Below are 57,671 nucleotides of genomic sequence, written 5' to 3'. Positions count from 1 at the left end.
AATAGCATCGTATGTATTAAAATTAGTTTTTTGATTGAATTCGGCTACTTCATCACTGTGAGAAAAGTCCACTTGAAAAAGTCGACATTTTGATTTTTTTAATAGCTCTACGTTCACAGAATCTTTTCGAAAAGTACCATCTACCAGTACAGTTCGACTATCTAGAATACGCTTAGTCAAAGCACGTCCAATATCGCTATTAATACCCGTAATCAGAACTCGCTTCATACTTAAAAAGGTCCTTTAAACCAATGGCCAGGCACATCATGAAGTTTGATTTTAGAACTAACATCATTTAACTGCCGATTTAATATACGACTTACCTTGGTTCCTATATTATCTGCATCATTGTAAAAATCTTTAGTCATACCAAAACTAGTTGGTTCAGGATAATCCGGCAATCCAAGTCTTTGAGGAGAGGCTTTTAGCTTATCAAAGCACTTTTCGGTAACGCTAGCCACCAGCTCAGCAGCAACAGAAAAACTCTTATGCGCGCTATCACAAACGAGTAAATGTCCTGTCTTGGCAACAGAATCATAAATAGGTTGCCAACCTGTTTTATCCATCTGAACCGTTTCGAGTACGTCACATTGAATACCTTGTTGAGCTAACTTTTCAGCGGCTAACAATGCCTCCAAAAGCATATAGCTATTTGCTACTAAGGTAATATCATTTCCTTGTTTATGCTGCCTAATATTATCTAAAGGAAGGCATAGTGGGACTAATTCAGATTCATCGCACTGCTGCTGATGCAACCATCGATGCTCGATAAAAAGCACAGGGTTATCATCCATTATAGCTTGATATAATTGTTGTGATACGGAATCAGTTTTGCTTGGAATAACAACTTTAAGACCAGGTACATGGGCAAACCAAGCTTGTAAATTTTGTGCGTGAGTAGGTCCTTGTCCCCAACCTCGTCCGATAATTAAACGAATGGTTATTGGTACTTTCATTTGGCCATTAAACATATAATGCCATTTAGCAGCGTTATTAACTAATTGATCCATAGCCAGCAGAAAAAAATCTAACCGCTGATGTGTCATTAGTACTCTGCTGCCCGACAATGCTGCGCCAATTCCAATCCCCGTCATTGCATTTTCAGCCGTCGGCATATCAAATACCCTTTGCTGACCAAATGATTCAGATAACCCTGTTGTTGTGTTGAAGATTGCCTTGGGATCATCTATTCCTAAGCCAAAACTTAACATTGTTGGATCGTCAGCCATTGCCTGATGTTGCGCAATATTAATCTGCTCAGCAAAAGTAGTTTCTTTGTTAATTTTTTCAGGCATAAAGAAACCTATTATTATGTTCCAAGGACGGAAATGTAGAGTGTTCAGCGAACGCAAATGCTTCAATGATTTCTTGTTGAATTTCTAAATTTGCGTCATCAATGTGGCCTTGATTATCAGGAGATTCAAGCAACAGTTGTTTTTCAATCATCGCGATTGGATCACGATCAAGCCATTGTGCAACTTCTTGTTGCGGCCTATATGCCAAATCATCATCCCAATTAGGCCCACAATGTTCTCGATGGCGATAAGTATGGCATTCAAGCAATATAGGCCCATGCCCCTCGCGGATACTCTGAATGCTTTTAGCGGCCATGTTGGCAACCTGAATCACATCATTACCATCAACTTCTTTTGAATCCACCCCAATCGCCCTCGCTAATTCAACGATAGAACGACCTTTAGGCTGTCTAACATGCAAAGGACTATAAACAGAGTAACCGTTATTTTCACAGATAAATAAAACAGGTAACTTTTTCACGGCTGCAAAGTTTGCTGACTCGTAAAACACACCTTCCTCTGTAGCTCCTTCACCAAAATAGGTAACAGAAATCTCTTGTAGCTTTTGTGTCTGTTGATGCAAAGCATTGCCGACAGCAAGTGGGATACTATTGCCTACGATAGCGGTACTGGCCACAAATCCAGCGTCTAGATCGGATAGATGCATTGAGCCACCACGCCCCCCAGTACAGCCAGTTTCTTTACCATACAATTCGGCGATCAGTTTTTGTAAACTTCCCCCCTTCGCCAAATAATGCGCGTGAGCTCGGTGCGAACTATATACTTTGTCTTTATTATGCAAAAAAGCTGAGACGCCAACCGCTACCGCCTCTTGTCCAATAGATAAATGTGTAGGGCAACGCATTTTTTGCTCTGAATAGCGACCAGCTATAGCTTCTTCTACTCGTCGTATCCGCAATAATTTTTGATAGTATGAAAACAAATCACTCATGGAATAAACCAAAAATAGTCACCGGTATAACCCACTTCGTCAAAAAATGCTTTCCACTGATCAACATGCATAATGGTTTTAGCAGTTAAGTTCCATTCAAACATACGTTCCTCTTCCTCTGCATTCCGAAAGGCATCAACGGTAATAAAGGCATTGCCTTTACTAACTCGCATAATCTCAGCTAAGGCTCGACCACATTGATCTCGTTCAAGATTGTGTACAGTGTTGACACTCATAACAAAATCAAACGTATTGTCAGCGTAAGGTAATTCGGTTGCACAACCACAAGCCACATCATCTTTGATTTCTTCTTTCGCATGGGCTATTGCGTATTCAGATATATCTATACCTTTTGCATTAATGCCAGGGATAAGTTGTTTCAGATCGTAAAGAAAAAATCCCTTGGCACAACCTACATCGAGAACCGAGCTAGTATTGTTTAATCCATATTGTTGTTGGATATCAGGTACCACAGGTTGCCAAAATCGCGAGAAATATTTGAATCCACCGTAACCATACTGACGGTCACCATCAAAAAATTGTTGACCAAACTGACGAGCGATTGCTCGCACGGCATCGGTTTTCTCTTCGCTACGAGCTTGTGTGTTTCGTTTGGTTTTAGGATAATTTCTGAGTAAATCTATTTCCATTGATTATAAATCCTCATTTACTGCTTGTGCTCATAATCTAATGACATCGACCTAAGTTGCTCAAAGTTTAATTTCGCCCAATCTATAGTTTGCCCTATTCCCTGTTCTAACGTAATTTTATCCTTCCAAGCAAATTCGTCTCTGACTTTATTAGAATCCAACAAATAGGCCGCATCTTTTCCTGGCCTATCAGCAGAAATTTCACATACTTGATGGATATCACGTCCCATCTTTTGACAAATCAACTCGACTAAATGTCTAATTGATACCGTATCTAACGTTGAAATGTGATAGGTTTCGCCATCTTTCCCTTGCTCACCAATAGCTTGGGTAGCCGCGGAAACATCATCAATATGAATAAAAGAACGCTCTGATAGACCACCTCCATGCAGGGGTAGTTTGCGCCCCATCATAATACTCAGGATGGTTTTAGGAATGATGCGGTATAGTTGCTGCCCTGGGCCGTACACATTTGCCGCTCGAGTACTTACTACTGGAAAAGCATGAACATCAAAAAAAGTCTTTAAGCTCATATCTGCAGCCGCTCTAGAAACAGCATAAGGCGTACTGGGATTGAAAACTTGGCTCTCATTTACAAAACCAAAACAGGAACCATAAACTTCAGGAGTCGAAATGTGAATATACTTGTCTAAGTAGTCTTTGTGACGAAGCATGTTATGAAATTTAATCGTCGATACCGCATTCGTCATAAACCAATGTTCAGGAAACTCCCAACTTTGTCCAACCATACTTTGCGCAGCAAAATTGTATACAGTTGAAATTTTGTGTTGGTCCAACACTCGCTCAATATCAACCAGATCTTGATTTAAATCCAATTGATGAAAGTTAAGTTTACTGTGATCGCCCCATTTATAAGGAAGCAATGGGTTAACCGGCTCTTCAGAACGACTGATGCCGATAACTTCCATACCCTGATCTAAAAGGTGCTTACAAAAACTAGCCCCTGAAAAGGAATTACTGCCAATGACGGCTATGCTGCCTTTCATACGAAAATCTTTTTATTTATGTTTAACACTTCAAATTCCTAACATTCAAATAGAAAATAATTACTTAAGTTGTCTATTTTAGATATCTGCGGTATCCAATGATATTTTTCGATAATTATATTTTTATTATCATTTAGAAGTTTAAAACCAAATGATTCTGCATATTCTATGAATTCTTCTTTGGTCCAAGCATTTTGATGGATCAGCCTAGCTGCAGGAAACTTCTCTTTTGCTATATCGACTAATAGTCTTGCTGTATTTCCGGGGCCAGAGCAATTTCTCACTTGCTGCAGTTCTGCTTGATCTAAAATAACAGGACCTACATAATCAGCTGTTTCGAAGCTGACATTTTTTTCGAATAAATCGGGAGAGGCATTCAGATCAATACCCGTTAATATAAATAATGCCCTTGATTCAATTGAGCTTTCAACGCCATATTTTTTCCAAATATCGATTAAACTCTCAAAGCTCCAACCGATTCCCAACACTGAAGGCCCGACTAAGGTTCCCTTCCATTCCTGATACACACTGTCAAAGTCAGGCAACTTCAACAATAGCTTTCCATTAGTTTTCAAACAACGATTTGTTTCTCGCATTATTTGCGCAAGTGTAAAAACATCAAGATGTTCCAGGCAGTGAGAAGAATAAACTAGCTCTATCGATTCATCAGTAACTGGAAAAGTGCATTTCGCTGACAATTGAAAAGGATGGAGGTAACTATCCGCACCTTCTAAATTTAACCACTTATCGTAATAAAAATAATGCCCGCCACCTACGTTCAAGTATTTTGGTTTTGTAGGGTAAGCTAAGTTCGAAATGACAGGATTAGTTTGAGCATTTTGAATGAGTGCAAATAATTTTTCAGGTTTAAAGTTGAGCAGCACCAAATTATTAAATATCTGCTCAAAACTTTCGGAAATAATAACAACATTTTCATCATCATATATTTCGACAACCTCAATCAAAAAATATAAAGGACGGTCAAAAAACTCAGATTGACCAATAGCATTACTAGTTACAAAGAAATACTTAACTTCTGATAATGCAATTAATTTTTGCTCTAATACTTTCTCAGTATTTTTACCGATACCAAAGACGATGACATTTTTCACATAGCCATCCTTAAACCGATTAACGCAGGGCTAGGATGAAACACTGGATACATGGCATTAGTGCCAGCAAATGGTTTAATTTGATTAAGATTATTCGGAAACGTAGGACAAATAGTCATCTCAATTGTTCTCCTAACTTGCCCAGCGACCAATTTGGCCCGATGGCAGACCAGTCTTGGATTAAACAATAAATATCCCCCAGGAGGTACATTGACTTGAACAATTCCCTCTGCGGATTTCAATTCAGTTGTTCCAGTTTCAACACTTGCCCCGTCTAAGTATATGATAAGTTTAAATATAAAAGGTGGCATTCCGTATTGGTGCCATATAGACGGCCCTACTTCTGAAGTTTCATGTTCAATTCTATTACACACCACACGCACGTTACATAATGACCAAGATCCTTCATATATTGCAGTCAACGGTTCAATTATTTTGTCGCACGACTCAATTATTTTGTTGCACAAATTAATTGTCTCAGTATTGGGTTGCAAGTATCTATATTGTTCATTCAACGACGCAGTTGTTTTTGACGTGATGTTACGATTAAATTCATATCCGGAAGCGACATCTTTCTTACTGAAATCCACACTTTCAAGTATTTTAATATGACTACAAATACTTTGGGTAAATGAATCATCAATACTACCTGTTTGAAAGTGAGTGAATTTGGTCAGATATCGTTCACGGGTAAAGACTTTAAAATATAAAGAATAAAGGTATGTTTGAGACATCAAGGCTAAATGTGCTTTCGCACTATTGGGAATGTTGTAGGAGCAGAATCCGCCCAGTTCCTCTCCCAGTGGGACAATTCCACTATTATCTAAATAAATATAGATGCAGTCTATCGGTATCTTTTTCTCTGCAAAATCTAACAAAATGTCAAAATGCGAAGCTGGCGCAGTAAAAATAATATAAGATCTATCCACAACATAGTAAGTGTGCATTTTTTCTAATTTAAAGCCGTGACTCGAAGTCCCAAATTTAAAGTTGTCAATCACCCCTCGGGTAAAAGTTGGGTAATCCTCTAAAAATGAGAATGCTTTTTCTACTGCCCCAACCACATAAATTTCATTAAACCTATGCACGTCTTCGGCGAACTTATCAATATAAGTTGTCATAAAGAAACCTCATTAACATATGCCCCACAATAAGTTGTAAGTCTTCCGATATTTGCATGTCATTAATTTGATTATGAATGATATAATCGCTCAATAGTTTTGCCTTGCCACCGGAGTACCCCAGAATAGCAAAACTAACCATGCCTATTGTTTTGGCCTGCTCTAGCGCTTGGACAATATTTTCGGAATTACCGCTGCCAGAAAGTACAATTAATACGTCCTTTGAGTTTGCTTTAACCTTTAATTGATGAGAAAAAATCTTATCATAACCTATATCATTGCCAAGACAGGTTAATATACTGCTATTAGCAGGTAAAGCTTCAACATTAAGACTGCTAAGGCCTGAAGGGTCAGTACCATACAAAAAGTCGTTGGCTAAATGAATAGCATTGCCTGCACTGCCACCATTACCACAAATAAATACTTGCTTCTTCTGCTTACAACAATCAAGTAAGTGATCAGCTAAAATTTGAATATTTTCAACATCAAGCAGTTGAATTTGTGCGATTAGTGAACCTTGGTAATTAGCGATTAGTTTTTTCATCAGAGTACTTCCTGTTGCATCCATTTCAAGTTGCACCATCTATCTTGATCGACCAAATTACCCGATTGATACGCTTCAATAATTTCTTCAATAGCCGTTTCCACTGATTTTTTAGGGCGGAATCCGGTAGCCAGTAACTTATCTGAATTAACACGATATGAACGAGGATCATTTGATGGTGTTGTTACCACTTCGGCTCCAGTTCGTTTTGCTAAAATACTAGCAATTTCTGCTATTGTGATATTTTCAAAACCGGCGTTAAACACACCTTGATGTTGAGGGTTTTCAAGTAAAAACAAATATAAATCAGTAATATCATCGATATGAATGTTGGGTCTTGCTTGATCTCCACCAAACACGGTGATCTTCCCATTCTTAATTGCCTGAACGGTTAACATGTTCACCGCCACATCAAGTCGCATACGCGGTGATAGGCCACAAACAGTAGCAGGTCTAACGATTTGAACAGCCATTTTATCTGAATAACTAAGCATAACTCGCTCTGAAACCATCTTAGTTTTATTGTATTCAGAAATAGGTTCAAGAACTAAATCCTCTGTAACTTGGTCTTCATCTTTTACACCATAAACACTGCCAGATGAGGCATAAATAAAATGCTTTATACCATGACGATATGCTTTATCAGCTAGTTGCATCGTTGCCAACGCACTGATTTCCCAAGTTAATTTAGGGTCAAGATCACCGCAGGGATCATTAGCTACAGAAGCAAGATGAATGATCACATCAATTCCATCTAATTCAATGTCTGCTACTTGTCTAACATCTTGTTTTAAAACAGTTAGTCGCTTATGCTCAGGTAAGAAGTTTCCAAACCATTGAATATCTAGAGCCACTACGCTGTGACCTTTACTTAACAATTTAGGAACAAGCACTGACCCTTTATAGCCGCATGCACCAGTCACTAATACCTTCATTTAAAATTCACTCCAAAATATTTATGCACTTCACTAAGTACATTTTCACTTGTAACATCGAGCCAAGATAAATATTGATCACCTTGTGCTCCTTTTATTTGGTTTTTATCTTTGACAATGCCTATTTTTTCTAAATGCTCATATGTTGTTGCAGTACATGCTTCTTGGTACATTCCAAAATAAATGTAATTACAACCTTTAGATAAAAAACAGAGCACACCAGCACCATTACTAACGGCAAGATTCAACCAACTAGTCTGATACAGTGCCGTGCGTAAAAATACGTTTAGCGAAGCCTCTGGAAATTCTGTCACATTACCCCAACCTAATGGCTCTAACGCAGTTTCAGTATCCCTAACTATAACAACTGAATAACCCAACACATTTAATTTTTCAGATACATCTCGCCAAACAGCTAAGTTACTATTCCTTTCAATATGTGCTGTTGATTCTCTCAACGTGATAGTTATGGACTTTTGATGATTTATATTATTGTCGTCAAACCACTTAAAAACTTTACTTTTATAAAATTCGCTTGAGCAAACTAGTTGATGATCGGTTTTTGAATCTATATAGGGAAACAACTCATAAAAATGGTGACGACCAATTGGCTGAGAGAAATTATGATCAGTTGGAAACCTGTGTTGTGATGCCTGAAAAATGTTTCTTGCTTGTCGCCTATCGGAACATAAGTGCAGGCTGGCAGCAGGATCAATTAACTTTATCAGTGGTATCAATAAATTAGTTAATCGATGATTCATCTCATCTAAACTGAAAAAGTCGATGTTGTCTCTAAATCCCCCTTTATCACCTGGGCAAACAATAACATTAAGCGCACTTAAGTTTTTTTCATTAGCTACTAATTTGCATTTCACTAAAAAAGTGAGAATATCGTATGTTGGAGGAGATATACGCAGATCATACACTACAGTCAGTCGTTGTTTGTTCGTAATAAAAAAACTCTCTTTGTCGTTATATATATCTTTCAAAAGTGTGATGCTTCCATCCACGCCATTAAACCAATACAGCGGAACTTGCTCAATTCGATCAAGCAAATGTATTACTTCTTCATAACGATATATTGCTAACACTACGGTGTCGTAATCATCGATATTTAAACTCGTTAAATTATGTATGGGTTGATTATTGAAACGCCCTTCACCACTTGAATTAAAGAAATCTATTTGTCCTTCAAATTCTGTCGAATCTAAAAATTTTTGCGCACTGCCTCCTGTTCCAACAACCGCTATTTTTTTCATTGTAGACAAACTCATACTGCTTTCCGCTTGATATTACTCATGCTACATATACACACTGGATCGATGCTGGAATTGACTCTGCGATTTTATCTGATGAACCGACAGACGTTAAAACAAGTAAATCAATTTTCATAACGTCAATCTGATCAGGTTTAATGACGGGCTTTTCTAGATAAAACTGACCAAAACTAGTGTTAGTATCAACAAAACCTGCAACTTCAATTTGCTTACTTGTGAGCTGTTTAAACACCTCTTTTGCTACTATACCTGTACCCCAGATATACAATGTCGAGAATTCATTACAGTCTATTACCTTTATTACTAATTTATTAACTAACGATTTAGCCACTAAAAGCATTTCGTTTTGTTCTGTCAATTCATCAGATGAACGGTATTTTTGAAGTAAATTAAACAGTCCAAATCGTTTATTATTTTCTAACTTCTCAGCTTGCCTCAAAATACTCGGTATTCTTGCTCCACTATCAATTGAAATTAGAACTTGATTAAGTAATGCCCCAGCATCATGTAAGTCAGCCATTTCGGGCCACAAAAAAGCAGCGACTAGGTCTTCACCTGAAGCGGTCACTTGCTGGAATTTGGAATTCGCTTCAAAAATTAGCTTTTTGCCCGAGACTAAATGTTGTCGCGCTATCTCTTTATCATGTTGATACAGCGCGATTTTAGCCAGATAATATTCACTTTCAATGGATTTTATACACAATATCGGGCAAAAAGAGTTGCAATCTTCGGCCAACAATTTCACAAAGAATTGTTTAGCTTCTTTGAACGATCCTACCTCATATAATTGTTTTGCCAATAAAAAAGACAACGAGATAAACCAACGTAGTGTGAAGGGATTTTGTCTTATCTGATTGCTATTTTTTGACATTAGTATCGTTTTAACCTCAGAAATCCACTGACTAGTAGTATCAATGTCCTTCGAATCTAATGCATAACCTTGTACCGTTCTGAGCATCAAAGTGTCACAATCGGTGACGCTCAGCAGCTTGCTAACATATTGATTTCGTATCTTTTGATCTTCTATGCGTTGACCTACTTGTACGATTTGACGATGAAGCCAAGGATTATCATATCCATTTTCAAAGTCCAAATACTTAGGCAAGTTTTCCATACTGTATTCGGGATTTTCGTAACTTACACGTTGTTGATCCTGCCAAAGTGGATGAGTTAAATCTGGTGTGGCGACAATGATTAACCATTCAGTGTCATTTTCGTTTTTATCGACGTCTATTTTCTCAAATTTCCGGGGCGCCTTGGGTAATTTAAATCCACCCGGCGCAGATTGATGGTAACGGGCTTCAATGACAAAACCATAATCTAAAAATAATGCTTTAAACTTCTGCCAATCAAACTCATGGAAATGGTATGGATTGGGATCTTTACCTGTTTCATCAACCCATAAATACGGCACGCTAGCAATGACGCGACCGTCGGGTTTTAAACTTTTCAAGCACAATTTAAAAAATGAATGGTAATCTTTGACATGCTCAATGGTTTCAAAAGAGGTAATTAAATCAAATTCACATATATCTGTATTTGCATACTCATCAATATCGAGTACTGCATAATTGAGGTGTTCATTACCGTAAATTTGATTTGCATAAGATATACTATCCTCACAAATATCCACAGCTTGAACGAAGCGTGCAGATTCATTTGAGGCTAACAAATAACTTCCATATCCTAGTCCGCAGGCGCAATCCAGTACTTTATCTCCCGGCCGAATATAAGTTTGTGCAAATACATAGCGATATACGTGGGCGTCAGAGCGACAACTAAATTCCCTTAACATATCCATATGCAAATCTCGCTCTTTTAGCAGATTCGACATCTGAACTAGATTGTGTCCTGTGTGCTTTATTTTTCTAAAAGTAGTTGTAGCAAAAGGTCTAGAATCAGTCAGTAAATGGTATTTTCTAGTAAACCATTCACTAGCTTCCAAATGAAACCCAGCTGTGTACAACAAATTTTCAATATTTTTCTGGCGATATTTGGTATCTTTGTCAGCTACGACTGTAATAAACAGTTCGTGGTTATTTTCAAATCGATAAAGTGTATTAATTAAATCAATAATCATAGTTGTATCTTGGACTGGAGATAAAATGTGACCGCATGAAATTGATTTATGTTCCAAACGAATAAGGACATCATCTGAATAATTTTCACTTAGTGCATTGGCATTAGCACTATCAAAAACACCAAAACTCAATGCTCCGTTCAATGGGGTGAGTGGCAGGTGAAGATCATTAGATAATTTCATTTTATAATTCCCACATAGTCTCAAATTTGTTGTCACAATAGACCTACAGACTAATTAGTTCTATCGACTCACAACCATAATCAGAAGATTGTTGATAAATATTTTTCGCAATCTCTTCTTTGAACCTCATAGAACAAATTACGATTTTTTTGCATTCTGATTTGATCGCCTGCTCAAGTGAAATAACTGAATAACCTAGAAACTCATAAGTACCGACTAATTCCGCTTTTCGGTCAATTACTTTTTCAATCTCAATGACACTTTTATCAAGATAAGGATATAATTTTTCAAAAAACTCACCAGCACCATAAACGCTAAAACGAGTCCATCCACTAGTCTTAATTCGATCTGCTAATTCGATTACATCATTATCAGTATCCATAGACACTAATCCATGCTGTTTTTGCATAAATTTAGGGGAAATAAAATTAAGAATTGCCTGTGGCCAATGAATATATGTGGCTTTCCATTTGGTATAGCGACTAAACTCCAAAAACGTATTTTCAACTCCAATCTGTTTCACTTCATCAATTTGATCCTCGGATATCACAGGGTATTTGTCATTAGAACCAAAATTATCTTGATGATAAACTTTTGTATAAAGCAAGGATTCATCAAGGGTTGGAAACTGAATGAAGCGTAACAATAAAGCAATGCTGTCTGAAGAATCGATGAAGCCAAATCCTAATTCATAGTGATGCTGAAAGTATTGTTTGCACCCTGACAAAAAGGCTTTGGCAAAGCCAGAGTTTAAAGCTAGTTTTTCTTCTAAAATAGGGGTGCCAGCATTGTCATCAGAGTAGCCTAAAGTGGTGCCACAATCACCGACCAAAAATGCTTCAATACACTCCGGAGATCTCGCGAGCAGCTTCCTAAAATTGTCCATATCATTGTCGGCATTGATAAAACTTTGATATAGGGTGTCTTTTGTATACCGATAAATTCTCTCAGAGGAATAAAAAAGTAAGTTAGCCGAGCAATGTTGCCCTAGTATGTTTTGAATTTGATTTTGTATCGTGCCGCCATTGCCAAAATCAACTACGACACATTCTTTATAAGGTGTAGAAATATGTGAATCGTAGTATCTAACAAACCTAGCTTTTTGTTCACTAATGTAGTTTTTAACATGGTCAGCGTTTTCATAAGCTAACGTCCTAAGGACCTTTAATAAATTTTCACCTTTATAAAAGAGGCTATCTGCATGTTTAACGTAGCTAGTTTGAAATGTAGCGTGTAACTCGTCTACAGGAATAAAAAAATCTCTATAAAAATCGTCTACTGAATAACCTCGTCTAGCAACTAGCAATTCCAGTACATCATCAATCCAATGTTCTGCATCACAATCAATAGAAGGCCAAAATGTGGATTTACGGGAAGCATAAAGTCGCTGAACTGAAACCCCCAAGATACCTCTTTGTTCTAACCTTTTTAAAATAAGAGGCACATACACTTCTGCTTCTCTCATTAAACATAAAATGGTTGTGCTTTCTACTTCTAGTGTTTTATCTATCACCCAGTCAGCAAATGAAAATAAGCTTGGTGCCCACACAAGTGCACCAACCTCAAAAGCACTGCGCTCTTCGCTAGATTCAAATGGGTCGAGTAGGTGCGTAGAAGCTAACCTTCTAACGGCGTTAAATTTAGGTTTTTTTAAAAAAAGCGATTGCTCGGTTTTTAAAATATCTGCGATATTTAGCTGTGGGGATGCATGTATCGCATGCAGCCCAATACTCTTTGGAGAACTAACATCAGATATAGCATGATCGCCGATATGCAACCATGAATCATATTCAGCAGTTAAATTCTCTTTTACGAATTTGAACAATTGCCCTGTCGCTTTATTTGCCCGATATTCTGAGGAAACGTATAATGGCACGGCCTTAGAAAATTTAGAACGTTTAAAAAATACCTCATGAATTTGCGTTTTACTCAAGTACATATCAGACAAAAATAAAACCTGAATTCCTCGATCGCTCAAAGACTCAGCAAGAGTTAACATTGGTTGATATAAAAATGAAAAATCAGATTCTGTGGTTAGCTCACTTTCCAGCAAAGTGCTTTTTATTGATTGAGAAAAAGGTAAAAAATCATAAATTTCTTCTAAAGTCACCTCCCTGCTAACCGACTCGCTTTTTGCTTTTTTCTCGGCCAAAACCCGCAATTCTTGAAATTCTTTATCTTGCAATGGTAACCCAAGTTTATCTTTTACTCTTGCATATGAAAGTGAAAAGACATCTGCAGGTTTAGATAGTTTTCTAAAAATCAAAGTGTCGAACAAATCAAAAGAGACGATTTTTATATCGTGATTTTCGATATACGAATCAATATCTGAAATTAGTCTAGACATTAAGCACTACCTATCAATGTTGTTGTATTCATTTAATATTGAATACACTTTTATATTTAAATAAGAATCTATATGCATACTTGTTAGAGTCGATACGTTTTATTCGTTTACTCTTTAGAAATAGTCTGCAGGGTTCTTTTCTCTGCCTTGATATCAGCAAAACTAACCTCTTGTAGGTGAGCATAATCTGTCAACTTGATATCTTTTTTCGGGGTTTCCCAATCACCATACTGAAATGTTAGATAAGCTTGATAATCAGCAGGCACTTGAACTTTTTCTCCCAACCATTGGATAACAGAAAAGTCATTAAAATGATGTTCAGGGGCATACCACATACCCATACTAGGCAAATGGATTGATTTACCATCTTGTTCTTTCCTGAAGGAAATGGACGTGGTAAAAACTAAGAGATCTTCTGAATCAGACGTGAATTTTAATAAAACAGAGGTGGCTAAATCATTACTATCTGTGACTTTTTCAATACGCCAATCTATTTCAGGATTATTCTCAACGAAATTAATCACTAAAAATTCAATTTCTTCAGCGCTATTCTGCGGGGCAGCAAAATCGATATCATCATCCCACGGAATAATATCTTGATCACGAACTAAACCTAATAAAGTACCAAAATCAATGACTAAAGGAATTTTGTTGGCAACAGCTAAGCGACTTAGGCCTTTAATAATTTTTCGACCTAGTAATAAACTATCTTCACAATTAAAGGGTAACTCACTCTTTAATTGATTTTTTACGGGCAAAACAACTTTTTCTTCTGGCACATTAAACTCTTCTATTAATTGCGCCTTAACTGCCATTGCCCATTGGGTGGTAATTACAATTTCGTCGTAGTCTATATCACGCAAAGCTTGTGGTGCATAAACATTTAAATCAAAAATTACACGACCAACTTTGTGAGTATCGTTGTCTAAAATCCCAACAAAATTTCGTTCTTTTCGTGTATTATCGATAAAGTACCCTGCGCCTGGTCCTGCGCCAAATAAAAGAGTTTTGACTTTCATTATGACTTCTCTTCCTCTGCTATTTTTTGGCTACACATTAGTATTTTTGAAATGAGAGCACTATCAACTGGAATAATAAAATTGGCTGTTCGGCTTTGATTAAACTCGAGTTTCGCTAAGTCTTGAACTTCGGTCCAATTAACCATAGGGGCTAACTCTTGATTAAAATCTATGGTTGTTAACAGTCTTGTTATTTTAGGCTTTAAGCTCATCGGTAAATTTAATTCGTGTTCACCAACTACTTCTAATATCGCTAACAAACTAAAACTGCATGCTAAACCGTGGGGCACATCATACTGTATAGTAAGTGGATACGAAATAGCGTGGGCAAGGGCCGTTTTAGTCGTGGATATTGCTAATCCAGCAAGCGTAGCCGCCCGTTGTAATTTTTTTCTCCCATCAATATCAGTTGAATTATTCAACACCCTAGGTAGTGCATCACATATCAACTCAATTGCACAAATGGCAGTCTCTTGGCTTAATTGAGTCTTATTTTTATTCCATAAAGATTCTAAGGAGTGAGACAATGCATCTAACGCAGGATAAAGCGTCTCGGAATAAGGTAAAGTCAGCGTTAAGTTAGGATCTAAAATTGCTGTTGTGGGTGTTATCCCATAGAGGGAATGTTTAGCGTTAACTTCTCCTTCCCAAACCGTTGCAAATGGCGTTACTTCCGCCCCCGTTCCTGACGTTGTAGGAATAGCAATAAGATTAATTTGGCATACTAAATCATTTCGAGTTAATAATTGCCCTAGTGATTGCTTTTTATAACTAACTAGCGCAGCAAACACCTTGGCTGTATCAATCGCACTGCCGCCCCCCAAAGCTACTATGGTAGAAATATCTTCATGGGCGAATGCAGAATAACTGTTTTCCAAAAAGGTTTTTTCAGGATTGGGCGTTACGTCATCAAATACACGCACTCTATTGGCACTAACGGTATCAATAAATTGTGATACTAAGCCTCTTTTAGTAAACCCTCTACTGGTAACCAACAGAATATTCCCAGTAGAAATAAGTTCAGGTAATTGCGCCAAGAAGTCGTTAGTTTCGATGATATTCACATCTGAATATTGTGCGAAAAAAGCTGTCATTTTTCACTGCCAACGTGTTGCATAAAAGCTTCTTTGTTTTCAATGGGGCTGCTGGTTGGCCGACCTAAATCATCTCTTGAACCCTGAGCTATTTTAATCTCAAATAAAACCGGACCAGAATTTGGCGTTAAGCTTGACCAATTAGAAGCAATAGATTCCTCATCTGATGCACAGTAATAAGCCTTATATCCACTGGCTTTAACCAACATTTCCATATCAATCTCACCTGCTACTGTGGGTTGCCCTCCCACTGACTCATGACTCTGATTGTTCAGTACAATGTGCACCAAGTTGCTACTGCAATGTTGCCCTATAATCGGCAAAGCGCCCATATGCATCAACATTGAACCATCACCATCAATTGCAATCACTCTTTTTTCTGGCGCGCCAAGTGCGACGCCCATAGCAATAGAAGAGGTGTGGCCCATGCCACCTACGGTTAGAAAATCAGAGGCCGCTTCATTGCGTTTTTTTCTTAATTCAAATACTTCTCGGGACGTTTTACCTGTAGTCGAAATAACAACATCGTTTGAATCAAATACCTGTAATAACTTAGTCAGCGCATCTTCGCGCTTTAACTGATATAAACTTGGTTTGATTTCAGCAGTGATAGGTTTCCTGAAAGTGTTTTTTCTAACCAGAATAGCAACTGCTCTGTTTTCGTCAGTCATTTGCTTTAATAAGCCGGCTAAAACCAAGTCTATATCCGATTGACTGTCAATAATCACATAGGGAATACCTAAGATTGCTAATTGTTGTTCAGTTACCCTTCCCTGCTTAACATGTTGCGGCTCATCACTGACTCCCGGCTCGCCTCGCCAACCTATGATCAACAACATCGGAATACTATAAACTTCAGGATCGACTAACGAAGCAAGTGGATTTACTGCATTGCCAATGCCTGAGTTTTGCATATAGACTGCTGCAGGAGTGCCGCTGCCTAAATATCGCCCCATAGCAAGTCCAACAGCATTACCTTCATTGGCCGTGATAATATGCTGTTCCTTCGACAAATTTTCGTCGATATAGGCACACAGATTTTTTAAAAGTGAATCAGGGACACCACAATAAAACTCGATACCGAATTTAGTTAGTTGGTCACAAAAACCTTTCGGGTTAATCATTACTTACCACCGGGAATTAACTCTAATATGGTCTTTATTGGCATCATTTTGTCATCAACTTCTGCAGAACGACCATTGGTTAAAATTGACGTAGCGGTATCAACCATCGCCGGATAAGCACTTCGTAACAGCTGATTAGCATAAATAACGATGTTTGCACCTTTGGCTGCTAACTCAGACTCATAAACACTGTTATAGCTAGATGGCACTACAACCAAGGTCTTTTTATTTTTCAGCTGGGCATAACGATCACAAAACGCGAAGATTTCATCCGGCGATTTATTGCGACTATGGATCATGATGCCATCAGCTCCAGCATCTAGGAATGCCTCTGCTCTTTGTATTGCATCATCAATGCCTTTTTCTAATATCAAGCTTTCAATTCTCGCAATGATCATAAAATCATTAGTGGCTTGGGCTTGCTTACCCGCCTGAATTTTCATACTAAAGTTTTCAATGCTGTCTTGGGTTTGAGCTACTTCGGTACCAAATAACGAATTTTTCTTTAAACCCGTTTTGTCCTCAATGATAACCGCCGAAACTCCTAGGCGCTCTAAGGTTTTTACTGTGAAAACGAAATGCTCTGTTTTTCCGCCAGTATCACCATCGTAAATGATAGGCTTAGTTGTAACTTCTAACACTTCATTCAAGGTATTCATCCGCGACGAAACATCAACGGCTTCAATGTCAGGCTTTCCCTTGGCTGTGGAGTCAGTCAAGCTGCTTCCCCACATACCATCAAATTCTTGCGGACCTTTATCTGTGGTGACCTTCACATTTTCAATAATTAATCCCGATAAGGCATTATGAATATCCAAAAAACGTAATAAAGGTTTGGCTGAGAGCAAACGTTTTAGTGATTTCAAACGAATTTGTGGGGTCGTTCCAATTTCTTTCATAGCTTTGTGTAGCGCTGTGGAAGAAATGCCTTGGGCATAAGGAACTTCAACCAACTCACCTTGCCATTGTGCTAAACAATCAATCACACTTTGACGAACTTTTTTCTGAACGCCTTGCTGCCAATCATCACCGTGCACGACATAATTAGGTTTGTACTTTTCTAGGTTAGGAACGTAATCTAGTGTAGTTTGCGGTACAACTCGTGCCACACCTTTGATGTTTTGTATAACTTGCTCTCGTTGCTCAAACGTCATGAAAGGAACACGTTTGTAACTAGCAATCGCTTTATCTGTTAACAGACCAACAGTCACCTCGCCTAATTCAGAGGCCTTTTTAATAATATTCAAATGGCCTGGATGAACTAAATCGGCACTCATTCCCACATAAACTGTTTTAGTCATATCTTTTTACATCTCATTTATTTATATAAAAGGCGATTATTTTCATAGTAGAAAATAAGCTAAATTATTAATACTTTATTGGTTTATTTATTCTATTTCTAACCGTTTTGTGAGGGAAACTTCATTTAACCTCTACTCCCCGTGACAGCATGGTTAACAATTGATAACCATCCCAAGCCGGAGAAAAATCTAATGCTCTGCCTATAGGCACAATTCTATCTATTCCCTGTATCGACGGTTGCTGAGCAAACTTTATCAAGGTCTCTCGCTCAATACCCCAGTAGGTTAATGTTTGCAGCTTAGCACTGCTTGCTGAAGCAAGATCATCCAAGCTGTTGATTGGTAAAAGCAAAAAATAACCACCACCAAGGTGCCAATCTAGCCAATTTTCATCAAACTCGGTGACTGGAATAACACCGATGGCGCTTTGGATGATTGGAGCATCAGCTTTTGCAGTGCTTTTTAATAACTGACTGGTGACTAAGTGATCATTCAAACTATTAATTTTATGTCCACTTTGTTTTGCAACTTGATTTAACTGGCGGAATAATTCGAGCTGCAAAATAGAATCACCTAACCAATAAACCAACCTCGGTGAAGAACAAGCCAATTGGCCATGGGGCTGGGTATCTTGCCAAAGTGACTCGGCCAATTGAGGAATATTTTCAGTGGTTAATTGCTGCCCATTGATCACACAGGCTGAATACCTGTCAGCAAAACTAATATCTCGGCAACGGGGTTTGCATGGCAAGTTACGAATAGCATTCACACTGTCATCGCCACCCCAAATCACTCGAACGTCGCAGATAAGACTTAATTCAGCAGAGTACGCTGAGTGTTTATCATAATGCACAAAAAGATTGTGCTGGCCAATTTGCACAAACTCTGGTTTAGCAAAAAGAAGGTTGAGAATATTCAGCAAGCAATCTTTTATATCACTGCTTTTTGTTGCGACTCGGATAACGTTGTGATTGCCCATCAACAAAGAACAAATCCAGCTGTAAATGAACATGGTATCAACGTTTGAAGGGGTAAAATGCACTACCCAACCAAGAGGTTTTATCACCCCAGTAGGCGAAAGGCTTTGCATCTTTTTCAGGTTGGATTTTCGCAACCAAAACCCTAACGCCACCAGCTCAGGGTAGGTTTTCGCTTCGCTATTTTTTAATAACTCATTAGACAAAGATTCGATAAACGCTAAAACGTTTTCATCAAAACATCGAAAATAGGGAGTATTGTCGTTTATCACATCTAAACTGCCATTCACTGGAGCCAACATATTTAATGGCGACATCATAACTGCGCTCCATGTGTATCGCTGCACCCGCGCACTTCGGTTTTAGGCAAGCGGCCATTAATTGCAAAGTATTTCCCTTTAGCGCCGCAAGAACAGTTATCGACGCCCTTCAAAACACCGAGATCTTCGGTCAATAAACTGTGTCCTGGATAGCTACTTGGCAGTGCAGATAAGACTTGCACTAAACCTTGTTCGCCAATATTGCATTGTTTTAATGTAAAGGGATTGCGGATCAGCACATCGGCAAAGACAGGGGCATGTAAATGCCCTTTTTCACATTCCACAAAGATTGATCCGACCTGCTCCGCCATGCCGTAGAAATTGAAACAGCGTGAAATACCTGTAGTAGCGAATAAGCTTTGTTTAAAAGTGTCATTATCAACTTGCTGATCAATCAGTTTTTTCCATCCACCGCTATGAATTAACACACCTTTGGGCAGAGAAACCCGTTTATCACTTTGTTGTAACGTTTTTAAAAAATAGCGCCACACCATAAAGGTAAAACCAAAAATCAATATCGGTTGCTGAGCGTATTTTTCACAAAATGCCTCAATCACTGGCCAGTTAGGCTGCATGTTTTCGTCTAACGCATAGGTATGATCACGGCCAAAAAATGCCAAACCTTGAATGCCCGCAGCTCGAGCGCTAAATTCCGGTTTTTTTAAAATATCGGGGGAATCAATTATCAGCATGGGCAAACGCTGTTTACCTATAGTCTGCTGGAGAATTTTCACTAGCACCTTACTTTGTCGAGCACTGGTTTGTTTATCTAAATAAATAGTCGCTGGGGTTTGACTCGTTGTGCCAGAGGATTGTAGGGTTTTAAAGACTTCTTTTTCGTTAATACTTTTTAAGTTCAAGTGTTTAAACAAACGCACCGCTAAATAAGGAAGTTCTTCAATACGTTTAGCATCAGCACTGTGCTGTTTAACAATGTTCCTGTATTCGTCGTTTTGTAATTGGTGAAGCTGATGCAATTGATTTAAAACCGGTAACAAAAGCGCTTGTTTTTTATCTTGTTCAAGGGAATATACATCGGCGCTTAGCAGGTCTTCGAACAACCTTAGGTACTCTACAAGGATTGGATTATCAGTATTTTTCATGAGGATTTTTGCAACCCCAATTTAAGCACCGCTTGATAATCTTTTTTACCATTTTCAGTCAGCGGCAAAACATCAAGGTGAATCACTTTTATAACACTCGGGTGTAGATCCAATAGTTGGCTTATCCGCCCTTTTACATCATTTGCAGATTGTTCAATACTCAAAGCGGTTGTGCCAATCACCAGATAATTATCGTTACCTGTAGTTAACCCTGTAATACCCAGTTCTAATAACTTTCTTTCAACTTCATCGAGATCAATTCGTAATCCAAATAATTTTAGAAAGCGGGATTTTCTGCCTGCAATAAAATAATCACCATCTTCATCAAAATACGCTAAATCGCCGGTGGCTAGCCATGCATTTTTAGATTGGTTTAAATCAGCGGATAATGCATTCAATTCGGTAATATTAAGCACATAACCGAGCATTACATTCGGTCCTGTGTAAAACAGTTCACCAACGCTATTGTCCTGCTCGATTATTTGATTTTGCTCATCGACTAATTTAAATCGTCCACCTGGAATAGCACAACCGATTGATTCAGGTTTTTGTAGGACCAGATCTGGATGTAAAAAAGCCATTCGAGGGCTTGCTTCTGTCTGACCATACATCACGAAAAACTGACTTTGATTGTTTTCAGCAAACTCGCCTAAGGTTTTGACTGCATCAACATTAAGCTTGCCACCTGCTTGGGTAAAATAACGTAAATGAGGCAACTTTTTCTGATGGAAGCGCAATCTGAGAAGCATCTCATAAGTAAAAGGAACGCCTGCAAAACTGCTGATTTGATGCTCTTCAAATAACTGCCAATAATCACGACTAACAGGGCTTGCATCCGTAAAAACACAGCAAGCGCCCTTGTTTAAATGGGAATTGATGATAGACAAACCATAAGAATAGAAAAATGGCAGCGAACATAAGGTTTTATCAGATGATTCTATCGGTAAATAGTCACAAATAGCATCAGCGTTAGATTGTAAATTATCCGCACTCAGTGCAACTTGTTTAGCCGTGCCGGTTGAACCAGATGTGGACAATAGTAAGTTCGCCATACAATGGGTCAGCGAGGTTCTATATTGATGATATTGAATAGTAGTTTGTTGCTTGGCTTCACAGCTTATGGTCACCGTTGGAGCAAACTGCTCATACAAATTCTGCAAATCTGAGGCTGCTGTATCTGGACTTAATAACATTGCACAATGGCCCTGTCTAAGCGCGCTTAAATAAGCCACTAAGGTAGACAAACCATTAAAGGCCATAATAAAAATCACACCTTTACGGCGTCCTAAATGATGACTTAAGTCCAACTCTAAACGTAAACAAGCTTGTTCTAGTTCAGCATAGCTAAGTCGCTGTTGTCCTTCGATAGCAGCTGTCTTTGCAGAATATTGGGAAAGCGCATCAAAAAACATGGTTTATAAGCTCAAGCCGCCATCAATACCGATAATTTGACCGGTAATAAATGAGGCATCATCTGACAATAAAAATCTAATTAATTTGGCCACATCTTCAGCTGTACCGGCTCGTTGCAATGAACTAGCGGCAATTAACTCTTGGCGTTTTTGCCCCCCATAAGAAGCAGTCATGGCCGTATCAATAAACCCTGGAGCAACACCGTTCACACGAATACCTAAAGCCCCCAACTCTTTTGATAATGATTTGGTTAAACCTGATAATGCTGCTTTACTCATCGCGTAGGCTGCCTGCCCCGCGCTGCCGTTTTCACCGACGATTGAACAAAGGTTAACAATGCTTCCACTGCGATTCTTTGTCATCAGTCGCATCGCCAACTGGCTGTGGGTAAACGCTGAAACACTATTGACGGCAAATTGCGTTTGCAGCTCAGCTGACCGAGTTAGCATAAACCCACTATCCAACATACTTCCAGCGCAGTTCACTAAGCCGTGTAATTGCCCCGACTCTTTCATGATGCTTGAAAACCCTTGTTTAACGGCACTTTCATCGGTGACATCATAGGCGAGCACTTTGCTGTTAACTAACTGACTCGACAAGGCTTGCAGTTGTTCTTTATCACGCCCAGCCAGATACACAAATGCGCCTTGATTGGCGCATTCAATTGCAGTTGCCCGACCAATACCGCCGCTAGCCCCCGTAATCAATAGTGTTTTTTGATTAAGCATCAAACTCGATTTCATATTTAGCGAGAATTTCTTTTGCCTTAGCCACTGAACTCATATCTATTATATCGTCGGTATCCAACATTACGTTAAATTGGTTTTCCAATTCAGCAATTAAAATCATGTGGGCGGTGGAATCCCACTCTGGAATACTGTTATAGGCTAAGTCGTCACTCACCTTTTCCAAGGATATGGCTAAACTGTCAGCAAATGCTTGTTTTACGAGTTGTTGGTTATTCATGTAAATTTCCTTTATGACTCCCTGTTCTTCCTAGGAGTACGAGAAAGTAAGGCTTTTAGTGTTTTGCTATCCCGTTGATAATCCTCGAAATTCAAACTAATTTCAATTAAATCACCTTGATTGACTATTTGATAACCTAATTTTAGATTGTAATTAAGCGCTGCCTGATTATCTGACTTTACTCTTGCTACTAGCTTTTTACACTTTAAGGATTCAAAACAATAATCATTAATCAATAACGTGGGAGAAAACGCGATTATGTTATTGCGATATTTTGCTGCGCCAATATACAATCCTGGCTCAATAGTGTGTGCCTGAGTAAGCGGTTTACCCAATACTCTCGATTTAATATTTAAACTACCTATGTCCTGATCTTTGTAGACAATCATAAAATGCTGCTGGCTAGGGTCACGGCTCACTTTGCGGAACCAAGCAGATTGCTGTTCTTCGCTGATTTCTGCTTGGGAAATCATAAACTGACTAACCTCTGGGTCATTTCGCCAAGCTCGCAGTAGTGGCAGATCACTTTCCTGCACTTCACGTAAACTGACCTGATAACCTCTAAGCACCTGATTTTCGTCCATAATGATACTATTCTCCATCAAAACATAACTGCTTAACTTTTTCGATGATCCGTTGAGAACCGTTGGTGTCACTGCTTCCTAACGCCCTATTATGCATTTGAAGCAACCTATTATCATCAGACCATAAGACCAATAAACGCGCCGTAACGTCTTCAATAAGACCCAGCTTTTCGTTGTCACTTTGCATTTTGCTGAAATCCTCAGCAATACACCAACCTTGTTTTACAGCTGCTTGAGTAGCATTAAGCTGATTGTCAGCCACAGTGACTAAACAACTGGGTGTCGCAGTAGCATGTAATTCGAATTGACTGCCTCCGGCAGCGGAAATGGCCAAGCGTGTTTGCAAAAATGATTTAGCTATTTGCTGACAATCGTGTAAATGTTGAATGTCCAGCTCACTGACCTGAATACATTTATTGAGTTCTTGTAAATAAGGGTAAGCTGCGCCAGTAATCACTTTGAGCTTCCCATCAAAGCCTTTTTGTTCAATGCATTGCAACAAAGGCAGAGTCAAATTATTTGGGTCACTTCCGCCCATAATAATAGTGAAATATTCTCGCTGCTCAAATGTTTGTTGTTTGAACTGGCAAAATTCTTGGCGTAAAACCCGATAAGACTCACCTATGCACAAATGCGTGTTTGGCTGGTTGACGTCATATTTCAACTGATGTGCACTACCAGAACCATTGATGATGAGATTGGCATACAGATTTCCTGAATTATTCATATCATCAAAGCATATTATTGGGTAATCTAATTGCGCTAACCGCTGGCGATACTGAGACGTAAAATGATAGCCATCAATCACGATTGCCACAACCGAATTGAGTCGGCAAAACTGAGCAATAAGGTCTATCTCTTGAGCATCCTCTGTGGTTTCGGGTATCACAATGGTTTGCCCAACCCAATCCTGACGAGCATTGCTAATTTTTGACGCTTCAGCGTTAAGCATAAATACAGGAGTGAGTTGATTTTTTGCTGCAGCTTGAGCCAACGCCAAACAACGCATCAAATGTCCTAAACCAGAGGACACCCCGGCATTCACTCTGAATAAAATATGCTTCATAAAGTAATTAGAAGGTTATGATGACGGTGTTCATTCAAATAAGTCCCAATCAAGGGCTGTGCCAGCAGGCAAGTTAGTTTTCGCCTTTTTACCCAACACACTATCCCAATGTTTTGGCGCAAGACCACTTGCAGGACGTACAATTCTTAGATTTTCACGGCTTAAAGTTTGGCCTTTTTTCACATCAACACTGACAAAAATAGAACGTCGATAATGCTTTGACTTTTCTTCTGCCGCACTTCCCCCATAGGTCACTTTACCCATAGCATCGAAGGCTCGCGCACTCTCCTCTACCAGCGATTTCAATTCCGCAGGCTCTAATGAAAATGCGGCATCTACCCCCCCAGCATTTCGATCGAGAACAAAATGTTTTTCAATCACAGTTGCACCTAGTGCGACTGCTGCCACCGAGACTCCGATACCAGCAGTGTGATCAGATAGGCCTACTTGTTGATTAAATGAACCTCGTAAGTGAGGAATAGTCACTAAGTTGGTATTGCTCGGTTGTGCTGGATAAGTGCTAGTGCATTTGAGCAGTATAATATCTTCGCATCCTGCTTTTTTAGCACAATCTACCGCTTGTTCTATTTCAGCTAAAGTTGCCATGCCCGTTGACATAATTAACGGTTTTCCAGTTGCCGCAGCTTTGCGTATCAACGGAATATCAGTTAATTCAAAAGAGGCAATTTTATAACAAGGGACGTCTAAGGTTTCCAAAAAATCCACCGCAGCCTCATCAAATGGCGAGCTAAAAGCTTCCATTCCAAGGGCTTTTGCACGCGCAAATAACCGACTATGCCACTCATAAGGTGTAGATGCTTTTGCATATAAACTATGTAGCGCTTCACCGTGCCATAAACTGTCTTTTTCTTGAATCACAAAATCAACTGAATCGACGTTTAATGTCATGCTATCGGCAGTGTAAGTTTGTAATTTTATTGCGTGAGCACCGGCCTTTGCGGCAGCTTCAACCATAGCAACGGCAAGTTCAAAATCTTGACTATGGTTACCGCTTAGTTCTGCAATAATGAAAGGCGGATGTGAAGGACCAATTAATCGCTCTCCAATGGCGATATCATGCATTTTCTTGGGCCTCAAATATTGACGTAATACTCTGCGCAAGTTCATTAGCCTGAGGAAACTCACTGTTTTGATCTGTTGCATAATCAGGCATCAAAATGCGAGGATCAAGTTGCCCTGGTATTAATAAAGTAGGTGTCTCAACACAACTGGCTAAAGAGAACATTGCATTAGGTAAGCAAACTAAAAGATCACTCGCTTTCAAGCCTTGTAGACGCAGCCCCAAAGTCTCTTGTTCGTCGTCTAGTATGACTAGGTATCCGTTATTTTTTAGTATCGTTTCCAGTTCATGTAACTGTGGGTAAGGATGCTGTATATCATTCAGTGCCAAATAAATAATGCGCTGACTAACATCTTGATATTTTTGAGCTGGTTTAACCTCAATATGCCAATCCATAGACATATTTTTAAAACCACAACAACGAGTCAGATAAAATTCAGGGTAGCCCCCATCAGGCAGATTATCACTTGTCCACCATTGACTATGCCAGCGGCTCATCCCCATAAACGTACTCTGCATGTACTCACCCGCGTTATTCACGTATTCAGGTTTCAAACTTTGATTTTGAATCTGTTCGAGAAGGCTTTGCAGAGGTATACTCAAATAATTACCCTGCACAGGTTCACCGGCATCTTTAAGAAATCGAGCCAAAATACAAGGCATGAATGCAGTATCTAAGTTTAGAATTTGTTCAAAGCCAAGCTCAATAATTTGCTCGGCTAAACCAATAAAAGCTTCTAAAGCATGCAGAATATTATCTGGCCAATGCTGGTCAGGTAAACTCAATATTTTCGCATTAGGGACAGCAAGTCGCAGTACATCTACACCACCGCCATGGGTCAAACAGTAGACTTCAGTATCTGGATTTTGCTGCTGAAGCTGACGAATAGTGGGTACAGCAATGCTAGCGACATCGCCCATTTCTAGCATACGGATTACTAAAACTTTACTCATGTTAAATTCCTTTGACGTAGGCTTGATACATCAATTCTGCACGTTGCCAATCTTCGGGGGTGTCAATGTCTTGAACCAAATGACGAGGAAGAACAATGGGCACACTGTGTTGCGAAAATATGCCTTTTTTAGACAAATAGTCATCGGTTCGGCCCCAATAAAATTGTCCAGCATCGTGATAAGCTTCTTCTAAATCTTGTGAACGCTTAAATATATCTTGCTTGAACATTGGTTCAACAATACCTTGTTGAACACTGATAGCTCTTTGAATAGGAAATGCAAAACTGGTGACTGCAAAAGAAAAAGATTTATCTTTATCTTGCTGCAAAGACACTAAACCTTTTTGCAAATACTCAGCTTGCAAAAAAGGCGCTGTAGCATAGATACAGCAACAAAATTCTGGTTTTTCAAAATTATCGATACAATATTGTATCCCATGATTAGTCACTGGACGCGTTCCAATGACATCATTGGATAAATTTTCTGGTCGCAGAAAAGGTACCTCTGCACCGTATTTTATCGCAATATCAGCCACTTCTTGAGAATCTGTAGATACCCAAATTTTATCAAACAAGTTTGCTTCCTGAGCGGCTTGAATAGAATAGGCAATAAGCGGCTTGCCCGCAAAATCACGAATATTTTTTGCCGGTATACGTTTACTTCCGCCTCGTGCGGGAATGATAGCTAGATTCAAGCTAATACCTCATTTAATGCTTGCACAACTCTGTCTTGATCATCGGCTGTCATGCTAGGAAATAAAGGTAAAGTTAACGCATTTTGATAATAAACTTCTGCATTAGGGAAATCCCCCTCAGAAAAACCAAGCTTTTGATAATAAGGCTGCAGATGTATTGGGATATAATGCACATTAACGCCAATTCCCCGTGCAATTAACCCATTATAAACTGCACTTCGGTCGTGCTGTTTAACTTCAATCATATAAACATGCCAGGCACCATTATCGGCATTATCCATGTCTGGTAATTTTAGTGGTAAATGTTTCAACAAGTCTTGATAACGATGGGCTAGATTCTGACGTTTTGTAATAAAACCGTCTAATTTTTTGAGTTGCGATAAGCCTAAAGCTGCGTGTAGATCACTCAAGCGGTAGTTATACCCGAGTTCTACTTGTTGATAATACCAAGGTCCATCAGATGGCCCTTGCATTTGTTTCGGATCCCGAGTTACCCCATGCTTAGCGAACAGTTTAGCGCGCTCATGCAATTCTTCATTATTTGTCAGCACAGCACCGCCTTCAGCGGTGGTAATAGATTTAACCGGATGGAAGCTCAAAACCGCCAAATCAGAGTATTGGCAACTACCGATTTTGTAATTCTGATAATTTCCCCCCAAACCATGCGCCGCATCTTCAATAATCTGCACTTTGTATTGCCTACAAAGTTTTGCAATTTCTTGCATCGGGCAACTCGCGCCAGAAAAGTGTACGACGACAATAGCTTTGGGTAATCGATTAACGTTTGCAGCTTCTGCTAATTTGTTTTCAAGGGCTTCAACGCTGATGTTTCGCGTCGCACTATCAATGTCCACAAAATCAATTGATGCACCACAGTACAAAGCACAATTTGCACTGGCAACAAAGGAAATGGGAGAAGTCCAAACAACATCTCCTTTTCCAACGCCAAGCGCTAAACACGCCACATGCAGTCCAGATGTACCACTATTCACTGCAGTGGCATATTTGGCATTAGTATAATCGGTTAATGCTCGCTCGAATTTAGGAACAACACAGCCTTGGGTTAGGAATTGGTTTTGCAGGACATCAATTACAGCAGCAACATCGTCGTCATCAACAAAGTGCTTACCGTAAGGAATCAAATCATTTGGATTATTCAATATTGGGCCTTAATCTAAAGTTAACTTATCTAAGGCTTCAAGTTCTTTAACGGTTAAAAAGTGTGGATTGGTACCAGAGTGATATTCAAATTTATCTTGTACTGGCTGCCCTTTTTCCCCCAATTTGTTTAACCGATAATCGACGGTTTTATCAAAAAACTTAATTGCAGGTGTAATCACATAATGATCGTCAAATTCAAGGGAATGATGGGCCATTTCTTCAGGCACCATAACTTCATGCAGCTTTTCTCCAGGCCGAATACCGATGGTTTCGTAATCACGACCTCCACTCATGGCTTCGACAAGATCCAAAATGCGAATCGAAGGGATCTTAGGCACAAAAATTTCGCCACCCTGCATACGCTGGAAGTTGGTAATAACAAATTGAACGCCTTCATCTAGGGTTATCCAAAATCGCGTCATTTCATCATGGGTTACTGGTAGCTTGGTTTTACCTTCGCCAAGCAACTTGCGATAAAATGGAACGACCGAACCTCGGGAGCCTACAACATTACCGTAACGTACTACAGCAAATCGCGGCCCAGTTGCACCGGAGATATTATTTGCGGCAACAAATAATTTATCAGACGCTAACTTGGTGGCGCCATATAAGTTAACTGGATTGGCGGCTTTATCTGTAGACAAGGCAATAACTCGGCGAACATCAGTCTCAATGGCGGCATCGATTACATTTTGCGCACCATAAATATTGGTTTTGATACATTCATTGGGGTTATATTCTGCCGCAGGAACTTGTTTTAAAGCAGCAGCATGAATAACGTAATCCACATCTTTCATCGCTGATTTTAAGCGGTGCTTATCTCTTACGTCACCAATAAAATAGCGCATACAAGGAGCATCAAATTGCTGCTGCATTTCAAATTGCTTTAGTTCATCGCGGGAATAAATTATGATTTTTTTAGGCTTTTCGTTTTTCAATAGATGTGAAACAAAACGCTTTCCAAACGAACCTGTTCCACCGGTTATCAATATAATTTTATTTTCAAACATTTATCTTGTCTACCTAACACTGTTGAAACGCGAAAAGATGTAACTGCGTTTTTGCTTGTAATTTTATGTTGGTTTATATGTGTTTCTAGCTATATGTCTATTTAGTTTTTCAACCGCTAATAAACGCAGCAACGACTTAATTGATTTAAATGTAATCACTATTTGGTAGTTTGCAATTCAAATCCAATAAGTAACGTCAAACTTTTGAAACTATACCTCTATATAGTCATAACAAGCAATTTCCATTCCTATTGGTTTAAGTGACACAACCTAAACTCAGAGCTATCAATTATGAAAAATGATTATCTAATACTGCGTTCAAAAATCCAGTATAAGTAATATATTAGCTTATGAGAATTGCGGCATAACTAAAATGTTTCGGAGATTATTAATAACGAAAGGTTTTATAATTGACTAACTTTGCAGGCTGAATTTTTAACGCTATTTGGACAGTAAAGAACATTGATATTAGTGAATTATTTGTATTTGTTGACTATTTTCTTGCCTCTAATTAATCCACTTAATTGTGTTAAAGATTCTTTAAGTTGGCTTTCTACTATCGTTGAAAGCGTATTGTTAACTATTATTTCATGCTCAGCAAAAACTTTTTCATTGTCTCGCTCTAGGGATTTAAGGTGATTTGTGACCACATCATCGCGTTTTATAATTAGTTGCTTGAGCAACTCATTATCAAGTTCTCTAGCGTCTAAAACAGCTTCAATTTGGCCATTGATATCTTTAAGGTTATCTGGTGTAAATCGATGATTTAAGGTTAGTTTACTCACACGACTGCAGTACGTTTTTGCCTTTGCGCTTCATAAGCTTCTTGTTTCGCATCTTCGGGGATACTCGCCCAGGCATTCTTAATAGGTAACAACAGATTAATCACTTCATCCATGATCTTCAAGTCATTCTGAATATTAGCGTCAGTTACGCGCTGGATCATGTAGTCATACAAATTAAATAAATTCTGACTCACTTCACTGCCGATTTCTAAATCTAAGGTATCCCGAAGATTCATTAAAATAGCGGAGACTCGAGATAAGTGCTCTGACTTACCTTCAAAATCTCTGCGCTCAATGCAGCCCTTACCATAGGCCATGCGGTCTAAAGCGCCCTGCATCAACATCAGGGTAATTTTGTGAGGATCCGCAGATGCCACATCTTGTTTTAAATTGCCTTTTTTATAAGCATTGATGCCTTTAAGCGCCATAAATTACAACTCCTTATGCTTGACCTAGCGATGCCAATAGCGCACTACCGGTTTGGTTCAGTTTAGTTACCGTTTGGTCAAGATTTAAATATTTATCACGTAAAATTTCTTCAAAGCCGAGCATGCGAAGCTCGAATTGTTCTCGCTCATCAGACAACAGATCTTTTTCATCTTTTGCTGAGCGCTCTCGAGTAGCTAACAGCCCACTAAAAGTAGTGTATTCTTTAGTATAATCGTACAATCTAGCGGCTATACCATCCTCATCATCTGTAAATAGTGCTGCGATATCATCAAAATTATCTTCCAATGCTTCAGCCAGACGATCTTCACCGCTACCTAGTCCAAACTCATCATATGAACTAATTTCCAATTTACCTTCAGAATTAAGCTCTACTCCGATTGCGAATAAACCACCCAAAGCAGATGATTCCACACTAGAGCCGATAATACTCGTTAAGCCAGAAGTAATGCTTCGCGCCATAAAATCACCGGCCAACACGCCGTCGTCTTCTAGTTCAGAGGTACCATATTTGGTGAGCGTATCGATCTCTTTGGCAAGTGCATTAAAGTTATCGACAAAATCTCGAATTTTTTTATCTAAACCTTCAGTGTCGTAACCTATTTTTAGAGTGGAAGTCTGAAATGCCCCTAAAGAATCTTTAGTGGAGAGCGTTGATGCTTCAAACGAAACACTTGAAATAGTATTTTCAAACTCGTTAGTACTGGATTCCACCGCAATGCCGTCGATCGTCGCTTTCGCATTTTGTGCACTTACCACGGGCTCTAGATAGGTTGCAACTTCAGTAGAATCTGTGGTGGAAACTCTATCCAAATCGGCCAAATTATCATTATTGACAATGACTAAATCATTTCCTTCACCTGTAGTTGATGAAGTTAAAACCAGCTTAGCGCCACCAGATGCAGTACCAGTATCAATAATACTGGCGTTAATACCGAAATTATCATCTGAGCTATTGATTGCATTGGCAAGTTGTTGGAGGGTTTGACCCGCAGTAACATTAATATCGAAACTATCGCCGCTGCTATCAACTTTAAATGTAAGACTACCGCTACCTGAGGATAAAACAGAGTCGCTTTTGCTTGCAAAGCCGCCATCACTTGCATCCGCAGTTTCTAATCGACTACCACTAGCTAATTGAGTAATAGCTACTTGATATTCGCCTTTAACAGCACTATTGGCAGCTTCAGCAGTAAAAGGCTCGATGCTATCATCTGGGTTGGTAATCTTAGGCTCACGCCCTTGCAAATTATTATCGCTGCGCAATTCATCTACGGTGTCTAAAAAGTCACTCATTTTGGATTTTAGCTGGCCAATACCAGAAATTTCCGCGTCTAAGGCCTCTTCTTTGTCGTCTAAACGAGTCTGTTTTGGTGCTCGCTCAGCCGCAATTAGCTGAGTGACTAAATCATCTAACGCCAGCCCAGAACCTACACCTAACGATTGAATAGTCATAACGAACCTCTTTTAAAAACTAAGCTTGTTTGTTTAATAATACCCCTACTGCGCTGCCAACGTCAGACTGGAGATCTTTGATTCTCTCAGACAAAGCAAGTACTTCTTCAGAGGGGATTTGTCTAATCACTTCCCCAGACTCTGAGTCGGTTACTTTAACCACTTGTCGTTCACTCTTTTCATCAACAGAAAACGACAGTTGACGATTAGTTGCCTGTAGAAAATCACTTATTTCACTAACCGCACTTTCAATGTTCAAAGAACTTTCATTGTTTGATGCGTCGTTATCGGCCTGCCTTTCTTTTTCTTGACCATTTTGCGCAGACTCGGCGACCGCTTTCTGTTCGTTTCTGAGTTGATTTTGTTCAGATACGTTTACAGAAACAGGTGTTGATACCTCTTGCTGTGCAAAATTCTGGCCATACTGTGAAAAATTGACATCCATCTTCCACCTCCACTTAAAAGCAATTTGCCACTAACTGTATAGAGTATAGTGGCATTATCATTGTTAGACTAACCTTAAAAAAGCTAATCAAATTATCCTAGCAAAGACAACGCCGACTGAGGTCGCTGATTTGCTTGGCTAAGCACAGACAAAGAGGCCTGTTGAACAATTTGATTACGGGTTAGTTCAGCTGTTTCCGTTGCAAAGTCTGTATCACGAATACGTGAACGTGCACCGGCAATGTTTTCTGAAATATTGCTAAGGTTACGAATGGTTGATTGGAAACGGTTTTGCAACGCACCTAAATCGGCTCGCACAGCACCCACTGTTGATATTGCATTATCAATCGAAGTTAGTGCACCAGATGCACCTGCGATAGTGGCAACTGAAAGAGAACCTATATTCAAACCAGAAGAACCGTAACCGCCAGAGCGAGATAAGTTCACGGATATAGTTTGTCCGCCATTTGCTCCAACTAAGAAAGCTGCCGAGAAAGATCCCTTCAAAATATCAACACCGGCGAATTGTGAATCGGTTGAGATACGTGAGATTTCCGTTTTCAATGCAGAAACTTCTTTTTGCAGTGCTAAACGGTCAGCAGATGTATTAATCCCGTTTTGAGATTGTACCGCCAGAGTACGAATACGTTGCAATGATGATGTAACCTCACCTAATGCACCTTCAGCTGTTTGTGCTAGTGAAATAGCATCGTTTGCATTACGTACCGCTTGGTTTAGACCTTGTACCTGAGTAGTAAGACGATCTGAGATTTGTAAACCGGCCGCATCATCTGCTGCTCGGTTGATACGAAAGCCTGACGACAATCTTTCAAATGATGTGCTAAGTGCCTGTCCTGAATCAAACAACTGGCGCTGCGCATTCAAAGACGACACATTGGTGTTTACATATAAACCCATATTTACCTCCTGAGAACTACCTATTAACTGATAAGGTAATTCGCCTCAATTTTGACTTCCAAGAAATAAATCTTGTAAGCCTCCTCTCTTTGTTTAAGAATCAGCACCTCTACCGATTCTCAACATAAAATTCTTTAAAAAGAATTCCCCTCAACTAATGTTATCGACCGCTACTTGAAGATCTTTAGTTTTTTTATTATTTTTTCGTTAAATGTAAATAATTGAAAAATAACAACTTTTATATAAAGATGAAAAATAATGAATATTTATTTTAAAAAGATAAGTGAATAGCAGGAGATAAAAAGGTGTTTAGGCTGGTTTTATGTAGGAAGCCCAATGTTTATTTTTCAACGCCCATTTAATTGGTTTGAACTAAATATTGCGCATTGAGTCAGAGTCACCTCAAGGAAGCAAAGTTAAATGCGATTTGGTTAACGTAGGTGACCGCCAACTGAGCAATATTACTTTGTTGTAATTTAAATGTGTTTGTTACTTTGAATATTTCACTTTTAGACTTGAGCGAGTTTTGGCACAGCGATTGCTAAGTTATGCAAGTATAAACGTGAGACAAAATAGAAAAGCCATTTTTTTGGCATAAGAATAAAAAAAGGCCAGATCAAATGACCTGGCCAACTTGCTCACGTTAGGAGTACGAGCAAATACTGTTTCTGTCCGGCTGGCAGGGTTAGAGAATGAATACTGGCCTCTCAACCAAACTTCTACACTCTCAGTCCTGTTAGTCGGCTTTTTATTTAGGTGGTGCCGACACCACCGCCATCCTTGGCCTATCTAGACACATTTCCAATGTGCCTCTGGGTTGGCCTCTCATTTCCTACCCTCAGAAATTTGATTATCTCTATATTACCCGAGCAACTGTAATGCAGCCTGAGGCCGTTGATTAGCCTGGGACAAAACAGTTAAATTGGCTTGCTGTAAAATTTGTGCGCGGGTAAGACTTGCCGTTTCTGTGGCAAAATCTGTATCTTGAATACGCGATCTTGCCGCTGATACGTTCTCAGATATATTACTTAAATTACGAATAGTGGATTGAAAGCGATTTTGAATCGCCCCTAAATCGGCACGTTTAGCATCAATTATAGATATAGCCTCGCTTACTCTGGTTAACGCCGCTGAAGCTTGAGCTTCTGTTGCAACCGAAAGATTAAATCCGGCAAATAAACCCGAAATACCATATCCACCCTCTCGGGATATATTGACACTAATCGTTTGACCAGCATTGGCCCCGACTAGAAATTTTGAAGAATAAAATCCATCGAGTAAGTTTACTCCGCCGAACTGACTGTAGCTGGCAATACGGCTTATTTCAGTTTTTAATGCCGACACTTCTTTTTGCAGGGCTAAGCGATCCGCTGAATTATTAATCCCATTTTGAGATTGTACGGCTAAAACTCTTATACGTTGAAGCGCTACCGTGCTTTCTGCTAACGCTCCTTCTGCAGTCTGGGCTAAGGAAATGCCATCATTTGCATTTCTGACAGCCATATCCAAGCCTAAAATTTGTGTGGTTAGTCGATTAGATATTTGCAGACCGGCTGCATCATCTTTAGCGCCATTAATTCTAAAGCCAGACGATAAACGTTCAAAAGCGGTACTTAACTCATTATTGGTGGTAATTAATTGCCGCTTGGCATTAATTGATGAAATATTTGTATTCACAAACAATGTCATTATCCACACTCCTAAACTTTAACTAACTTACTGTTTATCAAAAGTTTTATAATAGAATAAGTGTAGACAACTCAGCTAAATATAAATTTGGCACACATAATGCTAAATCCATATTGTCAGTCATTACCATGGCTGACAGTTTTGCCAAACAATTACGTTTGACGAAGCTGTACAAAAAGCATGAGCGAAAGCTCAAGTCGACGGGCGGGATTGATGGCCTATACCTCAATACCCCTCACTACCTCCTGGCTTCTTTTCTGCCCAGTCGACTGCCCATTAAAAAAGCCTAAGGCTTTATTATGGAGTGAGAATTCGCCCGCGCCTTTGCATAGCGTGAGTTATCTAATTGTTCTAGTAAAACGTTCCTTCTTCGGTCGGTTGCAGCCTGCCCCCACAATTTGCAATCCGACCGTTTTCTTTTGTTCAATCAATCTTCAATGTTGCAGCCTGCCCCTTTTGCTTGCTCAGCATCATATTTCATGATTTTTCTCTACTTATATTATTGCAACAGTTGCAATGCAGCTTGAGGACGTTGATTCGCTTGTCCCAACACTGTAATACTGGCCTGTTGAATTATCTGCCAGCGGGTTAGTTCAGCGGTTTCAGCCGCAAAGTCTGTATCGCGGATACGAGATCTCGCCGCTGAAACATTTTCTGAAATGTTGCTTAAGTTTCTGATAGTTGATTGAAATCTATTTTGAATCGCACCTAAATCAGCGCGTTTAGCATCGATAATAGAAATTGCACCTAATACAGCAGTCATAGCACGAGACGCATCGGCCTCAGTAGCAACAGATATTAAATTTGCTTCGATACTCTGAGAACCGAATAGGCCGGAAGTCCCGTATCCACCCGCTCTAGAGATATTGACACTGATAGTTTGACCTGGATTAGCACCCACCAAAAAGGCGGACGAATAGGCACCACCAAGAATATTAACGCCACCGAATTGCGAAGTTGCGGCAATTCGACTTATTTCTTGTTTTAAAGCATCTACTTCTTTTTGTAGTGCTAATCGATCTGCCGATCCATTAATACCATTTTGAGATTGCACCGCTAATACACGTATGCGTTGCAATGCAGATGTAGTTTCGGCCAATGCACCTTCTGCAGTTTGCGCAAGCGAAATACCATCATTTGCATTTCTTACAGCCATATTAAGGCCCAGAATTTGCGTGGTAAGTCGATTGGAGATTTGCAGTCCGGCGGCATCATCTTTCGCATTGTTTATGCGCAAACCTGAAGATAAGCGTTCAAACGCTGTACTTAAATTATTGTTCGACGTGAATAGCTGACGACTCGCATTCAACGACGACACATTTGTGTTGACGTATAAAGACATTTTTTTCTCCTAACGATTTAAGCAATCCGCCAAACCTATTATTATTATTAGTGGTTTTTGCGGTGATTCTAAGTGCGCTATTATTAGTTTTATTACGTCACTTATTTAGGCGTGTACTTATTATTTTTTTATTTTGTACATCGCTCTTGGAATCTTTATCGAACAGGATCGAAAAATCCTTTAGCATAAATTTAAGCTAAATTATTATCCCTATTAATATCAATTAGTTAGGTTGAGAAAAAAGCCGACTAAATTAGTCGGCGAAGCGCTCTCACGTTAGGAGGGAAAGAGCGCACTCTCTACGTTATGGGCCATTAAAAGCAGAATCACTACCCCCTGGCTTTAATTTCCCAATCGTATTCTATTAACCTAGAAGCTGAAGCGCTGATTGTGGACGCTGATTAGCCTGAGACAAAACAGTTAAACTTGCCTGTTGGATAATCTGATTACGTGTCAATTCAGCAGTTTCTGTAGCAAAATCTGTATCACGAATACGTGAACGAGCTCCAGCAACATTTTCAGATATATTACTTAAGTTTCTGATAGTTGATTGGAAACGGTTTTGCAGAGCACCTAAATCGGCACGTACAGCTCCTACAGTTGAAATTGCAGCAGTAATCTCTGTTAACGCTGCAGATGCAGATTCAATACTCGCAACTGACGTAGCAGCGATACCTAGGCCAGAAGCCCCAAAACCACTAGTTCTAGACAAATTAACAGAAATAGTTTGACCACCGTTTGCACCCACTAGGAATGCAGCTGAAAATGCCCCATCAAGGATGTCGACACCGGCAAACTGTGAAGTTTGAGCAATACGTGAAATTTCAGTTTTAAGTGCTGAAACTTCTTTTTGTAGTGCTAAACGGTCAGCGGAGGTATTAATACCATTTTGTGATTGGACTGCAAGAGTACGGATACGTTGAAGTGAGTTTGTAACTTCTCCTAACGCGCCCTCAGCAGTTTGTGCTAAAGAAATCGCATCATTGGCATTTCTTACAGCTTGGTTAAGACCTTGAACCTGGGTGGTTAAACGGTCGGTAATTTGCAAACCAGCAGCATCATCCGCTGCACGGTTTATACGGAAACCAGAAGACAAACGCTCAAAAGACGTGCCTAAACGGTTAGATGAATCAAATAATTGACGTTGCGCATTCAAAGACGAAACGTTGGTGTTAACGTATAATCCCATGGGATATCTCCTACACTCTCAGTCCAGCGTTTCGCTGGCAACCGATAAAAATCGGTGGTTAAAAAACACATTCAAGAACATCAATCTTAGTCAAAACTAGATCGGTGTTACTGGCTCTCTCAGATAGGGTATCGACGGGTTAAAAAATCCCTTTAACTAAATTTTGCCGTTTTTTATAAAAACGGCAAAAAATTTCCGCTTTGCAAATTGTAATTAATTGAGATTCAATAGCTTTTTAGATAAAAATAAATTTTAAAAATGATGATTAATTGGACTAATTCGATTTGGAAAACATCTAAACACAGCGCTTTTACCGATCTTTGTGAGTTTGCTGACAAACTATTTGTTAGTTTTAGAGAAGCGTCAGATCACATGAGCCAAGATGGTGACATACGCATCGTTACTTGCGACCTATTTGGTAAAAAAATTAACAGCACCACCCTTAAAATGGCAAATTGTGATTTGCGAGATCCTAAGTTAACGGTCATGCCCGATGGCAAATTACTGATGACTGCCTACGCTCGTTGTTATGATGAAACTGGCAAGTGGCAGCATAGTCGTTCGTTGTGTTGGTTTTCTCAAGATGGATTAAGTTGGTCGAGTCAACATTGGTTTGCAGAAAAAAATTGGTGGGTTTGGCGAATACGCTGGCAAGGAGAACAAGCCTATGGATTTGCTTACAAACGTGCTCAACAACAACTGAACCTTTATAAAGGTAATCCATTACGCACCTTTGATTGTGTAAAACCTAATGTGCTTAGTCTAGCCAGTCACGGACTTGGTTATCCTAATGAAAGTGATTTGTGTTTTATGCAAAATGGCGATGCTTATGCCGTGGTTCGCAGAGATGCTGACTCGTTTACTGCCCAATGTGGCTTTTCAAAACCTCCCTATAACCGTTGGCAGTGGTTTGATTTGCAACAATATATTGGTGCGCCTGTTATCATTTCACATGGTCCGGAAAATATATTGATTTGTGGTAGGGCTTGGTTGAATGGAAAATTTAAAACTGCGCTTTGGCAAATGAACATTGAAACTAAAAAGTTGATCCTAAAGGTTGTTCTACCCTCAGGTGGCGACTGCAGTTATGCGGGCATGGTGCGCTATAATGAAAAAATATACGTTAGCTATTATTCAAGTCATATCGACAATCAAAGTCACATCTATTTAGCGCAGCTAAACCTTTGATCTAAAATTAAATATAGTCAAATAACGTTAGTCCAGTTACGCGCGAAAAAGTTGCTTGAGCTGCTTGCAATGCGGTTTCTTGTTTACTCAATTCAGAAACGGCCTCTGCATAATCCACATCTTCGATGTTCGCACGGGCTGTTTTATTGGCGATTTCAAGATCCAAATTCGATTCATAAACCGACTCGGCAACATTCATGCGGCCACCTAAGGATGAAGTTGCATTAGCTAACGCCTTTGAACCATTATCAATACCCACCAGTGCATCGGCTATGGCTTCATTAAGTCCTTTATCAGTCAAATCGCCATTATTCAGCGCCAGATAAAAGTTGTTTAATGTTTCGGCTATATTTTTCTTTTCTGGCTTATCTAATTCAAAGTCAAAGGTATTACCGACACTTCCTTCAACATTAAATTCAATGCCATTAAACACTAGGGGTTCCCCAGAAATAAAATTAACCGTGGCAATTGTATCGCCGCTACCCAAGTTATCAATTTGCAGTTGATTGCCCGCTAGTATAGTCGCTTGAAACTGGTTGTTCGCTGGGGTCACAGCATCGTAATTATTTTTATGAAATTTATCGAAAGCAGCTTGCTCAGTAATAACAGAGGAAATTGACGATATACCAACGTCTCCGGTTACACTAAAATTAAGCCTTGCTTGTACATTTTCAAAAACAGATTTTCCAGAGCTATTAGACTGAATACTCAGCGCGTCAGAGACTTGGATTTTTTTCACTCCATCATCCCCAGAAAACGTATACTTTTCACCGACCGCTGAAGGATTATAAGTAAACGCTTCGGTTTGAGATTGATAACCGGCGAAAATAAATTCACCATTGGAATTTTGGGTATTCATCAAACTAAATACTTCGTCTCGAATCGCACCAATTTCAATTCCAATCGCTTGTAAATCAGATTCGTCGTAAACTCCATTGCCTGATTGAACCATTAATTGCCTTGCTTTATCCAAAGCAGTATTAATATTCCTTAGGACAACTTCTTCCTGCTGCAATGAATTGGTCAGCAAATCATTATTTCGTTTGAATTGGGTGATTTTGTCCAGGTCTTCGGTTAATCGAACAACTTGAGCGGCGCCAACTGGATCATCAGAAGGTCGTAATAGTTTTTTCCCTGATGATAATTGCTGCTGCACATCAGACAAGGCCCCCTGATTCTGCGTAATAGTGTTAATGCTTCTGTCATACAACTGATTAGTGGATATTCTGGCCATAGTACAATTTACCTTGTAGCACTATAAATGGTGTCAAACAATTCGTTTGCGGTAGTTAAAATTCTTGCTGCCGCCGCATAAGTTTGTTGAAAACGAATCAAGTTTGCTGCTTCCTCATCTAAATTCACCCCAGATACCGATTGAAACCAATCACTGGATTGAGTTTGCATGGCTTCAGCCGCTTGCAACGAAATATTTGCAGAGGCAGTCTTTGCACCGATAGCACTTACAATATTGGCGTAAGATTCATGGAAAGTAACCAAATTACTGCCACCGTTGTTGTTTTGTTGCATGATATCTTGGTCTTGCAAACCAGCCAACTCTAAGCCATTACGGTTATCATCTACACCATCGGTGTTATAACTAATTGTAAACTGATCCCCAGCAACTGGTGTGCCTTGTAAACTAAAGTCATAGCCGGGAAAATCCGCTAAAGCTGAGAATGGCCAACTGCCATCACTTGCGGCTTGTTGCATTAAATTATTGTAGTCAGTAACCCCTGACACCACTAACAATGAATTATTGGCTTCGTCAAAAATTTCAAATTCAGATTCACTATTAAACACAATACTTGCTGGACTACCTGCGACAAATCCGCCACTACCATCGAAGGTGGAGGCTCTAGCATCGGTCAATGTAGTATCGACAAAGGTATTGGTAACAGTAGATGCGGTTAATCGAGCATCCCCCAAATTATCCAAATTACTATCGACTCGAAATGGCGAAGCTAACGCGATGTCTTCGGGTCGGGTCATCACCACATCTATTGCTTGCGCTGTGCTTTTGGTTGGCTGAAATAAATACCTATCTCCCACAGCGTAACTATCTCCATTGGGAAATTCCAACTCAAGACCACCGAGCACTTCGGTAAATGTATCGGCTTGTGCTTCTAAACCTGAGTAAGACTGCGTAAGCGTGTTGCCATCAACATCGGTGACGTAGGAACCATCTGGGTTGACTAAGGTCACGCTTATATCAACGGTATCGGGTGTACCTGGTGAAGTCCCGGTAATTTCAACTAAATAATCAGCCGCGGTGATTTTATTCGCGCCATCTTCAGCCACTCTACCGTTCATTGTTAACGACAAATCAGAATTGGCAGAATAATTTAATCCCTGAAATTCAGGGTTCGAAAAGATATTACCACCAAGTTGCTGGTCAAAATCCATTCCCAGACGATTTTGTTGATTTACAGCACTGGTCAATGCAATGGATATTTGTCCAAGTTCTCGCTGGCCTTCCGCCAAAACCTCATCTCGATAGCGGAATAATCCGCCCATTTGGCCACCTAAATTTTGCTCAGGTAATCTCAATGTGGTTGGTTTACCGGTGCTGGCTAAATACAGGTTTCGATAATCGGGATCCGGATCACCACTTAGCTGAAACAGATTAAACGATCCGTCTTCCAAAACCAGTGATTCTCCAGATGTGAGATTTACCATTAATGAACCGTCATCATTACCATTGTCGCGGGTTTCAATCGACATTATCTCAGCCAATTCCAAAATCGCGTTATCGCGCTGATTTTTCAGCACGCCAGGCTCGTCAAATATATTGTTGCCCTCTGCAATCCGAATATTCGCATTAAGCTCGGCAATGGTCTCAATCAGTTTATTCGCTTGGTTGATTGTTGCATCTAATTCTAAGTTAAGTTCTTTTTCTTTATCGTCCATAAACTTAGACAAAGTACTCACTTGGCCGACTAAGGCATTTGCTTCACCTAAAACGAGCTGTCGAGCCGCCATGTTTGTGGGCTCATCAGTCGCTGTTTGCAATGAACTGAAAAATCGACTCATGCTGCTTGATATGCTATTTGCTTCGCTAGCAAAGATATTATCTAACACACTAGAGCGCTGGAAATAGGTTTCGAATTCGCCAACTTGTGTCGTATCTCGGCGCAGTTGATTTTGTGCAAAGGTGTCTAAAACACGTTCGGTGGTGCCACGACCAACTCCGCCCACTAATTGGCTTTCAAAGGTTGTGCGCTCTCTAACATAGCCCTCGGAGTTAACGTTCGCTATGTTGTTACTGGTAGTGGCAAGCAGCTGATTACTGGCGCGCACACCACTGGTTGCTATCGTGTATAGATCGGCAGCTCTGATCATCTGTGTGACTCCCACTGAAATCCGTTATTCAGCATTTTGCTTTCCAAACGCTAATGTGGACAACGCTGATTTGAACGTATCACTGTTTAATACCGACAGAATTTTGTTCGCGTATTGAGGATCAGTAGCATAACCAGCGGATTGCAAAGCACTAAAATAGGCTTGAGGATCTTTGACGTTTTCCAACGCTTGTTGATATCTTGGATTATCGGCCACAAAAGACACATAATCATTTAAGCCATCGGCAAAAGAATCATAGGTTCTAAACTGCGCTTTTTGTTGCTTAGCCACACCTTGTTCAAACTCAACAGTGTTGATTGCGGTTGTCTCTCCTTGCCAGCGATTATCAGCTTTGATGCCAAATAAATTATGTGTATTTTGACCACTTCCGGTATGGATCATATATTGTCCCCAGCCTGTCTCAACGGCTGCTTGAGCTAATAAAGCCTTAGGATCAATACCTATTTTTTGTGCTATTTCTTGCGCATGGGGCAACAATGTTTGCATAAATTCAGACGGAGAAGCGAAGGCGCTTTGTTTAGTCGCATTTTGGCTTGGTTGTACAGCAGCACTGTCGTTCTGAGTGCTTGAGTACTCCATACTTGCTTGACGAACCATATTATGCAAATTGGCATTTTCACGAACCGCACTGGCCGGCATGAATCCGTTTTCGCCAGGGCTGAGTTGTTGAACGATCAAATCCGCAATCCCCACTCCGCCTCTTGACGATAAATCAACAGCCAATTGTTGATCGTGCATATCTCGGTAAAATTTAACTTGTTGAGAATTGAACGGGCTGTCTTTGTCAGCCAATGCATCTTGGGCTTTACGCATTGATTTGAGCATCATCTGCACAAATATCGCTTCAAATTGTTTAGCCGCTTCGTCTAATGCTTGTTTATCACCACGCTGGGCAGCCTGACGCAAATTATCGATGCCCTTTAAATCGTGGACATTGCGCGATAATTCAAGTTGTTGATCAATGTGGTTGTTCATTTCCATAATAAATTCACTGATTCACTGATTCACAAACAATTAAATAACGATGAGTTCGCCTTGCAAGGCGCCCGCTTGTTGTAAGGCTTCAAGAATGGCCATTAAATCTCCAGGAGCCGCGCCGACTTCATTCACAGCACGAACCAGCTCATCTAAACTCACTCCAGGATCAAATTTAAACATACGGCTATCATCCAAACTCACGTCAACAATCGACTGATTGGTGACCGCAGTTTGTCCTTGGGCAAGAGCATTAGGTTGAGAAACGGTTTGATATTCCGAAATTGTGACCGTGAGTCCACCATGGGTAATGGCAGCAGGCAATAAACGCACATCTTTACCGATAACAATAGTGCCGGTACGACTATTAATAATGACTTTTGCCGGTGCATCAGCTGGGGTAAAAGTGAAGTTTTCTAGGGTAGCCACAAAGTTAACCCGTTGCCCTACGTCCCTTGGCGCTGACACTCGCACCGACGCGGCATCAATAGGCGTGGCTATCAAATAACCCATTTCAGGATCTGCTCCCAAACGTTGGTTAATTGTATCCGCCAAAGATTTGGCGGTGGAAAAATCCGGATAATTCAAGTTCAGAGTTAAAAAGTCATTTTGCATAAGTCCACTGGGAACCGCTCTTTCAACTAAAGCACCATTAACAATGCGTCCAACCGTGGGTGTATTAGAAACGATTTTAGAACCATCAGCGCCTTCAGCACCAAATCCACTTACCACCAAGCTCCCTTGGGCTACGGCATACACTTTGCCATCTAACCCTTTAAGAAAGGTTTGCAATAAGGTTCCACCGCGCAAACTGGCAGCCTCACCTACAGAAGAAACGGTGACATCGATTGTTTGGCCAGGTTTCATAAAAGCGGGCAATTCGGCATGCACGGCGACAGCCGCTACATTTTTTATCTTTGGTTTCACACTCGACGATAAGCTAATCCCAAAATTGCTCAACATGGTACGGAAACTCTGTTCAGTGAATGGACTCTGTTCACCCGTTCCTGGCAGACCAACTACTAAGCCATAACCTACCAATTGGTTACTACGTACCCCTTGTATGGAAGCAAGATCTTTGATCCGCTGTGCATGGGCAAAAGGCGTGACCAGAACCACCATCAGCAAATAAATGAGCGATGAACGTAAAGTTGAATTTTTCATTAAAATGGCCACCACTCAGAGGAAAAGAATTTATTTAACCAGCCTTGTTTTTGGGCATTGGCAAAGGTTCCTGTACCACTGTATTGAATACGGGCATTGGCAATTTTTGTAGAAACAATTTCATTAGTAGGACTAATATCAGCTGGACGAACGACGCCCGTTAAGCGGATGTATTCATCGCCATTATTTAAGGTCAGCCACTTTTCTCCGCGCACCACTAAATTTTGATTCGGCAGAACCTGAATAACAGTGACAGAGATATTGCCACTCAAGTTATTGCTTTGGTTGGCCTGTGCATCGCCAGTAAACTCATTGTCGGCGCCAACACCCAATTGAATGCTTTTACCACCAATATTCAACGCTTCACCGCCCAAACCAATGATCGTATCAACGTTAACATCCGTTTCTTTTGAGGTTGAAGTACCTGCCGACTTGGTAGCGCTGGTGTTTTCCTGCAAATTCACGGTGATAATATCGCCGATGCGTCTAGCCTTTACATCTGAATAAATGCTGTTTGCCATGTCTGCCTGAAAAATTGCCCCATCCTGAGTTAACTTTTGGCGAGGCATGTCAGGTATAACTGGCGCATAACTTGGATCATTTGGCAAAGGGCCGACCATAGGTGAACTTACACACCCAGTCAGCACGAATAGAGTTAATGTAGTCAGAAAATAAGTTAACTTAGCCATAATTAAGCTCACTATAGTTGCTGAATTACCTGACCCAACATTTGGTCAACTGAAGAGATCACTTTCGAGTTCATTTCATACAGTCTTTGACTTTCAATTAGGTTAACCAATTCCTCGGTAACGTTGACATTTGAAGTCTCTAATGCCCCTTGAACGATGGTGCCCAAACCTTCCAAGCCAGGTACGCCTTGTATCGGTGCTCCGCTTACCGCAGATTCAACATACAAATTTTGGCCGATAGGCTGTAAGCCAGTTGGATTGATAAAATCCGATAAACTGATTTGTCCTAAAACAGTAGGATCCGCCTGTCCACGAATAGAAGCTGAGACTTCACCATCTTGTGAAATAGTTATCTGTTGCGCGTCTTCAGGAATTGTGATGTTCGGTTGCAATAAAAAACCGGCACCGGGTGTCACAATTTGCCCTTGATCGTCCAACGTAAATTGACCATTTCGGGTATAAGCTATGGTGCCATCAGGCTGCAGTATTTCGAAAAAACCGCGTCCTTGAATCGACATATCGAGTGCATTATCAGTGGTCAACATATTCCCTTGGGTGTGGGATTTTTGGGTCGCAACCACCTTACTACCGGCACCTAACATTAGTCCCGAGGGTAGTTCAGTGTCAGCAGATGAACGTCCACCTGGTTGGTTGATGTTTTGATAGAGTAAATCTTCAAATATCGCTCTATCTTTTTTGAAACCCACTGTGCTGGCGTTAGCCAAGTTATTTGAGATAACCGATACATCTGTTTGGGCTGCATCGAGTCCTGTTTTACTTATCCAAAGTGCTGGGTGCATAATTCACCTCCGCTATTTTAAGTTTTAGTACTAAATAATTCTGAGTAGTTGATTGCCGCGCATATCTAGCGTATCGGCCTTTTTCATCATCTTGACTTGCAGTTCGTAATGACGTTGCAAGCTGATCATATTTACCATTTCGTCAATCGCATTTACGTTACTCCCTTCCACCATGCCGGTACGAAGTCTAACGTTGATATCTTCATTTGCTTCTTGACCATTTTTAAGTCGAAATAAACCGTCTTCACCGCGCTCCATATCTGCAACATTCGGATTGACCATTTTTAATCTGCCAACTTCTTCTAAAACGGTTTCAGGCGCGCCTTGTGGTCGCACTGAAATTGTTCCGTCGTTAGCAATATTGATGTTGGATAAAGGAATCGGCAAAAATATGCCTCCGGCATCGCCTATAACCGAATTCCCGTGGGCATCTTCGAGACCACCATCAGCGCCTAATTGCAAATTTCCAGCGCGGGTATAAGCTTCGTTTCCTTGTGCATCCAACACGCTAAACCAGCCGTCCCCTTGGATAGCAACATCCAACTCACGATCAGTTTGGATCATTGCGCCACCAGCGTAATTATTAAACGGGGATTCAGTCATGGAAAAGACCCGAGTCGGCAAACCTTCGCCGTATGCCGGCATCGCTCTAGCGTTTTCCAACATGGCCTTGAAGCCATTGGTTTGTGCATTTGCTAAATTGTTCGCTCGCACAGCCGTGCCCAATAGGTCTTGGCTGGCTCCGCTGGCTGATATATAGAGTAATTTATCCATGACAACTTATTGACTCTGGTTAACGTAACCTAAAAGATTGCAATAAAGATGCCATTGGCACATAAAAACAGAATTAAAAACGTGTAAATGCAGAAGGCTTGATGAAGTTTCTGTATTCCTTTGAAATTTAACAAAAAAATACCGCTCTTGATTAGAGCGGCATTGTTAAATTGATGGCAGATTATCGAATATTTAAGATAGTTTGGTTAAGTTGGTTATTCACCTCAAGTGCCCGTGAATTCGCTTGGAAGTTACGCTGGGCGATAATCATATCGATTAACTCCGTGGTTAAATTCACGTTCGCTTGTTCAAGCGCTGAAGAGTTAACATCACCGAAGGTACCGGTGGTCGCTTCCCCTGCTAGCGCTTCGCCAGACAAAATACTTTCTTTCCACTGTGTACTACTTTGTTGGGTTAGGCCTTGTTCATTTGCAAAACGAGCTAGGGCAACACGAACTACAGGTTCAGATGTACCATTTGAAAAAGTAGCGCGCACTAAACCATCCGGACCAATGTCAATACCTGTAAGTCTTCCAACGGCTAGACCATCTTGTTCTAATGACGTAACTTCGAACGAAGAGGCAAACTGAGTCGGTTCATCTGCCGTTGCACTACCAACTTCAAGCGCGAAGTTGGTTGTAATCGTCTGAGTTGCATCAGAACCGTTTATCAACGGCGGGTTACCTAACTGAACAGTCGTCACATCGCCGGTGGCAACAGGGGTACCATCACCATTTTGAATACCAATAAAATCACCGCCGCTACTAAACTGCATTCTAAACCCAGAGACCGCATCAGCTCCTAAGGATACTGAACCTGCAATGTTATTAGGATCTGTACCAGCAACGTTTTCAGTGTCACCTGCGATATCAATAGCAGTGTCATCTACATAATTAACTACTACCCATTCATTGGTTGCTGCAGAATCTTTCATAAAGTAATAGGTCATCACATGACTATCACCCAACGAATCATAAACGGTAATAGATGTAGCTGCGTTATAGGTAAGTGGATCGTTAGGATCAAAAAGTGTTATATCTTTAGCATCATCACCTGCTGGCAAATTAAAGCGAGGTGCAACTTCGGTGGTTTGTTGTGGTGAGCCTGAAGAGTCTGGAATTCTCACCGGAATAGTTGTGCTCAAAGCCACAGATGAAGAGGTACCATCAGCGTTGACCGGGAAGCCCATTAAGTTATCACCGTTGGAATTAACCACAAAGTTATCTTGATCAAGCTTAAACTGCCCTGCTCGAGTAAATGAAAAATCACGAGAGGTTATTTCAGGAGTCGTGGCAAAAAAACCATTTCCAGTAATCGCCAAATCCAGTGCTGTATTGGTAAACTGAAGACTACCTTGAGAAAATTGCTGAGCAACATCTTGGGTTAAGACACCGTCGCCAACTTTTGTATTACCGGCTGCCAATAGCGACGAAGCATAAACGTCACCGAATTCGGCACGAGATTCTTTAAAACCGACAGTATTTACGTTTGCAATGTTATTTGCAGTGACATCTAGATCTTTTTGAGCAGCTGAAACACCGCTTAATGCTATGTTAAAAGACATCGTTTATTCTCTCCTAAACTAAAGGGCTAACATTTTTTAATTAACCACCGATTTGAATGACATCACTCAAATTGACACTTGTTTCGCCATCCAAATTTAAAATGACACCTTGATTGTTACTCGCAAAACTAACGCTATCTACATGCCTATTGACCGCTGTAGGTAAGGTTGTTGACTCGCCGTTTTGTGTACCTTGTGCATAAACTGCATAATTGCCGGCTGGCAAAGGATTGCCGTTAGCATCTTTACCATCCCAACTAAATTCAATATTACCTGCCGACTGTGTACCAGCATCAATGGTTTTAATTAATTCGCCGGCTTCAGACTCAATGGTAATTTGTAAATCTTGAGTGGTTTGATCGGAAATAACCACCCCGGTTACGCCGTTACTAGTATCGCTTAAATATCCAACGTTACCTTGTAATAAGACATCTTGACCAATAAGGCTGGAAGCCTGTAATGCTTGGTTTGAGGTCATGCTAGAAGCAAATTCAGAAAATTTAGTATTCAGTGAATCAATACCTTCAGAAATACTGAAGCTGGTCATTTGTGATACCATCTGATCGTTATCTACAGGTTTGGTAGGATCTTGATTAGCTAATTGCTCAGTTAGCAAAGAGAAAAAGTCTTCCTGACTTAACCTTTCATTACTGCCATCATCAATAGGCACGGTTTCTTCTTGTACATACAGGTTAGAATCTAATCCTGTCGATTTTGATATTTCCACGTTACTTTCCTCACTAAATCAGTGATTTATTGACCCTGACCAAGTTGCAACACACGTCTGAATATACGTTTTGTAGTGTCTGCCAACTGAACATTGGTTTCATAAGATTTTGACGCTGACATCATGTCTGCCATTTCCTCAACCACATTCACATTTGGCTTGTAGATATAGCCATTACTGTCTGCCATTGGGTGACCTGGGCTGTATTCGATTTGCAGTGGCTTTTGGCTTTCAACAATACCTAATACTTGTACACCTGCGCCTTGAGATTGTGACTCTGTTGCACGTTGCATTTCGGCAGCAAAAACAGGATGGCGAGCCTTGTATGTGGCGTCATAACTACTACTGACGCTATTTGCATTGGCAATGTTACTGGCCGTTGTATTCAATCGAACACTCTCTGCAGACATGCCAGTGCTTGCAATATCCATAACTCTAAATAAACTCATGCGCCTTGCCCTCCAGCTAGTGCTTTTTTCATACCTTTAATCTTGCCAGTCAAAAATTGGATGCTTGCCTGATAGCGCATTCCATTTTCCAAAAAGGCATTACGTTCAGCTTGCACCTCTACCGTATTACCATCACCAGTATCAGGTTGTAATGGAATTCGAAATTCAATACTTGCTTGAGATTGCATTGAACCTTCAAAGTGCTTTTCATGGGTACGTGTCATATTTTGCTGACGATCTTGATTTGCTGATTGCATGGCTTTCTGAAAATCTACACCACGGGCTTTGTATCCTGGCGTATTAGCATTTGCCAAATTTCCAGAAATAACTTCCATAGTTTCGGTTCTAACCTGCATTGCTCGGTCGTGAAGTCCGGTTAATTTATCAAGACTGATTGCCATGTTGTTCTCATCTTAAAAACTCGCTTGTGAGAAATTTAGCAAGGGTTATGCCAAGACATAGGGAGGTGGATACGGATGAACCGTGGATATTACATAACAGTATGTATTAGTTAGCTTTTTTAATATAGAACAGACCGGGATTATTGCGCACCAAAGTGAATAATTGATTCAATTCAGCGATAGATTCAGATGCGCCAAGAAATAAAGCCCCATCGTTTTGCAGGCAAGCGGCAATTTGTTGCAGTATTTTCCGCTTATTGTTTACAGAAAAATAAATCAGCACATTTCGACAAAAAACCACGTCAAATCGGCCTAGCCCAGAATAACTATTTAGTAAGTTCTGAGGTTTAAAATTCACCATAGAGACGATTTCTTTATCCAATTGCATGTGGTTGTTATCGACCGCTTTAAAAAAACGCTCTTTACGTTCCTCCGACAAACCTCTGCTAATCGAAATACTATCAAACTTGCCGGTTTTAGCCCGCTGAAGCATATCAGTTGAGATATCGGTAGCAACAATCTCCACGCCTAACGGGAAGGCTCTAGGATTAGCTCTTTTATATTCTTGAATACACATTGCAATGGAAAATGGTTCTTGCCCGGACGAACAAGCTGCGCTCCAAATTCTCACTTTACGCTTTGCTTTAGAAAGCTCAGTTAACAATCTATTAGATAGAATTTCGAAGGGGTATTTGTCACGGAACCACAAGGTTTCATTAGTAGTCATAGCATCAACGACTTTTTCCCGCATCTTGGGGGAATGGCCGCTATACGCGATCTTCAGTAACTCAGAAATACTTGCCAAGTTTTCTTGGCGAACCAAGGGTCCTAGGCGACTATAAACTAAATAGCTTTTTTTCTCATTTAGTACAATACCGCACTGACGCTCTAAAAAATGCGTAAACTCTAAGAATTCGTGCGGCGCTAATTGATCTAATTTCAAACATTAATTTCCGTAGGTAAAGTAGAGCTTTATTTGTTAAACCATTTTTGCACAGCTGACGCTAGCTCATCTGGGTGAAATTTAGCAATAAAGTCGTCTGCTCCAACTTTTTGTACCATTGCTTGATTAAATACACCGCTTAAAGAAGTATGCAATACTACTTTGAGTTTGCTTAGCTCCGGTGTGTTTTTGATCTCTGCAGTAAGTGTATAACCATCCATTTCCGGCATTTCTATGTCAGACACCAACACACCAACTTTATCGGTGACGTCGCCAGTTTCTGCGGCAATTTCTTTTAAACGATTAAGCGCTTCAAGTCCATTTTTAGCCACTTCAATGTTTAATCCCAACGCAGCAAGTGCTTTTTTAACTTGGCTTCTTGCCACTGATGAATCATCAGCGATAAAGATAATTTTATCATTTGCAGGAGATTCTGACATATTTAAATCCGCTGCTAAATCTTCACTGACTTCAGTTTTTAATGGTGAGATTTCATTTAGAATCTTTTCCACATCAAGAATTTCAATCAACTCATCATCAACTTCCGTCACTGCAGTCAAATAACTTGCTTTCCCGGTACCTTGAGGAGGAGGCATAATTGCATCCCAATTGGTATTGATGATACGTTCAACTGAGCCGACTAAAAAACCCTGCACTGAACGGTTGTACTCAGCAATTATAATAAATGCGTTGCGAACGTCTTCTATTTTTCTGCCGCCGGTTGCCATACTCAAGTCAATTACTGAGATCGTTTGGCCACGAATATGAGCAACACCTCGAATTAACTTATTTTGCTTAGGTATTGAGGTTAACTGGGGGCACTGCAATACTTCACGCACTTTAAATACATTGATGCCAAATCGCTGTCTGCCATTCAATCTAAATAGCAGCAATTCAAGTCGGTTTTGACCAACAAGTTGTGTGCGTTGATTAACTGAGTCAAGAACTCCCGACATATACCACCCCAATTAAATTTAAAGTAGGCACAATTGTTGCGTTGTCCCTATTAGAAAACCAAGTTTAACTAATTTTAGCGCCAAAAATCGTATTTGTGACTGAATTTTGACGTTTATCTTTGTTTGCTTAACGATTTAATAAGCATAGACAAAACGGCGGCACCTGAACATGAAAATATCGTTAATTCGTACAACTGGTAAGTTATTAAGTGTTTTCTTCAGCGCCTGTTTAACTCTCAACAGTGGTTTCGCTGCGGCGTCCAGCGACACTAACCCTGCTCACCAACAACTTAGTCAAGCAGTAGAAAATTACGTTAATACGCAGCTGAGGCATATAGCTGCACCAAGTGATGATAACTTGCTAGTAAAAGCGATGCCATTAGACGAAAGGATAGTCATTCCTGATTGCCCTACTCCATTTACCATATCGGCTAGTAAAGAAGCGCTAGCGCAAAGTAACATAACGGTGAGAACCAGTTGTGAACAAACGAATTGGTATTTATATATGATGGTAAAAGCCACTCGCGTGCAACCCGTAGTCGTGCTCACCACCTCGGTCAGTCCTGGCACTGTTTTAAATGAGAATGATGTTAAAGTTGTGATGCTTGATAAAAACCTAATAAGAACGAGTACCTTTGCCGATATCAGCACTGTGGTAGGCGCTCGAATGAAAAAAAGAAGTCGACCTGGCCAACCCGTAGTCCCCGGCCAACTTTGTTTTGTATGTAAAGGAGACAGTATTCTGATTACCGCTGATACTGGTGGGGTAAGCATTAAAACCAAAGGTATAGCCCAACAGGATGGTAACCTTGGCGATACGATTGCGGTGAAAAACAGCAAGTCGAATAGAGTGGTGCATGCACAGGTGGTGAATACCCATCAAGTAGTGGTGCAGATTTAGTATAATTAGCGTAAACTATGGGTTATTACATCTGGTTAGCGCAGATTTGAGCTTATCTAAATAATATTTAATTTTTTTCTACATTTAGCTAAAGGTCTTTAAGTTCCGGCCGATAAGATAAGTGAGGCAAATTAGGTATTCGAGGTCATTATGGCAATTAACAATATAAATAGTGGAAATCAAAAGCCACAACTTGAGAATCAGAGGCTGAATCAACAGCAATCTCAGAGTCAAGCGACTGCGCAATCTGCTGCTCAGCAATCTAAGTCTGCAGAAGCGCCACGTCAAGATTCAGTATCACTCACGCAATCTGCTCAGCAGCTTAGCCAGGTTCAAAAGAAATCTAGTGATACACCTGTCAATCAGGAAAAGGTCGACAAATTGAAAAAAGCCATACAGAATGGAGAATATCGCGTTAACCCTGAAGTATTGGCGCAAAAAATTAGCAAACTCGAAGCTCAAGTTTTTGGCATTGAAGATTAGAATTTGATGCCAGATTGGTTTAGCTTCTCAAAATAAAAGCAAAGCTAAATGAAAAACCTAATTGCCCTCCTCCAAAAACAGAAACAACAACTTGATTCACTTATTTTATTGCTTGAGTCTGAGCTGCATTTAATCAGTACGCGAGACGCTGAATCACTCACTTCCGTTATCAATGAAAAATCGGAATTGTTAGAATCGATTGCCAGCACTGACAAAAGCGTTGAGCAGGAAGTTGAGAAACAACCTGAAGCAACATCAGAGCAAGCTGTAACAGACTTATTTGATCAAATTAATCAATCTTTGTCCCAATGTAAATTCAGAACCGAGATCAATCAAAAAGCGGTAGAACAAGGTCAGTTGCGCTTGCAACATCTTCGCACTTTGCTTTTAGAATCCCGAGCTAAAGAAACCATGACTTACGATAAAAGCGGCAAACCTAAAGGTGGTTCTTCAGGCAAGAGTGTGACCGTTTAAAAGTTCGTTATCAAAGGAATAGAGTTTAATAATAACGAACTTTCTTCACTTGTTTCGGCTTGGCAGTACTCAGATATAAATCATGCACTAGGCTAAAATCCAACTCCAACTCTGTGGCATAAGAGTCATTGCCAATGGGGTAGCTTTTTACTACTCGCGCACCGCGGATCACACCTTGAACACTGGCCATTAGTTGAGTATCAGTGAGCACAAGATTAGCCAAAGACTGTTCACCGTCAATTTTTTGTCCATAAACCTGCTCAGTTAGTTCACGGTAAGCATCCAGTTTCGATGCTTTCACTGCCATTAGTACTTTCGCTGAACGGTTACTTCCCCGTTGAGCATCTATTGGCGCATAGCCGATAGAGCGAATAACAGGATAAGAATCAGGTTCGATGGTTTCCCACTCAACTTGTTTGTCTATGATGTTTTGACAACCGATTAATCCGGCTAGACATCCCGCAATCACAAAGGTATAAATTAGTTTCATATTTTTCTCAGTAGTATCTTTACAGCGCATTGTTAAGCTGCATTCGGCTTCAATTGATAATTCAAAACCATTTCAAACTGTCTTCAAGATTTTTCACTGCAATATTTGTTCCTTATCACAAAAAAATTGAGACCCAAGTAAGTAGACCAACTGTGATAGAAGAAAATTGGTTACTGATTAACCGCCATCTGAAAACAGGTACAAAAGATGCATTACCTGATTTACTAACTATAGTAACTAAATACGTAAAAAGTGGCTACGCATGCAAATACACACGTTAAAGCCGTTTTGAATTTAAGCGTTAATTGGATATTTTTTGAAATGAAGCCCATAAACTGCCAAATTTTTTCTGTTAAGTTAATCACTTTGTTCTGTGCCTTTTGCGCAGCACTCTTTTCTGCGCAGTCGTTGGCAGCTTGGTTCGAGTCCAGTGGTCAAGCGGCAATAAGAAACGGCAATATTGAGTTAGCGCGGCAAAATGCGACCCAAGAAGCAATTAAGCAAGTATTGTTATTTGCCGGAGCTTCGGTACACAGTGTGCAAAAAATGGCAAACGGCGTATTGCAAAATGATGACTTAACGATTCGCGCCAGTGGCGAAGTCAATAGTATTGAACTAATAGATGAAGTTTTTAGAGATGGCTATCTCACAGTTTCCTTGCGGGCAGATATTTTCCCTCAAAAAAACACATGTCAATCATCAGAATACCCTAAAAGTATAGTTACCACTTGGCACCCAATAGACAACCGAGAACAAGCCACTACCGGCAATCTATTTGAAATAGGTACTAAGTTGCCAGAAGTACTTCAACAAAACTTCGAAGACTTCGCACAGCAATCGAGTATTCAAACCATATTACCTTTCTACTATGCGCAACAACCGCTTTCAATGATCAACGATGCAATGGTACTAGCCAAACAATCAAGCTCTCAATATGTGCTAACTGCCACCGTTAAAGATCTAAGTTTAAACAATGTTAACCAGTCTAAATGGCAATTTTGGAATAACCCTACACCAATAAGAAATTTCAGTTATCAAGTTACCCTTTATGACGGTTACACTGGTACCTTGATGTGGCAGAAATTATATTCTTCAAACGCGCCATGGGACTTCGATACTCATCAGAGTGTCGACATAAATAGCGGCCTGTTGTGGCAAAGTGCTTACGGTGTGGCAATTTCCTCAATCATGCAGGATATTGCGATTAACGTTGACGAAAAGTTAGCTTGTTCGCCTACGTACGGACGCATAATACAAGTAAGAGGTGATCAACTAACCCTCAATATTGGTAGCAACCAAGGCATTCAAAACGGTGATGAATTCACCCTATTTCAGCTGCAACAGAAACACAACCCTCAGGGCCAAACCTTTACCCAGTTTAATCTACACCCTACCCCAGTGAGAGTTGTGAGTGTTTCGCCAGGGACTGCGGTTGCGGTATCAAAAGACGGTACTTTACTGGCCAATATTCAAGCCAATGATTTTGTTTCCAAACAATAAATTAGGGGCTTGCGATTAGATTATTGATGTCCTTTTAAGCACATCGAAATTGCTATTCGATTTCTCATCAAAAACAGGTAAACCCAGACTTGTCTTAATACTGCCAAATTTAGTATAGTCTTGCCCGCTCTGATGTTGGAACATGTCCCCTTAGCTCAGCTGGATAGAGCGACCCCCTCCTAAGGGGTAGGCCAGAGGTTCGAATCCTCTAGGGGACGCCATTTGATTAGAATGTTTATAAAGGGGGAGTTTGTTATCGTTAATCGATAACCATTTGCGCTTGGCAAAACCAGAAGTTAATTAGGTCTTTCATTAATGCGACCAGATCAAAGTAGTTGTTTGGTTTGGTTAAATAGGCGTTACTGCCCAGAAAATAACACTCTTTGATATCAATTTCAGAATCAGACGTTGTGAAAATTATAACCGGTATATGTTTGAGTCTTGGATCTTGCTTAATTTCTGCCAGCGCTTCTCTCCCCGATTTACGCGGCATATTTAAATCTAACAGTATCAAGTTTGGCAGCACTTCAGCGCTATTAAGCACCGATATTAGCTCTTCGCCATCTTGCGCAAACTTAATTTTATCCAATGTCAGATTATTTTCAGTTAGCGCGTCACGGATCAGCTCTTGATCATCCAAATCATCTTCCGCCACTAAAATGTAACTGACCGCTCTAAGTTTTGTCGCTACTGAACTTATATTATTCATGACTGGAACCTGTTTTCCCTTACAAAGGTCTTTGTTATTATTTTTAATCGCGAATATATCACAAGGTTCTGATTGTTAATAACGATAACGTACACTAGTTAATTTTAGGGTCAATAAGAGGCACGGTTATGAAAAATGTAGCGCCTTTTCCAAGTTCTGAATCTGCCCAAATTTTACCGCCATGACGGCTCAATATCTTTTTACAGATAGCTAATCCCAAGCCTGTGCCTTCATACTCTGACTTACCATGAAGCCGTTCAAACAAACAGAATATCTTTTGCATATGAATACTATCGAAACCTACCCCATTATCTTTGAACGCAATAGTCACAAATTTTTCATCTTTATGGGTGACATCAATATCAATTTTTGGCTGTGTTCCTTGTGAAGTAAATTTGATGGAGTTTTGAATTATGTTTTGTACCACACGACGTAATTGATTTTGGTCACCATAAACTTCGCCAATGTGAGCGGTATTGATAATCACGTCTTTTTCCGCGATTAACATTTCCAAATCAAGAATAACGTCTTGAATTAACTGATCAAAACTCAAATTAATGAATCCATCATTGGCACGATGAATACGCGAAAAGCTCAGAATACCTTTTATCAACGTTTGCATTCTTTGCGCTGAACTCATCATTTTTTCGAGATAAACTTTGCCTTTATCACTTAATGTTGACTCCGAATATTCAATTCGTCCACCAAATGATTGAATCTTTCGCAAAGGTTCTTGTAAGTCATGGGAAGCAACAAAAGCGAAACGCTCTAGTTCTCGGTTAGATTCTTCAGATTTCGAGAGTGCTTCCACAAGTTCGAGTTGAGCTCGCTCTTTGTTTGCAATTTCTATTCTGAGCTGCTCTGTCCGCGCCGCCACTTTCTGTTCCAAGGTTTCGTTTATTTGCTCTAAACGTTCCGATTTAGACAGCACATAATTAACCACAGTATTTCTAAATTTTAGCGCACAAGACAACTCTATGGGTTCCCATGCCAGCGCTTGATTTTTCACATTCTCGCGCCACAACCTAAATGAACTGCGTGGCATCTGTAATGGTCAACTTTTCTTGGACACTTTATTAGGCACTTTTCATTAATTTCATCTCATATTCGACTGGTGAGATGTTTCCCAGTTTTTGGTGTCGCCGCTTCTGATTATAAAATGGTTCGATATAATCAATAATATCCGCTTGGGCCTGGTGACGAGTTTGATACCTTCTGTAGTTAACCCGTTCAGATTTCAAACTTCTAAAGAAACGCTCCGTAACGGCGTTATCTAAACAATTTCCTGCTCGACTCATGCTTGCCTGGATCCCAAGTTCACTCAAACAGTTCTGGAATGACTCACTTGTGTATTGAGCCCCTTGATCTGAATGGAATATGACTCCTGTCATAGGCTCTCTTTTATTGACTGCTAACCGAATAGCGCGGGTAGTCAACTCAGTATTGGGTTTATCTGAGAATGCCCAGCTAATAATTTTTCTCGAA

Annotated in this window: 58 protein-coding genes and 1 tRNA gene (1 of these 59 running past the window's edge); 6 read left to right on the top strand and 53 right to left on the bottom strand. The window is 40.1% G+C overall.

All coding sequences use genetic code 11. From position 1 onward, the window contains the following. The 36 genes from ABWV72_RS13335 to ABWV72_RS13160 all read right to left on the bottom strand — a co-directional run. Positions 1-228, bottom strand: partial view of an SDR family oxidoreductase gene (locus tag ABWV72_RS13335; protein WP_353371095.1) — the beginning only. Its footprint begins 573 nt before the window's first position; 228 of the gene's 801 nt are visible here — the first part of the coding sequence; the start codon lies at positions 226-228; its stop codon lies off the left edge, out of view. Positions 229-230: 2 nt separating this feature from the next. Next, a complete protein-coding gene (locus ABWV72_RS13330) occupies positions 231-1,295 on the bottom strand; it encodes an alpha-ketoacid dehydrogenase subunit beta (RefSeq protein ID WP_353371093.1) in 1,065 nt (354 codons plus the stop codon). Next, the gene (locus ABWV72_RS13325) at positions 1,288-2,247 is read right to left on the bottom strand and encodes a thiamine pyrophosphate-dependent dehydrogenase E1 component subunit alpha (RefSeq protein WP_353371091.1); all 960 of its coding nucleotides are present in this window, start codon (positions 2,245-2,247) and stop codon (positions 1,288-1,290) included. Before ABWV72_RS13325 ends, ABWV72_RS13330 begins: the two co-directional genes overlap by 8 nt. Beyond that, positions 2,244-2,897 (bottom strand): class I SAM-dependent methyltransferase, encoded by a 654-nt coding sequence (locus ABWV72_RS13320; RefSeq protein WP_353371089.1) that lies wholly within the window; start codon positions 2,895-2,897, stop codon positions 2,244-2,246. Before ABWV72_RS13320 ends, ABWV72_RS13325 begins: the two co-directional genes overlap by 4 nt. Before the next feature lie 17 nt (positions 2,898-2,914). Beyond that, positions 2,915-3,904: a GDP-mannose 4,6-dehydratase gene (locus ABWV72_RS13315; RefSeq protein ID WP_353371087.1), complete on the bottom strand. Its 990-nt coding sequence runs from the start codon at positions 3,902-3,904 to the stop codon at positions 2,915-2,917. 38 nt (positions 3,905-3,942) lie between these two features. Continuing rightward, a complete protein-coding gene (locus ABWV72_RS13310) occupies positions 3,943-5,016 on the bottom strand; it encodes a methyltransferase domain-containing protein (RefSeq protein WP_353371085.1) in 1,074 nt (357 codons plus the stop codon). Further along, on the bottom strand, positions 5,013-6,137 hold the full coding sequence (locus ABWV72_RS13305; protein ID WP_353371083.1) for a hypothetical protein: 1,125 nt from the start codon (positions 6,135-6,137) through the stop codon (positions 5,013-5,015). The genes ABWV72_RS13310 and ABWV72_RS13305 overlap by 4 nt, the downstream gene beginning before the upstream one ends. Then, positions 6,121-6,681, bottom strand: a complete 561-nt coding sequence (locus ABWV72_RS13300; protein WP_353371081.1) for an SIS domain-containing protein — start codon at positions 6,679-6,681, stop codon at positions 6,121-6,123. The genes ABWV72_RS13305 and ABWV72_RS13300 overlap by 17 nt, the downstream gene beginning before the upstream one ends. Continuing rightward, positions 6,681-7,616: an NAD-dependent epimerase/dehydratase family protein gene (locus ABWV72_RS13295; protein ID WP_353371079.1), complete on the bottom strand. Its 936-nt coding sequence runs from the start codon at positions 7,614-7,616 to the stop codon at positions 6,681-6,683. The genes ABWV72_RS13300 and ABWV72_RS13295 overlap by 1 nt, the downstream gene beginning before the upstream one ends. After that, entirely contained in the window at positions 7,613-8,890 is a 1,278-nt protein-coding gene (locus tag ABWV72_RS13290) for a hypothetical protein (RefSeq protein ID WP_353371077.1), read from the bottom strand. Before ABWV72_RS13290 ends, ABWV72_RS13295 begins: the two co-directional genes overlap by 4 nt. A 22-nt stretch (positions 8,891-8,912) precedes the next feature. After that, a complete protein-coding gene (locus ABWV72_RS13285) occupies positions 8,913-11,156 on the bottom strand; it encodes a class I SAM-dependent methyltransferase (protein WP_353371075.1) in 2,244 nt (747 codons plus the stop codon). Positions 11,157-11,199: 43 nt separating this feature from the next. Then, positions 11,200-13,503: an HAD family hydrolase gene (locus ABWV72_RS13280; RefSeq protein ID WP_353371073.1), complete on the bottom strand. Its 2,304-nt coding sequence runs from the start codon at positions 13,501-13,503 to the stop codon at positions 11,200-11,202. Between the two features lie 107 nt (positions 13,504-13,610). Further along, a complete protein-coding gene (locus ABWV72_RS13275) occupies positions 13,611-14,522 on the bottom strand; it encodes a nucleoside-diphosphate sugar epimerase/dehydratase (RefSeq protein WP_353371071.1) in 912 nt (303 codons plus the stop codon). After that, complete coding sequence (locus tag ABWV72_RS13270; protein ID WP_353371069.1) at positions 14,522-15,616, bottom strand: phosphonoacetaldehyde reductase; 1,095 nt, start codon at positions 15,614-15,616, stop codon at positions 14,522-14,524. Before ABWV72_RS13270 ends, ABWV72_RS13275 begins: the two co-directional genes overlap by 1 nt. Continuing rightward, entirely contained in the window at positions 15,613-16,740 is a 1,128-nt protein-coding gene (gene aepY, locus ABWV72_RS13265) for a phosphonopyruvate decarboxylase (protein ID WP_353371067.1), read from the bottom strand. The genes ABWV72_RS13270 and aepY overlap by 4 nt, the downstream gene beginning before the upstream one ends. Beyond that, positions 16,740-18,041: a phosphoenolpyruvate mutase gene (gene aepX, locus ABWV72_RS13260; protein ID WP_353371065.1), complete on the bottom strand. Its 1,302-nt coding sequence runs from the start codon at positions 18,039-18,041 to the stop codon at positions 16,740-16,742. The genes aepY and aepX overlap by 1 nt, the downstream gene beginning before the upstream one ends. Before the next feature lie 121 nt (positions 18,042-18,162). Further along, complete coding sequence (locus ABWV72_RS13255; protein WP_353371063.1) at positions 18,163-19,338, bottom strand: acyl-CoA reductase; 1,176 nt, start codon at positions 19,336-19,338, stop codon at positions 18,163-18,165. Then, entirely contained in the window at positions 19,335-20,441 is a 1,107-nt protein-coding gene (locus ABWV72_RS13250; RefSeq protein WP_353371061.1) for a LuxE/PaaK family acyltransferase, read from the bottom strand. Before ABWV72_RS13250 ends, ABWV72_RS13255 begins: the two co-directional genes overlap by 4 nt. Next, entirely contained in the window at positions 20,438-21,853 is a 1,416-nt protein-coding gene (locus tag ABWV72_RS13245; RefSeq protein ID WP_353371059.1) for an AMP-binding protein, read from the bottom strand. The genes ABWV72_RS13250 and ABWV72_RS13245 overlap by 4 nt, the downstream gene beginning before the upstream one ends. 3 nt (positions 21,854-21,856) lie before the next feature. Further along, positions 21,857-22,597 carry an SDR family NAD(P)-dependent oxidoreductase gene (locus ABWV72_RS13240; protein WP_216048263.1) on the bottom strand — a complete coding sequence of 247 codons (741 nt, stop codon included), beginning with the start codon at positions 22,595-22,597 and terminating at the stop codon, positions 21,857-21,859. Further along, on the bottom strand, positions 22,575-22,820 hold the full coding sequence (locus tag ABWV72_RS13235; protein ID WP_353371056.1) for an acyl carrier protein: 246 nt from the start codon (positions 22,818-22,820) through the stop codon (positions 22,575-22,577). Before ABWV72_RS13235 ends, ABWV72_RS13240 begins: the two co-directional genes overlap by 23 nt. A gap of 11 nt (positions 22,821-22,831) precedes the next feature. Continuing rightward, a complete protein-coding gene (locus ABWV72_RS13230; protein ID WP_342804696.1) occupies positions 22,832-23,422 on the bottom strand; it encodes a GNAT family N-acetyltransferase in 591 nt (196 codons plus the stop codon). Continuing rightward, positions 23,412-24,470, bottom strand: a complete 1,059-nt coding sequence (gene pseG / locus ABWV72_RS13225; RefSeq protein ID WP_353371054.1) for a UDP-2,4-diacetamido-2,4,6-trideoxy-beta-L-altropyranose hydrolase — start codon at positions 24,468-24,470, stop codon at positions 23,412-23,414. The genes ABWV72_RS13230 and pseG overlap by 11 nt, the downstream gene beginning before the upstream one ends. A 30-nt stretch (positions 24,471-24,500) precedes the next feature. Next, positions 24,501-25,553: a pseudaminic acid synthase gene (gene pseI / locus ABWV72_RS13220; RefSeq protein WP_216048259.1), complete on the bottom strand. Its 1,053-nt coding sequence runs from the start codon at positions 25,551-25,553 to the stop codon at positions 24,501-24,503. Continuing rightward, entirely contained in the window at positions 25,546-26,505 is a 960-nt protein-coding gene (locus ABWV72_RS13215) for a glycosyltransferase family 9 protein (protein WP_342804699.1), read from the bottom strand. The genes pseI and ABWV72_RS13215 overlap by 8 nt, the downstream gene beginning before the upstream one ends. Before the next feature lies 1 nt (position 26,506). Next, positions 26,507-27,199, bottom strand: coding sequence for a pseudaminic acid cytidylyltransferase (gene pseF / locus ABWV72_RS13210; RefSeq protein WP_216048257.1), 693 nt, complete (start codon positions 27,197-27,199; stop codon positions 26,507-26,509). Further along, positions 27,196-28,341, bottom strand: coding sequence for a UDP-4-amino-4,6-dideoxy-N-acetyl-beta-L-altrosamine transaminase (pseC, locus tag ABWV72_RS13205; RefSeq protein WP_353371189.1), 1,146 nt, complete (start codon positions 28,339-28,341; stop codon positions 27,196-27,198). The genes pseF and pseC overlap by 4 nt, the downstream gene beginning before the upstream one ends. A gap of 27 nt (positions 28,342-28,368) precedes the next feature. Continuing rightward, positions 28,369-29,370, bottom strand: a complete 1,002-nt coding sequence (pseB, locus tag ABWV72_RS13200) for a UDP-N-acetylglucosamine 4,6-dehydratase (inverting) (protein WP_353371051.1) — start codon at positions 29,368-29,370, stop codon at positions 28,369-28,371. Between the two features lie 476 nt (positions 29,371-29,846). Further along, complete coding sequence (locus tag ABWV72_RS13195) at positions 29,847-30,155, bottom strand: hypothetical protein (protein WP_353371049.1); 309 nt, start codon at positions 30,153-30,155, stop codon at positions 29,847-29,849. Beyond that, positions 30,152-30,583 (bottom strand): flagellar export chaperone FliS, encoded by a 432-nt coding sequence (gene fliS / locus ABWV72_RS13190; RefSeq protein ID WP_216048254.1) that lies wholly within the window; start codon positions 30,581-30,583, stop codon positions 30,152-30,154. Before fliS ends, ABWV72_RS13195 begins: the two co-directional genes overlap by 4 nt. 13 nt (positions 30,584-30,596) lie before the next feature. Then, positions 30,597-32,057 carry a flagellar filament capping protein FliD gene (gene fliD, locus ABWV72_RS13185; RefSeq protein ID WP_353371046.1) on the bottom strand — a complete coding sequence of 487 codons (1,461 nt, stop codon included), beginning with the start codon at positions 32,055-32,057 and terminating at the stop codon, positions 30,597-30,599. Between the two features lie 19 nt (positions 32,058-32,076). After that, positions 32,077-32,502, bottom strand: a complete 426-nt coding sequence (locus ABWV72_RS13180; protein ID WP_353371044.1) for a flagellar protein FlaG — start codon at positions 32,500-32,502, stop codon at positions 32,077-32,079. A gap of 92 nt (positions 32,503-32,594) precedes the next feature. Then, positions 32,595-33,419 carry a flagellin N-terminal helical domain-containing protein gene (locus tag ABWV72_RS13175; RefSeq protein WP_216048251.1) on the bottom strand — a complete coding sequence of 275 codons (825 nt, stop codon included), beginning with the start codon at positions 33,417-33,419 and terminating at the stop codon, positions 32,595-32,597. 861 nt (positions 33,420-34,280) lie between these two features. Further along, positions 34,281-35,108, bottom strand: a complete 828-nt coding sequence (locus ABWV72_RS13170; RefSeq protein ID WP_342804703.1) for a flagellin N-terminal helical domain-containing protein — start codon at positions 35,106-35,108, stop codon at positions 34,281-34,283. A gap of 499 nt (positions 35,109-35,607) precedes the next feature. Next, positions 35,608-36,450, bottom strand: a complete 843-nt coding sequence (locus tag ABWV72_RS13165; protein ID WP_216048249.1) for a flagellin N-terminal helical domain-containing protein — start codon at positions 36,448-36,450, stop codon at positions 35,608-35,610. A 364-nt stretch (positions 36,451-36,814) separates the two neighbouring features. Further along, entirely contained in the window at positions 36,815-37,639 is an 825-nt protein-coding gene (locus tag ABWV72_RS13160; RefSeq protein WP_216048248.1) for a flagellin N-terminal helical domain-containing protein, read from the bottom strand. Positions 37,640-37,897: 258 nt separating this feature from the next. On the opposite strand from ABWV72_RS13160, the gene ABWV72_RS13155 reads away from it, so the two are divergent. Continuing rightward, the gene (locus ABWV72_RS13155; RefSeq protein WP_353371041.1) at positions 37,898-38,827 is read left to right on the top strand and encodes a hypothetical protein; all 930 of its coding nucleotides are present in this window, start codon (positions 37,898-37,900) and stop codon (positions 38,825-38,827) included. 7 nt (positions 38,828-38,834) lie between these two features. Here the strand turns inward: ABWV72_RS13155 and flgL are convergent, their stop codons facing one another. The 13 genes from flgL to ABWV72_RS13090 form a co-directional block, all read right to left on the bottom strand. Further along, positions 38,835-40,061: a flagellar hook-associated protein FlgL gene (gene flgL, locus ABWV72_RS13150; protein WP_342804705.1), complete on the bottom strand. Its 1,227-nt coding sequence runs from the start codon at positions 40,059-40,061 to the stop codon at positions 38,835-38,837. An 8-nt stretch (positions 40,062-40,069) separates the two neighbouring features. Then, positions 40,070-42,166 carry a flagellar hook-associated protein FlgK gene (flgK, locus tag ABWV72_RS13145; protein WP_216048245.1) on the bottom strand — a complete coding sequence of 699 codons (2,097 nt, stop codon included), beginning with the start codon at positions 42,164-42,166 and terminating at the stop codon, positions 40,070-40,072. 24 nt (positions 42,167-42,190) lie between these two features. Beyond that, entirely contained in the window at positions 42,191-43,168 is a 978-nt protein-coding gene (gene flgJ, locus ABWV72_RS13140; RefSeq protein WP_216048244.1) for a flagellar assembly peptidoglycan hydrolase FlgJ, read from the bottom strand. 33 nt (positions 43,169-43,201) lie between these two features. After that, positions 43,202-44,284 carry a flagellar basal body P-ring protein FlgI gene (locus tag ABWV72_RS13135; RefSeq protein WP_436792301.1) on the bottom strand — a complete coding sequence of 361 codons (1,083 nt, stop codon included), beginning with the start codon at positions 44,282-44,284 and terminating at the stop codon, positions 43,202-43,204. A gap of 41 nt (positions 44,285-44,325) precedes the next feature. Next, positions 44,326-45,015, bottom strand: coding sequence for a flagellar basal body L-ring protein FlgH (gene flgH / locus ABWV72_RS13130; protein ID WP_216048242.1), 690 nt, complete (start codon positions 45,013-45,015; stop codon positions 44,326-44,328). Between the two features lie 11 nt (positions 45,016-45,026). Then, positions 45,027-45,815, bottom strand: a complete 789-nt coding sequence (gene flgG / locus ABWV72_RS13125; protein ID WP_216048241.1) for a flagellar basal-body rod protein FlgG — start codon at positions 45,813-45,815, stop codon at positions 45,027-45,029. A gap of 30 nt (positions 45,816-45,845) precedes the next feature. Next, positions 45,846-46,589: a flagellar basal body rod protein FlgF gene (locus tag ABWV72_RS13120; RefSeq protein WP_303499047.1), complete on the bottom strand. Its 744-nt coding sequence runs from the start codon at positions 46,587-46,589 to the stop codon at positions 45,846-45,848. A gap of 181 nt (positions 46,590-46,770) precedes the next feature. Further along, complete coding sequence (gene flgE / locus ABWV72_RS13115) at positions 46,771-48,153, bottom strand: flagellar hook protein FlgE (protein ID WP_216048239.1); 1,383 nt, start codon at positions 48,151-48,153, stop codon at positions 46,771-46,773. 40 nt (positions 48,154-48,193) lie between these two features. After that, positions 48,194-48,880, bottom strand: coding sequence for a flagellar hook assembly protein FlgD (locus ABWV72_RS13110; RefSeq protein WP_342804706.1), 687 nt, complete (start codon positions 48,878-48,880; stop codon positions 48,194-48,196). Positions 48,881-48,906: 26 nt separating this feature from the next. Then, a complete protein-coding gene (gene flgC / locus ABWV72_RS13105; RefSeq protein WP_216048237.1) occupies positions 48,907-49,329 on the bottom strand; it encodes a flagellar basal body rod protein FlgC in 423 nt (140 codons plus the stop codon). Further along, entirely contained in the window at positions 49,326-49,730 is a 405-nt protein-coding gene (flgB, locus tag ABWV72_RS13100; protein WP_342804707.1) for a flagellar basal body rod protein FlgB, read from the bottom strand. The genes flgC and flgB overlap by 4 nt, the downstream gene beginning before the upstream one ends. Before the next feature lie 106 nt (positions 49,731-49,836). Continuing rightward, positions 49,837-50,673 (bottom strand): CheR family methyltransferase, encoded by an 837-nt coding sequence (locus tag ABWV72_RS13095; protein ID WP_353371035.1) that lies wholly within the window; start codon positions 50,671-50,673, stop codon positions 49,837-49,839. A 29-nt stretch (positions 50,674-50,702) separates the two neighbouring features. Further along, on the bottom strand, positions 50,703-51,629 hold the full coding sequence (locus ABWV72_RS13090; protein ID WP_216048234.1) for a chemotaxis protein CheV: 927 nt from the start codon (positions 51,627-51,629) through the stop codon (positions 50,703-50,705). Between the two features lie 169 nt (positions 51,630-51,798). Between ABWV72_RS13090 and flgA the strand changes: the two genes are divergently transcribed. From flgA to flgN, 3 genes are all read left to right on the top strand, one after another. Continuing rightward, positions 51,799-52,530 (top strand): flagellar basal body P-ring formation chaperone FlgA, encoded by a 732-nt coding sequence (flgA, locus tag ABWV72_RS13085; RefSeq protein ID WP_353371032.1) that lies wholly within the window; start codon positions 51,799-51,801, stop codon positions 52,528-52,530. 150 nt (positions 52,531-52,680) lie between these two features. Then, on the top strand, positions 52,681-53,013 hold the full coding sequence (flgM, locus tag ABWV72_RS13080) for a flagellar biosynthesis anti-sigma factor FlgM (protein ID WP_216048232.1): 333 nt from the start codon (positions 52,681-52,683) through the stop codon (positions 53,011-53,013). Between the two features lie 48 nt (positions 53,014-53,061). After that, positions 53,062-53,487 carry a flagellar export chaperone FlgN gene (gene flgN, locus ABWV72_RS13075; protein WP_216048231.1) on the top strand — a complete coding sequence of 142 codons (426 nt, stop codon included), beginning with the start codon at positions 53,062-53,064 and terminating at the stop codon, positions 53,485-53,487. A 25-nt stretch (positions 53,488-53,512) separates the two neighbouring features. Here flgN and ABWV72_RS13070 read toward each other — a convergent pair whose 3' ends face one another. Beyond that, the gene (locus ABWV72_RS13070) at positions 53,513-53,977 is read right to left on the bottom strand and encodes an LPP20 family lipoprotein (RefSeq protein WP_303499039.1); all 465 of its coding nucleotides are present in this window, start codon (positions 53,975-53,977) and stop codon (positions 53,513-53,515) included. 321 nt (positions 53,978-54,298) lie between these two features. Here ABWV72_RS13070 and ABWV72_RS13065 point away from each other — a divergent pair, with 321 nt between their 5' ends. Further along, positions 54,299-55,477 carry a flagellar assembly protein T N-terminal domain-containing protein gene (locus ABWV72_RS13065; protein ID WP_353371029.1) on the top strand — a complete coding sequence of 393 codons (1,179 nt, stop codon included), beginning with the start codon at positions 54,299-54,301 and terminating at the stop codon, positions 55,475-55,477. 144 nt (positions 55,478-55,621) lie between these two features. Further along, positions 55,622-55,698: transfer RNA gene (locus ABWV72_RS13060), tRNA-Arg, on the top strand. Positions 55,699-55,736: 38 nt separating this feature from the next. Here the strand turns inward: ABWV72_RS13060 and ABWV72_RS13055 are convergent. The 3 genes from ABWV72_RS13055 to ABWV72_RS13045 form a co-directional block, all read right to left on the bottom strand. Beyond that, complete coding sequence (locus tag ABWV72_RS13055; protein WP_303499035.1) at positions 55,737-56,186, bottom strand: response regulator; 450 nt, start codon at positions 56,184-56,186, stop codon at positions 55,737-55,739. A gap of 94 nt (positions 56,187-56,280) precedes the next feature. Next, complete coding sequence (locus ABWV72_RS13050; protein ID WP_353371027.1) at positions 56,281-57,231, bottom strand: ATP-binding protein; 951 nt, start codon at positions 57,229-57,231, stop codon at positions 56,281-56,283. A gap of 31 nt (positions 57,232-57,262) precedes the next feature. Beyond that, on the bottom strand, positions 57,263-57,671 hold a 409-nt coding region (locus tag ABWV72_RS13045), incomplete at its 5' end, for an IS3 family transposase (RefSeq protein WP_353371025.1).

It is taken from the genome of Aliiglaciecola sp. NS0011-25 (assembly GCF_040370605.1).
GTDB lineage: Bacteria > Pseudomonadota > Gammaproteobacteria > Enterobacterales > Alteromonadaceae > Aliiglaciecola > Aliiglaciecola lipolytica_A.
This window is presented reverse-complemented; position numbering and strand designations above follow the sequence as displayed.

Excerpts from the sequence above, each read along its gene's own strand:
- ABWV72_RS13330 (WP_353371093.1), bottom strand. The coding sequence starts at position 1,295 with ATGCCTGAAAAAATTAACAAAGAAACTACTTTTGCTGAGCAGATTAAT.
- ABWV72_RS13325 (WP_353371091.1), bottom strand. The coding sequence starts at position 2,247 with ATGAGTGATTTGTTTTCATACTATCAAAAATTATTGCGGATACGACGA.
- ABWV72_RS13320 (WP_353371089.1), bottom strand. The coding sequence starts at position 2,897 with ATGGAAATAGATTTACTCAGAAATTATCCTAAAACCAAACGAAACACA.
- ABWV72_RS13315 (WP_353371087.1), bottom strand. The coding sequence starts at position 3,904 with ATGAAAGGCAGCATAGCCGTCATTGGCAGTAATTCCTTTTCAGGGGCT.
- ABWV72_RS13305 (WP_353371083.1), bottom strand. The coding sequence starts at position 6,137 with ATGACAACTTATATTGATAAGTTCGCCGAAGACGTGCATAGGTTTAAT.
- ABWV72_RS13300 (WP_353371081.1), bottom strand. The coding sequence starts at position 6,681 with ATGAAAAAACTAATCGCTAATTACCAAGGTTCACTAATCGCACAAATT.
- ABWV72_RS13295 (WP_353371079.1), bottom strand. The coding sequence starts at position 7,616 with ATGAAGGTATTAGTGACTGGTGCATGCGGCTATAAAGGGTCAGTGCTT.
- ABWV72_RS13290 (WP_353371077.1), bottom strand. The coding sequence starts at position 8,890 with ATGAGTTTGTCTACAATGAAAAAAATAGCGGTTGTTGGAACAGGAGGC.
- ABWV72_RS13285 (WP_353371075.1), bottom strand. The coding sequence starts at position 11,156 with ATGAAATTATCTAATGATCTTCACCTGCCACTCACCCCATTGAACGGA.
- ABWV72_RS13280 (WP_353371073.1), bottom strand. The coding sequence starts at position 13,503 with ATGTCTAGACTAATTTCAGATATTGATTCGTATATCGAAAATCACGAT.
- ABWV72_RS13275 (WP_353371071.1), bottom strand. The coding sequence starts at position 14,522 with ATGAAAGTCAAAACTCTTTTATTTGGCGCAGGACCAGGCGCAGGGTAC.
- ABWV72_RS13270 (WP_353371069.1), bottom strand. The coding sequence starts at position 15,616 with ATGACAGCTTTTTTCGCACAATATTCAGATGTGAATATCATCGAAACT.
- aepY (WP_353371067.1), bottom strand. The coding sequence starts at position 16,740 with ATGATTAACCCGAAAGGTTTTTGTGACCAACTAACTAAATTCGGTATC.
- aepX (WP_353371065.1), bottom strand. The coding sequence starts at position 18,041 with ATGACTAAAACAGTTTATGTGGGAATGAGTGCCGATTTAGTTCATCCA.
- ABWV72_RS13255 (WP_353371063.1), bottom strand. The coding sequence starts at position 19,338 with ATGATGTCGCCATTAAATATGTTGGCTCCAGTGAATGGCAGTTTAGAT.
- ABWV72_RS13250 (WP_353371061.1), bottom strand. The coding sequence starts at position 20,441 with ATGAAAAATACTGATAATCCAATCCTTGTAGAGTACCTAAGGTTGTTC.
- ABWV72_RS13245 (WP_353371059.1), bottom strand. The coding sequence starts at position 21,853 with ATGTTTTTTGATGCGCTTTCCCAATATTCTGCAAAGACAGCTGCTATC.
- ABWV72_RS13240 (WP_216048263.1), bottom strand. The coding sequence starts at position 22,597 with ATGAAATCGAGTTTGATGCTTAATCAAAAAACACTATTGATTACGGGG.
- ABWV72_RS13235 (WP_353371056.1), bottom strand. The coding sequence starts at position 22,820 with ATGAATAACCAACAACTCGTAAAACAAGCATTTGCTGACAGTTTAGCC.
- ABWV72_RS13230 (WP_342804696.1), bottom strand. The coding sequence starts at position 23,422 with ATGGAGAATAGTATCATTATGGACGAAAATCAGGTGCTTAGAGGTTAT.
- pseG (WP_353371054.1), bottom strand. The coding sequence starts at position 24,470 with ATGAAGCATATTTTATTCAGAGTGAATGCCGGGGTGTCCTCTGGTTTA.
- pseI (WP_216048259.1), bottom strand. The coding sequence starts at position 25,553 with ATGCATGATATCGCCATTGGAGAGCGATTAATTGGTCCTTCACATCCG.
- ABWV72_RS13215 (WP_342804699.1), bottom strand. The coding sequence starts at position 26,505 with ATGAGTAAAGTTTTAGTAATCCGTATGCTAGAAATGGGCGATGTCGCT.
- pseB (WP_353371051.1), bottom strand. The coding sequence starts at position 29,370 with ATGTTTGAAAATAAAATTATATTGATAACCGGTGGAACAGGTTCGTTT.
- fliS (WP_216048254.1), bottom strand. The coding sequence starts at position 30,583 with ATGGCGCTTAAAGGCATCAATGCTTATAAAAAAGGCAATTTAAAACAA.
- fliD (WP_353371046.1), bottom strand. The coding sequence starts at position 32,057 with ATGACTATTCAATCGTTAGGTGTAGGTTCTGGGCTGGCGTTAGATGAT.
- ABWV72_RS13180 (WP_353371044.1), bottom strand. The coding sequence starts at position 32,502 with ATGGATGTCAATTTTTCACAGTATGGCCAGAATTTTGCACAGCAAGAG.
- ABWV72_RS13175 (WP_216048251.1), bottom strand. The coding sequence starts at position 33,419 with ATGGGTTTATATGTAAACACCAATGTGTCGTCTTTGAATGCGCAGCGC.
- ABWV72_RS13170 (WP_342804703.1), bottom strand. The coding sequence starts at position 35,108 with ATGACATTGTTTGTGAATACAAATATTTCATCAATTAATGCCAAGCGG.
- ABWV72_RS13165 (WP_216048249.1), bottom strand. The coding sequence starts at position 36,450 with ATGTCTTTATACGTCAACACAAATGTGTCGTCGTTGAATGCGAGTCGT.
- ABWV72_RS13160 (WP_216048248.1), bottom strand. The coding sequence starts at position 37,639 with ATGGGATTATACGTTAACACCAACGTTTCGTCTTTGAATGCGCAACGT.
- ABWV72_RS13155 (WP_353371041.1), top strand. The coding sequence starts at position 37,898 with ATGATGATTAATTGGACTAATTCGATTTGGAAAACATCTAAACACAGC.
- flgL (WP_342804705.1), bottom strand. The coding sequence starts at position 40,061 with ATGGCCAGAATATCCACTAATCAGTTGTATGACAGAAGCATTAACACT.
- flgK (WP_216048245.1), bottom strand. The coding sequence starts at position 42,166 with ATGATCAGAGCTGCCGATCTATACACGATAGCAACCAGTGGTGTGCGC.
- flgJ (WP_216048244.1), bottom strand. The coding sequence starts at position 43,168 with ATGGAAATGAACAACCACATTGATCAACAACTTGAATTATCGCGCAAT.
- ABWV72_RS13135 (WP_436792301.1), bottom strand. The coding sequence starts at position 44,284 with ATGGTGGTTCTGGTCACGCCTTTTGCCCATGCACAGCGGATCAAAGAT.
- flgH (WP_216048242.1), bottom strand. The coding sequence starts at position 45,015 with ATGGCTAAGTTAACTTATTTTCTGACTACATTAACTCTATTCGTGCTG.
- flgG (WP_216048241.1), bottom strand. The coding sequence starts at position 45,815 with ATGCACCCAGCACTTTGGATAAGTAAAACAGGACTCGATGCAGCCCAA.
- ABWV72_RS13120 (WP_303499047.1), bottom strand. The coding sequence starts at position 46,589 with ATGGATAAATTACTCTATATATCAGCCAGCGGAGCCAGCCAAGACCTA.
- flgE (WP_216048239.1), bottom strand. The coding sequence starts at position 48,153 with ATGTCTTTTAACATAGCATTAAGCGGTGTTTCAGCTGCTCAAAAAGAT.
- flgC (WP_216048237.1), bottom strand. The coding sequence starts at position 49,329 with ATGAGTTTATTTAGAGTTATGGATATTGCAAGCACTGGCATGTCTGCA.
- flgB (WP_342804707.1), bottom strand. The coding sequence starts at position 49,730 with ATGGCAATCAGTCTTGATAAATTAACCGGACTTCACGACCGAGCAATG.
- ABWV72_RS13090 (WP_216048234.1), bottom strand. The coding sequence starts at position 51,629 with ATGTCGGGAGTTCTTGACTCAGTTAATCAACGCACACAACTTGTTGGT.
- flgA (WP_353371032.1), top strand. The coding sequence starts at position 51,799 with ATGAAAATATCGTTAATTCGTACAACTGGTAAGTTATTAAGTGTTTTC.
- flgM (WP_216048232.1), top strand. The coding sequence starts at position 52,681 with ATGGCAATTAACAATATAAATAGTGGAAATCAAAAGCCACAACTTGAG.
- flgN (WP_216048231.1), top strand. The coding sequence starts at position 53,062 with ATGAAAAACCTAATTGCCCTCCTCCAAAAACAGAAACAACAACTTGAT.
- ABWV72_RS13070 (WP_303499039.1), bottom strand. The coding sequence starts at position 53,977 with ATGAAACTAATTTATACCTTTGTGATTGCGGGATGTCTAGCCGGATTA.
- ABWV72_RS13065 (WP_353371029.1), top strand. The coding sequence starts at position 54,299 with ATGAAGCCCATAAACTGCCAAATTTTTTCTGTTAAGTTAATCACTTTG.
- ABWV72_RS13055 (WP_303499035.1), bottom strand. The coding sequence starts at position 56,186 with ATGAATAATATAAGTTCAGTAGCGACAAAACTTAGAGCGGTCAGTTAC.
- ABWV72_RS13050 (WP_353371027.1), bottom strand. The coding sequence starts at position 57,231 with ATGCCACGCAGTTCATTTAGGTTGTGGCGCGAGAATGTGAAAAATCAA.